Here is a 57,671-nt window from a genome sequence, read left to right as displayed (position 1 = left end):
GAATTGAGGATTACTCTGGTTTGAGGATGCAAAAGGCATCAGTTATGGCTCAGATGGTCTTCGGCTGCTCCCGTATGATCTGGCCAAGATTGGTCAGTTGTATTTGCAGGAAGGAATGTGGAAGGGAAAGCAGATTGTATCTGCAGAGTGGGTTAAGGAGTCAACGGAGCCCCGCTTTTTGACTTATGATTATATTGGCCATTACGCTTCTCATTGGTGGGGAGCAAAGGTAGACTCTGATCAGCAAGATTTTTCTATGAACAACAGAATGATTTTTGCGATGGGAAGAAGCGGGCAATTTATTATTGTCATCCCAAGTCTGCAAACGGTAATTGTATTTACAAGCACGCTGGAGAATACCATCAAACCTTTGGCGTTCGTGCGAGATTACATAATGAAGTCGATGGTCTAGTGAACGAAAGCAATACTGGATATCCCTTCATCGCGCTTCAGCAGCATTAATATGAAATAGAACATGTTTGTTTAAAGGACTGTCTAGCTCAACTTTCGGATGATTGAAGGTTGAGCTAAAATTCATGCCGATTTTTTGCATTACATTCTTTGAAGGAGTATTCACGTCGGCAGTAAAACTATAAATGTCGCTAAAACCCAATGTGTTAAATCCATATTGTAAGCAGGCTGCGGCTCCTTCAGTCGCGTATCCTTTTCCCCATGCCTCTTTTTTCAGCCGCCATCCAATTTCTACGCAAGGTGTAAAATCCGCCTCAAAGGTTGCCTTATGAAATCCTATAAAACCAATAAACTCTTTCTGTTCCTTTACTTCTACAGCGTACAACCCAAATCCACACTCTGTAAACTCGGAGATTATGGATTGATAGAACGCAGTTGTTTCTTTGAAGGATAAGGTTTTAGGAAAAAAGGTCATAACCTCTTCATCCGCATTTAGTCGGCTAAATGGTTCTAAGTCTGCTTCTTCCCAGTCACGAAATAGCAATCTCGCTGTCTCAAAATATATCATTATTGCGCCTCCTTATAAAAATATTGTTCACCGCTTTGCAGTAGCATATTTTTTGGACGTAATTAAATCAATCTTGATGAAAATATATACGAGAGAGTAGCAAATTTGTTGCTGCTCATTTCACTCGAATAAATCAAAGTAAAATAATATGAATTTAAGGCTATTCAAATTTTAAGCTTCATGTTATAGTAATTTTGTAATTTAAATTACATGTAATCGATAAGGAGAATCATGCCAAAGAAGAAAAGTACCGCAGTGCTCTCCATCAGACTAGACGAAGAGGCCATCAAGGCCGTAGATCTGCTTGTCGAGTCGGGGCTCGAATCCAATCGATCGCGAGCGGTCGCCCACTTTGTGAATATGGGAGTGCGCGCTTCCCATGACCTGTTGGTGCGGGCAAGGGAACAGGCTGACAACCTGCAGCGACTGCGCAATGAGATGTTCGAAGCGGTTAAGCTTCGAGACATCGACAAGGTTGCTGAACTGATTCACAAGGATGCAAGTCTAGTGAACGCTAGTAATAAAAAGGGGGAAACTCCTGTTCTGCTGGCTACGTTCATGAGGGCAAATGACATTAAAGAGCTGCTGCTTCAGAACGGAGCGGGCAAGCTGAACGTATTCGAAGCCGCAGCCGTTGGGTATAGCTCACGGGTAAAAGAGCTGCTAGATCGTTCCCCGGAGCTGCTGAACAGCTACAGTCACGACGGATTTCCGCTACTCTCTCTGGCCGCACACTTTGGAAATACCGAGACAGTTGAGCTATTGCTTAGTCACGGTGTTGACATTCATGCTCGCAGTCGTGATGGCAGTCTTAACAATATGGCAATTCACGCCACCATATTCGGTGGATACGGGCATCTCGTGGACTTGCTGATAGAGGCTGGAGCAGACATTCATGCCAAGTGTGAAGGCGAACTGAGAAAAGGCTTCAATGTTTTGCATGTCGCGGCTTATTTTGATAACGTGCCGCTTATTGAGAAATTCCTCAGCTATGGAGCCGATAAGACAGAGAAGAACGCTAGTGGTGAAACGCCTTATGAACTAGCAATCTCTCTTGGTCATACAGCTTCTGCGAATTTACTGCAAATTTGATTAGGGACTACCATTAATTTACATACGACAACTCGACCGAACAGACGGAGAGACGCTGAAATTGTGAAGCGCGCTCGATGTCTGTTCTTTTTGTTGTATCCAAAGGAGAGAGAATAATAAAATGCTGTATAGAAAATTAGGCAGAACGGGTGTGAAGGTATCCGAAGTCAGCCTGGGAACAATGGCGTTCGGGAGATGGATTGATGAGGAAGCATCTGGAGCGGTACTAGATACGGCTCTGGGAGCAGGGATTAACCTGATTGACACTGCGGATGTGTACGGAAGCGGGATGGATACGCTCGACTATTCAAGACTTGGCGAATCCGAAGCCATTCTGGGCCGCCTCTTGCGCGGTCGCCGCGATGACATTCTGCTTGCCACGAAGTTCACTGCTCCTGTGGGACCGGGTGTTAATGATGGCGGACAGAGCCGGTACCACATTTATCGAGCGCTGGAGAACAGCCTGCGCCGGCTGCAGACTGACCATATTGATCTTTATCAGGTGCACTCGTTTGATCCCGAGACACCGATCGAAGAGACGCTCCGGGCACTTGACGATCTGGTTAAGCAGGGCAAGATCCGCTATCTGGGCTGCTCCAACTATGCGGCTTGGCAATTGGCGAAGGCGCACGGAGTTAGCGCGCTTCATAATTTGCATCGGTTCGAGAGTGTCCAACCGGAGTATAGTCTTATAACAAGAGGAATTGAACGGGAGCTCGTACCCTTCGTTCAATCCGAGAACGTTGGCATTATTAGTTACAGCCCGCTGGGCAGGGGGATTCTAAGCGGCAAGTATCGCCAAGGTGAAGCACCTCCAACTGACTCCAGGCTCGCGCTGGGCGAGAAAAGGCTGGAGCTGCTGCTCGAATCCAATCCATCATATGAGCTAGTGGACAAGATTGCACCGCTGGCGGAGGGAAGAGGATGGACGCTGGCTCAATTCGCACTCTCCTGGGTGCTAAGTCATTCTTATGTAACCTCTGCTATTCTTGGAGCGTCGAAGCCGGAACAGATTCGGGACGCATTGCAGCATGTCGAAGAGAAGCTGACGCTGGAGGAACTTGCAGAGCTCGACCGTATCTCCCGCAGTATTGGCCTCTTTTCGATCTAAAACATACTATTCATATAGAAAAAATAAATTCAGGAGGATGAACATCATGACTCAAACCAAGCGACAACTCCATCTCGGCTTGTTTCTGTTCTCAACGGGCTACCATCCAGCAGGCTGGCGGCTGCCGGAAGCGGTAACGGATGGAGCGTTCGATCCCAAGTTCTTGCATCGGGTCGCACAGCGACTGGAGGAAGCGAAGTTCGACTTCTTCTTTCTAGGGGATGCTCTGGCGACAAGCCCGGATATGCAGCATACTTTTCCTTCACAGATGGTTCGTCTCGAGCCGTTCACGATGATTGCCAGCATCGCGGCGGTAACAGAAAAAATCGGTCTTATCGTCACGGCAAACACGACTTACTCGGAGCCTTATACGATTGCACGCCTGACAGCGTCGCTTGATTACCTAAGCGGTGGTCGGCTGGCATGGAATGTTGTCACTGGCGCAGATGGGCGTGCGGCGCAGAATTATAGCCGTGAGAAGCACTGGGACAACTCCAAGCGTTACGATTATGCGGAAGAATTCGTGGGAATTGTGCAGGAGCTGTGGGATTCATGGGAAGATGACGCGTTTGTCCGTAACAAGGAAAGTGGTGTGTTCGTAGACGGAAGCAAGGTGCACCGAATCAATCACGTAGGGGAACACTTCTCCGTCGCTGGTCCATTGAACGTGGCCCGGCCCCCGCAAGGACAAATTCCACTCCTGAACGCTGGAACATCGGAGCGCAGCCGCGATCTTGGCGCCAAGCTCTCAAGTGCTGTCTTCTCGGGACAAATTCTGTTTGAGGTGTCCAAGCAGTTCTATGCTGAGGTCAAATCAAAGGCCGTAAAGTATGGCAGAAATCCCGATGAGGTATTCATTCTCCCGGGCCTTGTTCCTCTCGTTGGACATACCAAGGAAGAAGCGCATGCCAAGTACCGGGAGCTTAATAGTCTGCTCGTGACGAACTACGATTTAGCACCTCTGTCGGCAAGAATTGGCATCGATTTATCCCCTTCTCCGTTGGATGGACCGTTGCCGGATTTATCATTATCGACCCTCTCAGGCGACGAAACTAAGTGGCTTGTCGAATTGGCACAGCGAGCGGAAGGCCATGAGGACATCACTGTGCGTGAATTGTTCCACTACTTCGCCGCTACATCAAGAGGTCATCTGCTTATTGTCGGTGATCCAGAGGAAATCGCGGATCAGATGGAAGAATGGTTTCTTCAAAAAGCGGCCGACGGTTTCAATATTTGCCCTCCATATATGCCGGGTGGAATAGATCTCTTCATTGATTTAGTTATACCGATTCTTCAGGACCGCGGACTTTTCCGTACGGAATATGAAGGTGATACGTTCCAAGGACACTTCGGCCTTTCCCGCCCGGAGAACCGCTTTTCCCGAAAGGCAGCGCTGGAAGGTGCAAGCGAGTAACGGAAGAAGCTACTGCAAGGCGGCGGGCTGGAAGAAGGAGAGAATGATATGAGCAACCAGAATCATAGGAATCGCTATAGATGGCGTATTTTAATTGGACAAATCGTGCTCTTGATCGCTTGTCTGGGCATTATTGAATACCTCGTACGGGCGGGAATTGTCGGCAGTTTGTATCTGTCGAAACCAACACAAGTGATCGAAGAGATCTACAAACTGTTTTCGAATGGTGAAATCTTTCATCATTTAGCTATTACGCTTAAGGAATTCGCTGCGGGCTATCTGCTTAGTGCGTTCGCTGGAGTCGCAACGGGAATGCTTCTCGTACTTATCCCGCACGCGGAAGTGTTTTTCCGGCCGTTCCTCTCGGCGCTTCTTGCCATCCCGAAGGTAACGATTATTCCGCTGCTAATGCTTTGGCTCGGTATTGGGTTGTCGCACAAAATCGCAATTGTATTTCTCTTCTGCTTTTTCACGATTGCGTTCAATACCATTACTGGGATCAAGCAGACAGCAGAAGCTCATCTCAAGGTTGCCAGAGTGTTCGAGGCTTCCAAGCTGCAGACGATTATGAAGGTCATTCTTCCGTCAGCAGCACCAACCATCTTCGTTTCCCTGCGGGTATCGGCGGCAACGGGGCTTGTCGGTGCATTGTTCGGTGAGATGGTGGCATCGAAGGACGGACTCGGCAATCTGCTGGTGCAAGCGACGTCTCTGTATGATACGGCGAAGGCCTTTGCGATTATAACGATCGTGACGGTGATCTCCGTGCTTATTATTGCTGTAATCGATCTGCTGGAAAAGCGGATTGTGCTTAAATGGAAATCTTCATAAAGAAGCCTTAATTATAGGAGGATAAAGAAACCATGTTAAAGAGAAAATGGATAGGAACCGGAATTTTGACTCTTACGCTTGCACTCGTTGTCGCAGGCTGCGGCAGCAGCAATGCCTCACAAGGGGCTGCTTCTGAAGCTTCGAGTGAACCAACATCGACAAATTCAGCGTCGGATAACACTTCAGCCGGACTTCAGAAGATTAAATACGCACCTTTTAACGGAGTGAGCGGCTTAGCCGTACGGTTCGGAATCAAGAAGGGATTTTTCAAGGATGAAGGGCTGGATGTTGAACTGATCTCTACGCAGAACCCGATTGAGGCTCTAACAAGTAATGATGTTGATATCGCCGACAGTGCGACGACGAACGTTATTGTGGCTGCTGGCAAGGGAGCACCGCTCAAGATCGTTTCGTCGATGTTCCGTACAAAGGGACCGTTCTATCTGGTTGCAAAGCCGGGAATTGAGAGCATCGAGGATTTGAAGGGCAAGAAGGTCGGGGCAGCAGCACTCGGCAGCGGTCTTGACGTATACACCCAAACGATTCTAAAAAAACACGGCTTAAGCAAGAACGACGTTACGTATCTGGCCAACGGCGTAAATGATGCGGCATATGCGAGCCTGACTTCAGGACAAGTGGATGCGACTATCATTCATGAGCCATTCGCTTCTCTTGCAGAGAGTGAAGGAAAGGGCAAGATCCTCGCCAGAGGCTGGGATTATCTGCCGACCTTCCATACTGGCGTGCTAGTTTCAAGTGACAATTTTATTAAGGAGCACCCGGACCTCGTAGAGAAGCTGCTGAGTGGATACTTTAAGTCCCAGGAATATGCGAAGAGCCATCTGGATGAATACAAGAAATATTTCCTCGAAAATGTGAAGGTAGATACGGTCGTAGCTGATAAGGCGTTCGCACGCGAGGACGTGCTCTGGGAGAACAACCCGGACGTAGATTTGCAGGCGCTGCAGGATACGCAGGAGATCCAAGTCGAGCTTGGCTTTCAGGATAAAATTTATGATGTTAAGAATTTGTTGGATCTAAGATTTATTCCGAAAAAATAAATGGAGCGAGGTGATCGTATGGAGGGGTTCTCAATCCGTGGCGTATCTAAGGTATACGGGGGGGCGACTCCAACGGAGACGCTCTCGGATATTAATCTAACGATCGAAGACGGGGAGTTTCTCAGTATTCTTGGTCCAAGCGGTTGCGGTAAGAGCACGCTTCTTGAAATTCTGGCCGGACTCCAGCTGCCTACTTCGGGAGAGGTATGGTTCGGCGGAAAGAGACTTAAGGGACCGGGAATTGAACGTGGTGTTGTTTTTCAAGATCCATCGTTATATCCGTGGAGAACGGTATATAAGAACGTCGAGCTGGGTCTTGAATTCCGAGGGGTTGCCAAGAGTGAGCGTAGAGAGGCAGTCCAGCGGTATCTCGATCTGGTTGGGCTGTCGGGGTTTGAGCACAAGTATCCCCATCATCTATCAGGTGGTATGAAACAGAGGGCGGGTATTGCCCGGGCACTGGCGAACAATCCTGAGGTACTGCTGATGGATGAGCCCTTTGGCGCGGTCGACCATCTGACGAGGCTGCAACTGCAGGACGATCTGTTAAACATCTGGGAAGCGGAAAAGAAGACGGTCGTGTTCGTCACCCATGACGTTTCAGAGGCAGTGTTTCTGGGGGACAGGGTGATACTGCTATCCCCGCGACCGGGGCGGATCAATCAGATCTTTCAAGTGCCGAAGCATCGTCCGCGTAAGAGAGACGACATTGAGCTACTGAAAATTCAGAACGATATCTATGCGGCTATTCATGAAGTGAAGTCTTCGGACAGTCTTGAATTTACCATTTGAGAAATCAATGCAGAGGAGCGTACGAAATTATGTCATCTAACATAGTAAGCGTGGAGCAATTGAAAGCTAGACTGGAAAATGGAGAGCGGATTGTGCTGCTGGATGTGCGATTTGATCCGAAGGAGTCGTCGTATGGTCGTGAGGCTTACGCTAAGGGACATATTCCTGGAGCATTATTTATCGACTTCAAGGCTGATCTGACCGATCCAGCCGAAAAGCATGGAGGACGCAGTCCGCTCCCTTCGCCAGAGCGTCTTGCTACATTGTTCGGGTCGCTTGGTATCGAGCGTGATACAGCTGTTGTCGCCTATGAAGATGGTAATGGACCGGCCGCTTCAAGACTGTGGTGGGTGCTCCGCTACTTGGGTGCGGAGCAAGTGCAGATACTGAATGGCGGTTATTCTGCTTGGACTGACGCGGGTGAAGCTGTTTCAGCGGAGCAGGTAATCGTCACAGAGCCGCGCGAATTCGTGCCGGCACCACAAGCCGATTGGCTCGTTGGCGTAGAAGAGGTACGCGAAGTGGCTGGTGACCAAAGGCAAGGCGGCGCGAGACTTGTTGACTCGCGTGATGCCGCGCAGTACACAGGACTTGAGGCGCCGTTCGATCACATCTCGGGCCATATTCCTGGAGCGGCGAATTACTTCTGGAAGGACGCGCTTCAAGGGGACGGCTTCTGGAAGTCGCCGGAGCAGCTTCGCGAGCAATTTGCCAATCTGCCGAAGGAAGACGAGATCATCGTCTATTGCGGCTCCGGCATCTCGGCAACTCCGAACGTGCTGGCACTACGCGAGGCGGGTTATGAGAATGTGAAGTTGTATGCGGGAAGCTGGAGTGATTGGATTTCTTATGACGAGAATCCGATTGCGACAGGGGACGAGTAAGAGTCTTAAATAGATATACAGGATATGATTAAGAGTACATCGTTCAAGTGGCGATGTACTTTTTCGCGTTTTGCAGGGATGTGTCGAAATCCACAGAAAGTCAACGCTTGCTTCTTGAAAACATTTTCTTCAAGTCCCGAAGTGCTACCGTGGCATAGTCATGTCTAAACTACACGATATATTCAATTTATCTCGCTTACCTAAGCATAAATACAACGTCCTCTAAGAACGGTAGCTGAAGCGATGCATTGCCTTGGTGCATTCATATGGCTTTTTTAAAAATCAACAAGTATCCGGGATGGTCAACAACGAGTAAACAAAGCTTTGTTGAGATTAGATGTTGTCTGCTGTAAATATTGAGTTTCTGAGATATCACCTTCTGATTACAATTACAATTATACATGTTATCGTTAGCAATTCTTTTCAAGATGTGAGGCGATAGTTACTAATATTGACTTGACCTTAGGTCAAACCTAAGGTGTATGCTTCTTTATATAACAATGATTATTTAGAAGGAGGTTATCTGGATGAAAAAAGAACTCACCATCAGCGAGTTAGCAAAACTGATGAACGTGTCTGTTCATCAAATTCGTTATTTTGAGGAAAAAGGCGTATTGTATCCTGCCTACTTAGATGAAAATAAATATCGTATGTACGGTATTGACCAGATTTATCGACTGGCACATATATTACTCCTGCGAAAGCTGGGGTTGTCTGTACAAGCGATTGCAACTTGGAGTGAAGATGGGACTCCAGACGAAATGCAGGATTTGCTTCTACAATCTGTCTCTAGAATAGAGTCTCAAATGGACCAATTGCAAGCATTAAATGGCCTTATTCACAAAGTGTTGGATGAGCACAAACGCTTTGGACATGATACTTCTTCTATTAAAATCATTCAACGTGAGGCATTAGTTCTATCGTCATGGTTCGAAACTGAGTTTGAAGCGGAACTTGATGCACGTATGTTCGCCCAACAGGATAATGTGCTGACAGAGTTGTTTGAAGCGGATATCCATTACGTGTATGAGGAGGAATCTCGAGTAACAATTTGTACGGAAGTGAATGGTGTGGAAGGAAATATCATTTTGCCAGGAGGAGAATATTTGTCTTTTATGTTCTCCATTCAGAGTGAGGCAGACCTGGAGAGACACTTCGAGTTATTTCAAACCTTTGCCGATAAATCTTCCTTTATTCTAACAGGTCCAAAAATTCTTGTGGAGAAATCGTATCTGTCTCTATTTGCTCAGGAAAGTATACATTATGAGTTGCTTGCGTGTGTTGATCGTAGTTCCGAAGTAGCTATTAAACAGGAGAAGAAACGATGAACATTCATATTGAGTGTATGAAAGAGGAGTATGGCGTTCCAGTGAGCCAATTGCTTATACAAGGATTTCGTAGCAAATTTCAGTTTGGTACGAAGATAAATGACATGAAACTGCAGTTGCTATTGGGAAAAATGCTTGTGTTGGATAAACAACCAGGCAAAGGCAAACGTTTTGTTGCTGTACAGGAATCTTCTGTAATTGGCAGCTTCTCTATAAAATTTCAGGAACAAGTTAGAAACCAACATCCAAATATGACGATCACAGAGCTGTTATCTTTCTGGAAAGGAATTAAAGAAGTTGGTTTGGGAAATGCGCTTGGATTTTCTGTACGATTAATATGCTTGAATCATCGTCCAAGACGTGGTGAAGTGTACATTTCTGATCTAGTTGTTCATGAAAGGTTCCAGGGATCTGGTGTGGGCAAAACCATGTTGGAGTGGGCGATTGGAGAAGCAGCGTTGCAGCCAGGAAACCAATTTGTAAGTCTGCATGTTTCTAATAGCAACGTAGGAGCCAAACGCTTATATGAACGAATGGGATTTAGGACGTTGGAAATTCAGAATAGCACACTTTTAGCATGGTTGATTGGCGAAAAAAAATGGAGTTACATGATTTACGAGGGCTAAGACTATTATTAGAAAAGGAATTTAATAGAAGCATGAAAAAGAATTGGGGAATAATTCTATTAATCATCCTACTTTTTTTGGGAGGTACAGGTGCGTATGTTTTGCACCAAAATACCTTTGCTATGGATGAAAAAACGGTGGTAATCGAGTCACCACAAGGTAAGTTGACGGGTATTCTCACGCTACCTAAGACATATGAAGACAAGGTTGGTCTAGTGTTGTTCATTCACGGAGATGGTCCAATTGATGCTACCCATAATGATGGATATAAACCGCTTTGGGAGCGTCTTGCCTCACTTGGCTATGCATCACTCTCATTGGACAAGCGAGGCATCGGAGGTTCAGAAGGCAACTGGCTAGATCAGAGTATTGATGATCGAGTGCAAGAAGCACAGCAGGCTTTGGTCTGGGCAAGACAGCAACCAATAATCGATACATCTCGTATTGGCATATGGGGAGCAAGTCAGGCAGGATGGGTTGTCCCCAAACTGGCAGATAAAGAGTCACTTGCTTTCAGCATTCTTGTATCTCCTGCAATCAACTGGTTGAGGCAGGGTGAATACAATACACGCAGTCAAATGGCAAAGGAAGGACGATCCTCAGATGAGATAGAGCAGCAGGTGAAAGTAGATAACAAAGTCAAAGAACTCCTAAAATCAGGCGTCTCATATAATGAATACGTGAGCTTTGTAGGTAAGAAAGATGCCATGTCCAGAGAACGCTGGACGTTTGTTAGTCAGAACTATACAGCGGATGCAACAGAAGATATTGCAAATTTTAACTCCCCAGTACTGCTTATGCTTGGTGATCATGATGTTAATATAGATGTGAAGGAAACGGAGAAGGTATATCTGGAAAGTGTACGACCGTACGAATTATTGCGCGTCAAAGTGTTGCCCGATACAGAGCACTCCATGCTTCCTATCAAGACAGCCGACTCGCCGCTACGTACGTTGTTGATCAGCTTATTTGCGCCAAGGGATATTACCAAGAAGGGCTACATGGATGAAATCACAGATTTCCTACAAAATGTTTATGCTAACCAAGGGATACAGTAGATAAAATAAATTGAAATCCTCTGTGTTAAGGTATATTCTATGCGAAAATGTATGCAGGTAGCTGGAGTGATTGGATTTCTTATGACGAGAATCCGGTGGCGACAGGGGAAGAGTAAGAGCCGAAAGTCCGCGTTGGGCGCGGGTTTGGGGGCTGCGACAGGTTAGGAGCAAGTGACCTGTTGTGGTCCTCTTTGGGCTTTTCTGTAAACAGCTTGCAAACAAGAATCTGACGAAAGTAGTTACAAGAACCCCGGAGCCAGCCACAGTGAGGCAGTGGGGACAGGTTGTTGTTGAACTCTCATCGGCTTTGCTTCTGCTCCTTCGTGAACAGGCGTGGTGCAACCTTTCGTGCGGAGCAAGTGTACAATCACCTTGGGAGCAATTCGCTTGGTTTTCCTTGACGTTCCGGGTATCTCCCGGTTCGGTAGCATCGGCCGAAGCTATGGCAGCATTAATCCTCTTCATTTATAATGATTGTAAATTATGAAAACCTAAGCGGACAAGGCATATGCGTAGTATTTAAAGAAAGGCCGTTACGCTAACTGGCAGTTATGCGTAACTTCCAGGAATGTAAACATCTAAATAACGTAAGGAACGAGGAGGCAGACAATTCATGGGAGGAACGAATGTATGGGATGCGGAGTGGGAGGTTAACGAAGAGCAGGCGCGGACGCTGATCGGCAGACAATTCCCTCAGCTGTCATCGAAGCAAGTGAAGCGATTGGGCTGGGGCTGGGACAATACGGTTTTTCTCATCGGTGACGAGTACGTGTTCCGGTTTCCAAGAAGAACGATTGCAGTTGGCTCGATTCGTATGGAAGGGAAGCTGCTCCCGCAGCTGGAGGCATATATGACCATCCCCTATCCTAAACCGTTGTTATATGGCGAAGCAAGTGACGAATACCCGGCACCATTTCTTGGCTATGCCTACGTGCCAGGAGATTTCCCAATCGGTTTGACGGAAGAACGCCGGGCTTTATCGGCAGAGACGCTGGCGAAATTTTTGCGGAGATTGCATGAGTTTCCGGTGCAGGCGGCGCTGAAGTGCGGAGTTCAGCAAGATCATCGAAACTTGACGGACATAGCATCGCGCAAAGTGAAATTGAAGGGCTTTCTATCGAAGCTGGTTGAACACTTGTCGTCGGAGGAGTCCGGTGTGATCGAAGCGTATATTAGCAGACTGCAAAAGGACCGTGTCGAGGCGGTGAATGCACTGCTACATGGCGATCTTCATTTCAAAAATATGCTTGTGAATGAGAACGGGATCGTTTCCGGCATCATTGATTGGGGCGATCTGAGCGTAGGCCATCCAGCTTGCGATTTGAGCGTTGCTTATAGCTTTTTACCACCTTACGCTCGCGGCGTGTTTTTCGAAACGTACGGAGGAGCGGACGAGGAAACGAAGCTGCTGGCGCGGCTGATCGCGGTATATATCCCCATACTAATCTTAATGCAAGCGGTCGACGACGGGAATGAAGCGATTGCGGCAGAGGCGAAATCCAACATCATGCGGGCACTGTCGGATTAGGCTCATTATTCCGTTGCGGCTATGGGGCTACGGCTATCGGCACTATTTTGTCGTTTAGAGGCCGTGATAAGGTACGATCCGCCTTCTCTGATGCCGCTTTATGTTGAGGAACACGAAATCACGAAATTCAACAGAGTAAGTCGTTGCGCTAACGGGACACGATAGTTTAGTGTGTGCCGATTTGCCAACAACATGCCAATAATCTGACAACGACCATCCAACAACTTGCAAACAGCCCCCGTCCTCCACGGGCTTCTTGCTCTACAAGTCCTCCCAAGGTCGCCAAGGGAGGTTGTTGCACTTGGGCAATGGCATATCCTCCGAGACATTCCCGCCGCGCTGATCGTAACCCCATTTTTAGTTTCGGAACCATGGGAGTATAGAGGTTCGTGGGGGATAAAGAGCTGAAGTCATTGGATTAGTTATGAGGGATGGCAGTAGGAGAAGAAGAGAAGGTGTAAGCAGATATACAGGTTGTGGCTAGAAGTACATCGCATATGTGGCGATGTACTTTTTTACGTGGTGCTGGGAGGTGTTGAAGAGAGTCTTGAAGCTACTGGATTACGTTCGATGATAACAAGAATGGCGGAGCAATTATTAACAATGGAACATTTTTGTATCCATTTTAATATCAGGGCGTTGTGTATTGTCGATATCCTATAGAGCAACTATTTTACCTTCGGGTCGACTTGATAGCGCCACAAAAAGTAAATATCTAAATGCAACTGTAACGGAAGCTACATACGATCCAACGCTGGATAGTAACACTCTTACTATTACCATTGCTAAAGGCGGCTTTGATAATAAAGCTTCGATATTGAAATTGGTCTTGATTTTACATTGAATCAAACTGTAGAAGATCTATTTAAGATACCGCCAGCGGTACCTGCAAATAATATACAGACCTTAGGTGCAGTCACAGTTAATGTATTAGATTTGCACAAAAAAGAACTTGTGAATTTTAGTATTCCTGCATCGCCACCGGATGGAGGCACAACGCCAACTACGCCGGAGCAGAATGAAGGCATATCGCCATCTGCGCCGGAGCAGAATAAAGGACCCCAATTAAGCATGCTTCCAAAGACGGGTGAAGATAGCAGAGCTTTGTATTATATTTCAAGAGTAGCATTCATTATTGTTGGATTGTGGATGCACAGAAAAATGAAGCCATCTCAACAGTAGTTTATCTCTGTAATGCTATTGCCGTTTTATTCTAGGAAAGTCAACAAAATTCAGGTTTGTCCTGATCTTCGCTCGGCTTTTTTATCTATATAGAGGGTCGCACCGAAACATTTGGACGATCGTTCGATTAAGAGGGAAGTTTCAAATTTTGCGTTGTGAGCACTGAGGATCGGGTGGTGTTGCGTGTTAACGATAATGGAATTGGAATGAATATTCAAGATCTAAGTAAAGAGAAGGAACAGGGTTTGATGAACATTAAAAATGTTAAATGATCGGCGGGCACCAAATGAATCTAAGGCCAGTTTGTAACAAAAACACCTTCAAGAACCTGTATCTAAAACAATGGGTTCTTGAAGGTGTTTATGAATTTTATTACAGTTACCATATGCAGCCTCTAACCTTATCTTACCCCGTTGTCCGATATACTTCACGGATTGCGTCTTCAATGTCCGGCTCTTGAACGCTAAGGTCTCGAATTGGCAGCTTGCCTGACAGGTCAGCGATCAGCTCAGCTGCCGTAATTCCAGCCTTATCAAACTGATACCATAGCTTTAGCCCTTCCTGCCGGACAAGCTGTGCCCGCGAATGTTCCGGTGCCTGGGCTTCCTCTGACAATTCAATAACGAGCAGGCGGCTCGGAGCGAGCTTATTAACGATCGTGTCCAGTGGACCCTCTTCTACGATGTGGCCATGATTGACGACAAGAAGGCGTGAGCATAATTGCTCGACATCGTCTAAGTCGTGTGTTGTAAGGAAGACAGTCATACGGCGCTCCCGGTTCATTGTCCGAATAAACTGCCTGATCGCATGCTTGGCATCAGCATCAAGGCCAATGGTTGGCTCATCGAGGAAGAGTACGGAAGGCTCGTGGATCATCGAGGCAGCCAAATCGCCGCGCATACGTTGTCCAAGTGACAGCTGACGTACCGGTGTATCAATGAAATCCTGAATGCGTAGCACATCGTTTAACATGTCCAGAGTATGTTTGAACTTTTTATCTTCAATTCTATAGATCCGTTTTAGCAGCTCGAATGTTTCCCCAAGGCGCAGATCCCAGTACAGCTGTGTGCGCTGGCCGAATACGACACCGAGCTGTCGTACGACCGCTTTGCGTTCTTTTTGCGGAGACAATCCGCAGACATGGATGCTACCCGAGGTTGGATGGAGAATGCCCGTTAGCATCTTGATCGTGGTGCTTTTTCCAGCCCCATTAGGGCCGATATATCCTACAATGTCGCCTTGCTCAATATTGAAAGATAGGCCATCTACACCTCTTACAATCTTCTTATCGGGCATAACTAGACTGCGTACAGCACCTGCTAACCCTGTTTTTTTGCGGACAACCACAAATTCTTTAACTAAATCTTTGACTTCTATAATCGACATCATCAAGCCTCCTATGAACCAGCACTTTCATACCTGCGCAATCCTTGGCGAAAAACCATATAAGCGACAGCCATACAAACAAGCCCCACAATCAATGTTCCGATGGTCATATCAAACGGCAGCTCAAGCGATGCTTTTTTCTTCAGAAAGCTCTCTGCCGGGTAGAAGCTAATGAACCCGATAGGCAGCAAGAAAGTCAGCACTACTTGCACTACATAAGGGTATAGAGTGAGAGGATACATTGTTGTTCGTTCTAATGTTGCAATGGTCATACCAATGAGGTTGCCGCTGCGTTTGGTCCAGAACGCCACTGCCCCGACGATCGTGTAGATGCCTCCCCGAATCAGTACTCCACCGATAATGGTAATGACAAGCTTAAGAATGCTGAGAAGCCCCCAGTTGAAGCCCACTGCATGTGCAGCATACAAGAAGATGACGATGCCTGGAATAAGATCGATCAGACCGATAAAGTTAAAGTAACCGGTGATGAATTGGAAAAATACGTTCAGCGGACGCAGCAGAAGTCTATCGAATTCTCCGCGAAGTACCGCCGACTCAGTTCCCCAGGTGGGAATGAAGAATACAACAACAAGCCCGTGACTTAATAGGCCAAGACCATATAAGAACGCCAAATCATTGAAAGTCCACCCTTCTAAGGGCTGGAACTTGTCAACGATAATACGAAGCATCCATATACCGGCAAAATACTGCGTCGGGATCATCAGCAGCCAACTGACGAGAAATAACGGATATTCAAGCTGCCGCTGAATCGCAAGCTTCGCATAGTAGCCAAATACAGTGAAATAATGTTTGACGCCACTCATAACGGTATCATCCTCCTTGCACCATGACTTTGCCGCGCGCTCTTGACCATATCCAGCTGAGCAAACCACCGAGCAGAACAATCCAGATCAACTGTACGCCCATTCCGCGTAATGCTGCCTCTGGCTTCATGAGTCCGATGTATACACTGAGCGGCAGCTGGTAGGTATACTGGAACGGCAGCCAAGCCGATACTTGCTGGAGCCATTCCGGGAATAACCATAGCGGAATAAGGCTTCCGGATAGTATACGGACAAAGGCATCCTTCACCATTCCGAGATTACCAAGCTCTGACACCCAGAATGCCACAAGCCCGACCATGGCACTCATCAGCCATAGAATCAGAAAACTGAGTATGCAGCTGATAATGAACAACACTGCTGCTATCGTACTATCAGGCATCGGAAAGCCAAATAGCAGGGTAGCCACCAGTACGAGCGGAATGGCTTTATTCATCACTGAGCTGACAATGTTGCCTAAATCCTCGGACAAGTAGATGGCAAGCAGGTTCAAAGGACGCATGAAATCAAGAGCGATGTTGCCATCGCGCACTTGGTGGTAGATAGTATCCTGTACACCGGTACTAAATACTGAAGCCATTAATGTAGAGACCACCGTATACGTAATCATACCGTTCAGTCCGATAACGGAAGCGCCTGAGCCGAGAATGTCACCACCGTAAGCTGCTTTCCAGATGAATACTGACGCTGCAAGCAGGATAATATCGCCGATCATACCGATCCACACATCGAAACGATAGGCGAGTGCAGTCAGCATTCGCATTTTCATCAAATAACCGTAAGCTCTCATTTGCAACCTCTCCATAATTAGAAAAATAAGGATAGCAAAAAATACAATATCAGAGAAAGAGAGATTGGTCACGGTAAATTTTACTTTAATGGGTTTTTTACCAAATCATAAATGATCTTGTGTTCCATAAAGCTGAAAACGGAAAAAGCGGCTCTTGTGTATGCAAGGCCGCTACTTGGATATTTTTGAATCGACGACTCTATATGTTAGAGAGCGAATCTGTTTTTAATGATTTCGGCAACTTCATCAGCGTTTAGCTTCGTGTTGTTAATCCTGATATAATTTTCCCGCTTAATTTCGCCTTCGAATGAGTTCAATCGATGATGCGCCATCGTTTGTTTCAGATCGTGTTCAGAGCGAGCAATATCCCTCTTTGTGGGTTTATGTTCAAGTCTGTGAGGGGTTTTGTTACGCTCAATTCTCTCTTCAAGATCGGCTTCAAGTTCAACAAAGTAAACTTCTCCGCCCTTGTCTCCGAATATTTTACAAACGTTATCTAGATAGTCCCAGTCGTCCTGCATATCGAATGCCCACACATAAGTGAAAATCATTCCATACATACCGCTTGTAGCAGTGGCTTCAAAAATGTCTTGCCGAAACTTACTTACTAATGTCCACATTTCAGGACTAAAGTTAAAGTAGGGAGCTAACAATTCAATAGTCATATGGTTGTGGAATAACTTTAACTCAGTGATCTTTTCAAGCTCATGTCCGACTGTCATTTTCCCTACTGCCTGCGGACCAAATATTACAACAAATTTCATGAGGTCACCTCTTTGGAATATATTTCAATATAATAGCAACCCCATATCTGTATGTAAACATATAAATATACGGAGTCCCGTAGTGGTTTCCGTTTCAATTACTGGTGTTTACAGCTACCAACAAACCGAAATGCTTAGTCTTTGGCTGATCTTATCCTTTTAACAAATTGATTAGTACTTTAGTATTGTTGCTAGATTATATAAAGATTATATATATTAGGATTGGGAGGTGGATTATATTCACACTGGAGGAACTGCAATGAAACGTGCTTACCTGTTGCTAGTGATTTTATTTACTCTTAGTGCATGCGACCAGGCTAATACTAGTACCAACGAAAATAACACTGCTGTTATTGCGGGAGATATCAATGTGAAGGATGCTACAAACACAGAAGTCTCACCCATCACGGTAGGAGATTTATCGAAAGAGTCCTCCGAATTTCTAGCTGAAGACGAAAGCGATCCCTCTGTTTCGAATTTTGAGACGGCTTATAAAATGTGCACGGAAGCTCTGTCTGAATATTATAAGGCGATTTGGAATGGCATGGATATTGATTTGGATACTTATATCGATAACGAAAAGCTAAAACAATACATGCACACAAAGATAACTTCTCAATATGAGCTTTTCCTGAAGAACAACCTTACAGATAATCTGGTGACTGGTATTGATATTAGTGTTAACAAAGCAGAGCAGGTTGGCGGGGATAAGCGTTTTTTCTATTTAAAATTAGATGCACGGGTTGAAAAGGATGTAGGCAGCTATGCTGAAGCCACTGAATTTCTTGTGCAGGTTTTGAATGGAAGGCTAGTTATTGTGGATTGGTATACCAATGGAAAGGATAGTTATGATGCTATTGTACGTGGAGAAAATCAGACTATTAACAATCCTGATATCTGGAATAATAGTGAATGGGTTAATAAATTAGCGGACAGGATTCTGGTCCAGCCTCAGTGAGGCGTGAAGTAAGCTATTCTATATAATCCTATTCTTTTTTTAAATGGCGTTCTATTGTATAATACCGAGTAAGTATATATGTATTATATAATATGATGTATAGGAGGCTGAGGAGATGAGTAAAAAACTAGCGGTAATCATAGGTGCAGGACCAGGGGTAAGTCTGCATGTAGCACATAAATTTGGTCAAAATGGATTTCACGTTGTATTGGCAGCACGCAATAAAGTCGCGCTTGAGGAGTTTACATCGCAATTGCGGGAAGAAGGTATTGCTGCTGACTATATCATCGTGGATGCGGGTAGCACTGCTTCTATTGAAGCTGGCTTCAAAAGTATCAAAGAGCAATATGGCTCACCGGATCTGTTAATTTATAACGCAGCAGTTATTGCTGGCGGTAAGCCGTCTTCCTTGACAAGCGAAGTGCTCACTCAGCATTTGCAGGTGGATGTTGTCGGAGCGCTGGAAAGCACACGTCAAGTTTTGCCTGATTTACTTGCCAAGAAATCCGGCACCATTTTATTTACCGGAGGCGGACTATCTCTGTTCCCTTCAGCCCAGAATGCTTCTTTATCGATCGGCAAAGCCGCAGTGCGCAATTTCGCGCTAACACTTGCTGAGGAATTGAAGCCAGAAGGTATATTTGTCGGTACAGTAACCATTGCCGGTACAGTAAAGCCTGATACATATTATGATCCGGCGATCATAGCAGATGCTTATTGGAAGTTGTATACCGAGCGCGAGGAACATGAAATTCTGTTTAAGCAGCCGTAATAACTAATCTTTTATAGAATAGATCAGGATTTAAGCCAGTCATTCTCATATAGAGTGAACTGGCTTTTTTGCTGTATATCTGATCAAAGACTCACATAGGCCTTGTTCACATGATATGAAACGACGATTGACAAAATAGAGGATCTCCCTAATACTAATTGATAATGATTATCAATAATTTGAGATAAAAACCTTAAATAGATTGTGGAACAGAACGGAGTGAAAGGCAAAAATGAAGCTGGAAGATCATATTGTCGCATGGAATCATGCTGCTGTTAAAGTATTGGACATTCGACACACTGTGATGGAGCCTGGGGAGAAGTTGCAAGGCTATATATTACCTGCATGTGGATTTATCTATACTGTGAAGGGCAAGGCCAGCATGAATCTGGGCGGCATAGATTACGACGTAGACAGTTACTTTATTATGCATGGTGGCAAAGGAATGAGACTCAGCATAGAACCAGAGGAGATTTTTGAATATTACCTCTTATTCTATAGAGCTTCGTTGCCAGGGAGAAAGGATTTAGCAAGACTTTTGGAACGCAGCAATCCATTTCGGATGCAGTATGGCTTCGAGTTATTGGAGCCATTGCCATTGCACTATCAACTAATGGCAATGGAACAACTCTGGGCCCAAGGAAGTCTATTGGATAGAATCCAAGTTAAGGGCTTGTTCTATCAGTTCGTGCATGAATTAATGAAGCAGTTTACAAAGGATGGAATTAATCTCAGGCAACCGGATGTCATTGGGCAGGTTGTTCGCTATATCGAGGAGCATTATCGTCACAATTTATCACTAGAATCTATAGCCGAGCAATTTAATTACAGCCCGCGTCATTTATCGACGCGCTTTAAGGGAGAGACGGGCTTCAGCTTGATCGAATATTTGATCCGATTCCGGCTTCAACAAGCAGAAGAACTATTACGATTTACCGATGCTCCACTTCGCGCTATTGCAGAAGAAGTTGGATATAACGATGTATATTATTTCAGTCGTATGTTCCGTAAATATAATGGTCAATCTCCTATCCGATTCCGCAAGGAAAGCAGGCAGATGATCCCATCGGAGAATTCTCCATTTACCGCCGCCGGATTATCCATTGGCGAGAACATATCATCCCGCTATAATGTGTTTGAATATGATAATCATTATCAACACAAAAATATCGGAGGGTCTTCACCTATGCGAGTAACAAAGACATCAAGTTTTATTGTAGTGATGCTACTGAGCTTTACTTTGCTTTTAAGTGCATGTGGATCTGCAAACGTGGGTTCGAATGCCGCGAATTCTAATGGATCTAAAGCTTCAGAAGTCACAACATCAGCAGCTAATAATGCAACTGACAATACCAATAAGGAGGCACAGACAAGAACCATCTCTACGCTGAAGGGAGATATTGTCGTGCCGGCTAATCCCGAGCGGGTTGTCGTGTTATATCTTCAAGGAGATCTTATTGCACTTGGCATTAAGCCGGTAGGTACTTCGGATGTCTTCGAAGGAGCGCCCTTTGCAGAAATGATGGAGGGTGTTAAAAATCTGGGTGCGTGGTATGAGCCTAATCCAGAGGCTATTATGGCACTAAAGCCGGATTTGATCTTAGTTCCTTCTGAAGAAACTTACGATAGGGTTAAGGATATAGCACCGACCGTTTATATTCCTCAAGATACAATGGCGACGGATGAACGTGTAATGAAGATTGGCGAAGTGTTTGGTAAGGAGCAGGAGGCACAAGCTCTATTAGATCATTTCCACGAGAAGGTGGAGAAGAGCAAGCAGAAGCTTGATGAACTGGGAATTTTGGATAAGACAGTAACCATTATCGAAGGCGGCAAAAAAGAGATGGCGGTGATCGATAGCAAGCTTTACGGAAGGGGCTCTCAGATCATCTATGAATATTTAGGGCTAAAAGCGCCAGAAATTATTCAGAAGAAGATTGATGGAAGGGAGAAGGCGACTGGAGGGTTTGTTTCCTTAGAAGTGTTACCTGAGTACATAGGAGACTTTGTGTTCCGTTCTGTATGGGATGGGGCTGATGATTTGACGGATAATCCAATTTGGAACAGCATTCCAGCCATCAAAGAAGGTAGATTGATCGAAATTGGATTTGATTTTTCATATTATTCCGATATTTACTCTCTTGATAAACAGCTCGATTTTGTAGTTGAGAAGCTAGTGTCAGCGTATGAAAAAAAATAGAAAGCTAGATGATAGAACAACCGTAATACCTCATCTTGAGCGGAAATCGTATTTCGGTCTGTTTTTACTCATAGGGATACTGCTGCTGCTGCTTTCGGCAGCAGCTTCTATCTCTTTTGGCTCTGCTTCCATGAGCCTGACAACGGCATGGACAGCGATTTTTAATTTTGATCCAGAATTGACTGAACATCAGATTATTCATGCCCTGCGTATTCCGCGTACGGCGGCTGATATTATTGCAGGCATGTGTCTCGCAGTAGCAGGAGCGGTGATGCAAGGCTATACGCGAAATCCGCTGGCTGATTCGGGATTAATGGGAGTAAATGCAGGAGCAGCTTTTGCAATGGCCGTTACACTAGCTTTCCTTCCAGGGCAACTGCAGACAACTACACTGCTAGTTAGCTTTATTGGCGCAGGGCTTGGTGCAGGATTAACGTATCTTGCCTCTTCATTGAATCGTTCAGGAATGACGCCGCAACGACTGGTGCTAGCTGGAATGTCAATTACTATGCTATTTGGCGCTATAGGATCATTTATCTCATTAAACTATGGAATTGGTTATGCCCTTGCTTATTGGACATCAGGTAGTGTGGCAGGAGCGACATGGATGGAGATAAAACTAGTCATTCCCTGGTTCTTGGGCGGGCTGGCTTTATCACTATTCATTTCACGCTCCATTACTGTTTTAAACTTGGGAGAAGAGATCGCGAAAGGATTCGGGCAGCGGATCGGTTTCGTTAAGATGCTAGCTACGCTTGCAGTTCTTTTACTTGCTGGTGTATCTGTTGCACTTGTAGGGCCAATCGGCTTTGTAGGGTTGATTGTACCGCATATCATGCGTTTTTTTGTAGGCGTAGATTATCGTTACATTATTCCGGCGTCAGCCATTTATGGGGGCGTACTTATGGTTGTGGCGGATATTGCGGGAAGGTTGATTAATCGTCCGGCAGAGACAGCACTGGGCATTATTTTTGCAATGATCGGTGTGCCTTTCTTCTTGCTAATTGCGAGTAAAGAGAGGAGAGCTGTCAAATGAGTGTTGTTAAATCTTATAAGGCGACAATATGGGTTCTATCTCTCTTAATACTGCTTATTGTAGGAGCTATTCTAAGTCTTAATATGGGAAAAATGTCTCTCAATCCACTTGAAGTATTCCAAGTATTGATTGGACAGGGTCCTGAAGAGCATCATCTCGTTGTTTATAAGTTTCGTCTTCCGCGAATTGTATTAGCGATACTTGTTGGATTTGGGATGGCCCTGGCAGGTGCTGTTATGCAGGCGCTGTTGCGCAATGATCTAGCTGATCCCGGCATGCTTGGTATTAGCTCAGGTTCAGGTCTTATGGTGCTATTAATTATCTCGACTGTAGGCATTCAAGGTGCCACTACAGCATTTTTATTGCCGTCTATGGCATTCGTGGGTGGTCTGCTCGCCGCAGCGCTGATTTATGTTCTAGCTTATAGAAAACATCGTATGATTTCATCTACACGACTTGTTCTGACTGGTGTTGCGATTAATGTGGGGTTAAGTGCCCTAACGTTATTTCTGACGTTAAAGCTGGATGACCAAAAGTATGAGTTTGCACAGCGTTGGCAAGCGGGATATTTATGGGGAGACAAGTGGCCCTATATTAGTTTGTTGTTACCATGGGTGTTGTTATTATTCATATACATTGTGGCCAATGCACGAATATTAAATGTTTTGGTGTTAGGCAATGAAACATCGATAGGACTAGGAGTTGCTTTAAAGCGGAAATTTCTATGGCTGTCGATTGCGGCTGTCGCCATTGCTTCTGGTTGTGTAGCGCTGGGGGGCTCCATTTTCTTTATTGGCTTGATTAGTCCGCATGTGGCTCGCAAGCTGGTAGGTCACGATTACAAAGTACTTCTACCAGCTTCAGCGCTAATTGGTGCGATATTGCTGCTTGCAGCAGATACGATTGCCCGAACGGTCAGCTTTAAGACGGATATTCCAGCAGGGATTATTGTTACGATGCTGAGTGTGCCTTACTTCCTATATCTATTAATGCGTTCCAAATGAATATGGATTATGTTAAAAGCCTTTGAGTATGCTCGAAGGCTTTTTGGCATACGAAAATGATACGAAGCTGTTTGAAAGTGAGCTGTAAGCTAGTAATGCATAAATACATAGCTTATCTTTCCTGTTTCTGTTTTTTAACGTATAATACCAAGTAAACATATGAGTTTTAATTTGTTGGAGGATGAAGAGGCGAGAGTTAGCGGTTAGCTCCGACTCGTAACTGCGAGAAATGAAGTAGACAGAGCAGTGGAATCCATTGGTTAGAAGGTCGTTAGATACAAATTATGAGAGCGGCAAATCCGCTCACTACAGGAGGGTATACTTATGAGTACACAACAAGCAGCAATTTCAGCAGAGAGATTGCAAAAGGCTTTTGCAGATGCGCTGACATTTGAACAGTTCGTCGATCAGGCTGAAGTGAATCAAGAAAGATTACAAGCGAATTTTGAAGGCTTTGTGTTAAACGATGAAGACCGGGCTTATTTTGCAACATGGGCTGAACCGGTGAATGTGCTGGTGTTGGCTCACGATTGGTGCGGCGATGTTGTATCTAATTTGCCGCTCTTCGCCAAAATTGAGCAGGAAACCGGCAAGCTGAAACTGCATATACTGAACCGCGATCCTGATAACCTGGATATCGCAGAATTATACCCACATCCGGATGGCAAAAGCCATATTCCTACGTATGTGTTTTTTAATGATAAGGGAGAAGAGCAGGGCATCTTTATTGAAAGACCCGAACAAATTACAGCTTTGTTCCCTAAGTGGGGAGAGCAGTTCTGGGACCTGAATCCGGAATTGGAAGGACGGAATCAAGCGATTGCTGAATTAGACCCGGCAGTGAAACAGGCTTATTATAAATATTTGCTTTCACAGCGTGCAGATACTAAGGATGTCGAAAAACAAGGAATCATCAGCATCATTCAATCCATCGTAAAATACTGACATACTGATTATTGCCGCCGCAGTTTGGCGGTTTTTTTTGTGCAGCCACAGACGTTAAATGGTCTTTACGAATCATTTTCCCAGGAAGGACTTGTACCTCCACCCACTGGAGAATGTAAGCTGTGTTTTAGCTAGCGGCTAGCAGTCAACTATAAACGGAGGTTCAATGCTAATGAGGTTTTTTGAAGTTTTGATTGTTGTTTTTAATATTTTGTTGATTGGCTGGATTCTATTATTCAAGAACAAATCGCAACGAGAACTGCTTATTGGCTTCGGTGTTTCCGCGATTATTATGTTGGTGCATGGGGTCGTTGAAGGGATGCGCTGGCCGATGATTCCGGCTTATGTCATGACGGCGGCGCCACTCGTGATCTTCGCTGTCAGATTGAAGTCGAAGTCTGGGAAAGCGGAGGGACAGATTGTTCGAAAAAGATCCAAGGTCAAGTTCATCTTCGTGACAACACTGGCAGTTATTTATTCATCCGTAGCCGTAGTGTTGCCGATCTTGTTTCCGATATTCACCTTTAACAAGCCGGCAGGCCCTTACAAAATCGGCACAGTCACTTATGATTGGAAAGATGATCAGCGGGACGAAGTCCTCACCCCAGAGACGAGCGACAAGCGCGAGTTAATGGTCCAAGTCTGGTATCCTGCTGATGCAAAAGCGAAAGGAAAAACAGAATTCTATCATGCTGAGCCTGATATTTTTGCGGAAGGATATAGTAAAGTTTTTAATATGCCCAAGCTATTGTTTACGGCTTTCGGTAAGGTTCGTACACATGCCATAGAAAATGCGGAAATTTCCAATGTGGAGTCGTCTTATCCGGTGCTTATTTTTCCGCATGGCCTGAGCGGAACTAAAATGCAGAACACCTTTCAGGTTGAACAATTAGTTAGTCATGGTTACATTGTAGTGGGCATAGATCATACCTACAGCAGTACAGTTTCCATTTTCCCTGATGGGCGTGTGGCGTATTATCAGCCGATAGACATGACATCCACGGGCCCCATGGATGAATTGAATGATCAATGGGTAGGAGATGCTGAATTTGTGCTGGATCAAGTAGAGAAGCTCGCGGCGAATGATCCGGAACATCGTTTTACAGGCCGAATGGATATGAATAATGTGGGGATGTTTGGCCATTCCTTTGGCGGGGCGACAAGCGTTCAAATGGTAATGAAGGATTCAAGAGTGAAGGCCGCTATTAATATGGATGGAGTATTATATGGTAAACTGCGTATTCCGGAAGAAGGCCTGAACAAGCCGTTTCTGATGATGAGTGCGGATAGCAGCCTGGAGGCTTTACAAAGCACGGATAATAGTGAGCTCTCTGATCTTGGGAAGAAACTCATGGAACGCTTTGATCATATAGCTGACGGTGGTAATTACTGGATGACCATAAAGAACATGACACACATGGGCTTTACCGATATTTATCTGCTCTCACCATTGTTTCAATTACTTCAAAAGGGTAATATTCGAGAGGCTCAGAGCCTTATTAATGAGTATTCGCTGGATTTCTTCGATCATTATTTAAAAAATAAGCCACTTCGTCTACTAGAACAAAATATCGGTGAGCATCCGGCGTTCAATCTTCAAAAAGACTGATATGAAAAAAAGACTTGAATCTCCACCTACTGGAGATTGTAAGCTGTATATTAGCTAGTGCTAGCAACTTACTATCAACATGGAGGTTCAATGCTTATGAGGTTTTTTGAAATTGTGTTGCTTGTTTTCAATATTTTGCTGATGGGCTGGATTCTATTTTTCAAGAACAAGACACAGCGTAGTTTTCTAATTGGATCCGGGATTTCCGTCATCCTTATGCTGCTGCACGGGATCATCGAAGGCATGCGCTGGGCGATGATTCCGGCGTATGTGTTGTCGGTAGTGGCATTATTGTTGTTCGTTGTCAGATTGAGATCGAAGTCTCGCCAAGCGGGGGAACAGCCTGCCCGAAAAAGATCCATTGTAAAGCTCGTCTTGCTGACCTTACTGACTGTTATTTATTCAGCTGTAGCGGTAGCCTTGCCGATATTACTTCCCGTATTCACCTTTGATAAACCAACGGGTTCTTACAAAATCGGTACAGTTACTTATGATTGGAAAGATGATAGTCGGGACGAGGTCCTCACGCCAGATCCAAATGACAAACGCGAGCTAATGGTACAAATCTGGTATCCTGCTGACGCCAAAGCAAAAGGGAAGACTGCGGCCTATCATTCGGATGCCAATGCATTTGCCGAGGGATATAGCAAGATGTTTAACTTCCCTAAACTGTTATTTTCATCTATAGGTTATGTCAAGACACATGCCATAGAGAATGCAGAAATTGCAAATGGGGAACCGTCCTACCCGGTGCTTCTATTTTCGCATGGTCTGACCGGAAATAAAATGCAGAACACTTTCCAAGTCGAACAATTGGTTAGTCATGGTTACATTGTGGTCGGCATAGACCATACCTATAGCAGTACCACTTCTGTTTTCCCGGATGGACGGGTAGCCCCATTAATTATGCAAGACATAAAGTCTATTACTGATCTGGATCATGCCAATGAACAATGGGTAGAAGATGCCAAGTTTGTATTGGATGAGGTCGAAAAGCTGGCAGCGAATGATCCAGACCAACGTTTTACCGGCCGGATGGATATGAATCATGTGGGGATGTTCGGCCATTCCTATGGGGGGGCGACAAGTACGCAAGTGTTGATGGCGGATTCCAGAATCAAGGCAGCCATTAACATGGATGGTGTATTATATGGCCAGCGGCTTATTCCGGAAGAAGGGCTTGGCAAGCCGTTTATGATGATGAGTGCGGATTCCAGTGTAGAGAATATTAACTCCACTACAGAAGGAAGCCCGATCGATATGAAGAAGGAAGTCCTGCCGCGGTTCGCTAATATCACTAAGGGCGGTAACTATTGGATGATTCTGAACAAGACGACGCATATCAGCTTCACTGATTTTGTTCGGTTCTCACCACTTTTACAATTGATGCAAGGACGCAATATTGGGGAGGCTTACAGCCTAATTAACGATTATTCACAGGACTTCTTCGATCATTACTTGAAAAATCAGCCTTTCCGGCTATTGGAGCAAAATATTGGAGAGCATCCGGATTTTACGATTTTACATGACTAATTATAACTATGAACAGCCCAAAGGTCTTAGTCTTTGGGCTGTTCGTTGTTATAGGTTATGCTACAAATTCATCTTTCGCTGCAAGTTTTGAAAGAACACGAGATTCCCTTCTGAGAATAAATTTATTTGCGGACTCATGATGGAACATAGCCTGTTGAGGCGTTCAATAAGAGGTGTACGAGTCTGCCGGGCATGTCTCATATAGGATTTTAGGAAATCCTCGTTATAGATGGTTTGTTCTACATTGCCGTATAGCGAGAACGAATCTTCAATGATCGCCTGAACTTCAGGACTGTCAGCTGGCTTTTTGGTCTCCACCGCCTGGGTCAATCGAAGATAAAAATGATCCAGTTTCTTGATCCATGTAGCTGCATCATAGCGGGGCTGAAGTTCTTTAATGAAGAATGTATAGTTAGTGTTTTTCAGATCTTCGAAATATTGAGGATCATTTAAGATTTCTTGCAGCTCATTCCAGGCAGCTATTTGTTTCGCTGTTGTTTTCTCTTGATTCACAATATATTTATTGAAATAATGCAGCATAGGATCCTGCCATTCTGGAGGAACTCCATCAAAGAGATCAGAAGATTCCACTTTCTCGCCAATAAATTGTTTGCGTTTATCAGTATTTGATGCTTTAGCTTGAACGAGATCGTAAATGTAATTTATGGATGGATCCCCTTGTTGCTGCTTTGCTTGTTGTAAAATAGAGATCATATTCGTAAGCGCGCTAACCTGAATGGACAATGATTCAATTTGCCAATCGAGTGCTTTGTCAACCGATAAGGCCCCGGATAAGAGCTGACTGATGTCTTCAATACCAAAATCCAAATAGCGTAGCGTTGTAGTAAGCTCCAAACGCCGTATATCTTCCATCGTATATAACCGGTGCCTTCCCTCCGTATGAGTGGAGGGTTTAACTAATCCAATCTCATCGTAATAGCGGATGGTTCTGACCTTAGAGCCAATCATTTTGGCAACTTCCCCGATCGAAAAGGTCTGTAGTTCTGTATCGCTGTCTGAATACAAATGATGTGCCTCCAATGCTAGAACTTCTGTCTTCATGACTAAAGGTTTAATGCAATTATACTGCGCACTGCTTGCTGAATTCCAGCCGCATTTATGATATTAAGATAGAATCAAACGGATTCGAATCTCACCTACTGGAGATAATAAGTTGTATTAGCTAGTGCTAGCAACTTTTTATCGACATGGAGGTTCATTTGCGTATGAGGGTTTTTGAAATTTTGTTAGTGGTTTTTAATATCTTACTATTGGGCTGGATTCTATTCGCTAAGAATAAGACACAGCGCGGCCTGTTCATTGGATTCGCGATTTCCGCCATCATCATGTTGATGCAAGGAATCATAGAAGGCATGCGCTGGCCGATGATCCCGGCATATGTGTTGACGGCTGTGCCGCTTGTGTTTTTCGTTATCAGGTTGAGGCCGAAGTCTCACAAAGCTGGAGTACAAACATCTCGAAAAAAATCAACTGCAAAACTCATTGTGGTGACCTTGCTGACTGTTATTTATTCAGCTGTAGTGGTAGCTTTGCCGCTTTTGCTTCCCGTATTCACCTTTGAGAGGCCGAGAGGTCCTTACAAAATCGGTACGGTTACTTATGATTGGAAAGATAATAGCCGGGATGAGGTCCTCACGCCTGATCCTAATGACAAACGCGAATTAATGGTACAAGTCTGGTATCCTGCTGATGCTCAAGCGAAAGGGAAGGTTGGGGCTTATCATTCGGACATCAAAGCCTTTGCTGAGGGATATAGCAAGATGTTTCATGTCCCTAAGATGTTGTTTACTTCTATAGGTTATGTTAAGACACATGCGATAGAGAATGCAGCAATTTCTAATGCAGAGCCGTCCTATCCGGTGCTTCTATTTTCACATGGTCTAACTGGGAATAAAATGCAGAATACCTACCAGGTCGAACAATTGGTCAGTCATGGTTACATCGTGGTCGGCATAGATCATACCTATAGCAGTACCGCTTCTGTGTTCCCGGATGGACGGGTGGCACCATTAATCCAGGAAGAGAGCAAATCCATCGCTGATCTGGATCATGCCAATGAGCAATGGGTAGAGGATGCCAAATTTGTACTGAATCAGGTGGAGAGGCTGGCGGCGAATGATCCAGACCAGCGTTTTACCGGCCGGATGGATATGAATCATGTGGGGATGTTCGGTCATTCCTTCGGCGGAGCGACCAGTGTGCAAATGTTAATGACGGATTCCAGAATTAAGGCAGGACTTAACATGGATGGCATATTATATGGCCAGCGGCGTATTCCGGAAGAAGGGCTGAGTAAGCCGTTTCTGATGATGAGTGCGGATTCCACTGTAGAGTATATTCATACAAGCACAGATGGCCCGATTGATATGAAGAAGGAAGTACTACCGCGGTTTGATAATATCACTAAGGGCGGAAACTACTGGATGATCCTGAACAAAATAAGGCATGGCAGCTTCACGGATTTTGTTCTGTTCACACCGGTTTTCCAATGGATGCAGGGAAGCGATATTCGAGAGACCCATGATCTCATTAGCGATTATTCGCAGGATTTCTTTGATCATTACTTGAAAAAGAAGCCTTTCCGGCTATTGGAGCAAAATATCGGAGAGCATCCGGATTTTACGATTTTACATGACTAAATATAACTTCGAACAACCCAAAGGCCTTAGCTTTTGGGCTGTTCGCTTGTTTGGTTATCTAACTCCAGCTTCCGTTGCAAGTTTTGAATAAAGACAAGATTTGCTTCTGCGAGCAAGTTTAATTGGGGGCTCATAATGGCACATAACCTGTCTATGCGTTCAATAAGAGGTGTACGAGTCTGCTCGGCCCGGTCGAGATAGGATTTAAGGAAATCCTCGTTATAGAATGTTTCCTCAGTATTCGCATATAGCGAGAGTGTCTCTTCTATAATGGCCTGAACCTCAGGACTGTCAGCAGATTTCTTTTTCTCCACCGCTTGCGTCAATTGGACATAGAACAGATCCAGCTTCTTGATCCAGGTATCTGCGTCATAGCGGGGCTGAAGTTCTTTGGTAGATGAGGCAAAACCCGTGTTTTTCACATCTTTAATAAACTGGGGATCGTTGATGATTTCTTGCAGCTCATTCCAGGCGGCTATTTGTTTTGGTGTGGTTTTTTCTTGTTGAACAATGCATTTATTGAAAAAATACAGCATGGGATCCTGCCATTCCAAGGGAACTCCGTCAAAGAGTTCAGTAGCGGCTACCTTTTCAGCAATAAACTGTTTTCGTTTTTCAACATTTGAGGCTTTGGCTTGAACAAGATCGTACAGATAACGCATGGAATCCCCTTGCTGCTGCTTCGCTTGCTGTAAAATAGAGATCATATGAGTAAGCGCATTAACCTGGATGGAGAGGGATTCCATCTGCCAATCGAGTGCTTTATCGACCGATAAGGACCCTGATAGGAGCTGGCTGATATCTTCAATGCCAAAATCCAGATAGCGCAACGTTGCTGTAAGTTCTAGACGCCATATATCTTCCATTGTATATAAGCGATGTTTACCCTCAGTATGGCTAGTGGACTTCACTAATCCAATTTCATCGTAGTAACGAATGGTTCTGATTTTAGATCCAATCATCTTGGCCACTTCCCCAATGGTAAAGGTCTGCGCCGGAAGGTTTGAATCCATGCCTTCTTGATCTTTTAGTTCGGTCTCGGTGTGCGAATACAAATGATTTCCCCCCAATGATGTCACTCTCGATCACTATCAACTATATGTTTAGTAATCATTATACTGCTCAGATCACTCATCTTCTACTTGGGGGAATATTCCAGATCTGATATATGCCAAAACTCACATCTGTATTTTATAAATGATGGCTGTTTAAGCTACCGCAAGCCTTTACTAAATATCCATGAGTAAAAGAGCTCTTGTTGAGGCTTGATATATTCGTAATCAGACAGTGTTGTTGCATGATCAATAAGTTCTATTGCCTCAAGCATAACTTGTTGTGGTGTTTTATCGTTAATATCGATTTCAAATTCATTGATGAGTAAGGGCCTGGTTGGGATTTTTAAATACATATTTTCAAGAAGTTCAACATCGACAAGTCCACCAGTTTCGCGATTAACCAGTTGGTTTAAATTCTGTTCATAGTTACTACATACAAGCTTTAAGGTTATATAGTTAAATCCTTTGAAAACCTCTGGGATATCTCTTGTTCTTAAATCGTCAAAATCTAATCCAATGATATTTTTGTATCCCAACGTATTAAAATTTTTAAGAAGCGCAACTGTATTTGACCAACAGGTTTCTTCTTCAAACGCCCCAGTGATCTCTGTCTCGCCATCAAGGGTTAAAAATTCAGGAATCATATTTTGTTCAATATAAACACTCTTGTAGTGTGTAAATAGTTGTTTAGCTAGAGTTGTTTTACCTACACCGCTTGGTCCGATAATAAAAATAAAGTCTCTCATGTAATTGTTCACCACGATTATTGGTATGGATGTTAGTTTGATTTTTTTGTAAGAAGTATTTCCAATGGTTGTGTGTCAAGTATTAAGCATCCTGCATCTTTGTATCCTAGTTTTCTATAAAAATGTTGGGCTTCCTCATCAGCCTGAGTGGATGTCATAATCAGATTGTAGCCCTTTTGCTTCATTTGTTCTTCCCAGAAGAGGAGAGCTTGCGTTCCTAGCCCCTTGGCTCGATATGGTTCATCGATCCAAATCATGTTTAAGAAAGGGATGTTGTCCCAAAAGTAGCCATACCTCATCCATCCGATATTCTTTTCATCCTGATTCCGTAGAATATATATCTCATTTTCCTTTATTTTTGTCAGTATTAAGCTCTCAGAAATATGCTGATCACGGTTTCGGATGTATTCATAGTCTGAGTCAGTTGCATAGACGATCCTCAACTTTATTCCTCCTATATGCCACACTAAAATCTAATGATATTTTAACAAAACCCAATTAAACACAAACAATAAAGAACGTTTTTAATTAAACTCTACTGTCCGTTTACCTAGAATACGTTAGAGATATCAATCTTGAGGAATTTAGCAAATTCATTTATAATCCGAAGCTAACTAGCAAAAAGCCGCATTGCAACAATCAAGATACGGATTCCAAGACATGCTCAACCTAATCGGGGAGATTTGGTAACAACCTACAAGATATTGAATCTGTTGGTTCTGAACAAAATTATGCAGTTACGCTCCAAGCAGAAGATCGGAATGTAAGACCGGGTACGCATGTTTACACAGTCACAGCAGAAAATCGTACAGCAAATACAAGAGCTGATGTTGTCGGTCCTATATCGTTTAGTGGAATAGCCGTAAAAACGAGAACCTAAAAACCACTTACATTAATAACATCTCTAGTTGTCTCATTTTCGTTGCCAAGGAACTGTACTTCATGCTTATATGAAAAAAGGCTGCATGAAAAGCCACTTCGTCATGAAGTGGCTTTTTTTTAAGACTGATGGGGACTATCCTTGTTTTTTTCTGCCGAATAAACGTCTATCAATAAATAACGCAAAGATCACAGCGAGCATACTAAGTAAAACAGGTATACCAAACGCTTCAAGGGAGAAAGGCTTACCTTCCAGCTTCAGGTGGTCTGTGGCACGATATTCAAGACGTTTCGCGGCAAATTTCGCAGTTTGAACATCTTCCTGTTTAGCCAAATCCTCAAATGCAGGATCCATCGCAAATCGCTCTGACATATCACGGTGTAGGAATAGTAACTCTGCACTATTGCCGCTGTTATTCCATTGCTTAATGTCCTCGGCCGCTTTAGTCTCAGCATCTGAACCAACGACAATCATTTTAGAGAGATTAGATACGTTTTGTGTCTGATAACGTGCGACTAGATTCAGGCCATGCTTCGTTACAATGGGTTCATTTTTACTGGATACCGTAAGTGTTCTTGTCGTCCCGGAAGCACCGTATGTATCAAATGCAGCCGACAAATCGAGTTCATCCGCGCCATTGTACAAGAGTACACCTGCTTTAGGTTTGTTCCATTGAAAAGCATTATTTAGTACGTATGTAATATCGCTAATTCCGGCATTAAAGGGTTTTACATTTGGATCTATAACGTAGTTATAAGAAGGATAGTTCATATTTTCTGCTATCTTTTTTGCAGCCGCATCACCCAACTGCTGCGAGATAACGTATAGAGTAGCATCAATTCCTGAGGTCAGACCCGCGGAAGATATGATATTTCCTTGCGGCACATAACGTTGATCCTTAATCCACTGAATGTCCGGGTATTTTTTAATCAGGCGGTTAATATCTCCCCAATGTGTAGTGGCTGATTTACTCTTTAATAATCCGGTATCGGCCAGGTTTTCTGCTCCGTTACAAATAGAGAGTAATATCGTATGGTTGTTCGAATGCTTTTGAATCCATTCACGAACGGGTGCATACTTTGTATCGTTCAGAATCGGCATAAAAGGAATGACGATAATATCCGGACTTTTACCTAACATCGTATCCATCTCGCTGAATGAATAATGCGGGATAACATCCAGCCCCCCGGTAAGCGATTTGATTTTACGATCTGGAGCAACACCATACACATTGTAAGCTTCTGTCATCGCAAACATCTCGTAAGGAACGAGGAAGTCGAATACCTCTGTCACTTCGTTCGCCAGTAGCACTGCCACTGTTGGTTTACTGATGTCATATGGGGGTGTTTGTACATCCGCTAATGAAGGCGGGGTTTTATCGTAAAGTGACATCCCGGAATTCATTGTATGGATAAATCCGATAGCTCCTGTTCCTCCCATGATTAATATAAAGACGATTAGAAAGAGGGTGATGCGTAATACGGTTTTCATTTGATTTTCTCCTCAGCGGCAAATTATCTAGCCAGTAAAATATAACAAGCGGGGCGGGATTTATCATCAGCCTTGAGGGTGGAGTGGAGCTGGACCTAATGAGGGGAAGGGGCTAGCCTTAAGTCTGTGCTGTTCTTTTCACAAGACTCTTTTGGGCTATTGAGATCTTCTTATTGTGAAAATAGTTTGAATTCAAATAAAACACTGCAAATGACGGGTAGTCTATTTTGCAGTGTGATCAAGATTTACTTCATATATTTTATGCGGCCAAACAACTCAATTGTGCTATAGGCTACGGGGGATTCCAGCTACACAAAGACCAATATTCTTTTTGTTTAATTATGTATAATATAGGAGGATTAAATATAGCTCATAAAGGGGTATGAAATGAAGAAAAAATGGATTCTATTTTTAGCAACTACAATTAGCGTAACAACGGCGCTGTCTGCAGCTGTTCCTGTTTCAAATGCTGGTGCTGAATCGGTGAAAGCGACAACGAGTTATTCCAATGCTGTCTATTACGGGGAAACGAAAAACGATCTGCCGAATGGAAAAGGAAAATTAGAATGGAGTGACAAAAAGTGGTATTCGGGCGAATTCGTACAAGGCAAACGCTCAGGTACTGGAAAGTATTATAACGAATACATAGGTGAATATGGAAGAACATATCGGCTTGTCTATAATGGGGACTGGAAGAATGACCGGATGAACGGCTCAGGCACGCTGACTGAAAAAATCACCGAAGCGTCCGGAGAAGTGATTCAAAATAGTATTACAACGGGCGAATTTGTTAACGATGTTTGGAAAAGCGGTTATAAGGTTAGACATGCTGTGGCAGATCCTGATTTCGAATTTATTTACAAGGGGAACGAGACGACGATATCCATCTGGGATACCAATGGAAGTCTTTTAGAACATTGGAAAGAAGGCAAGCTATTCCGTGTGCAATATCAAAAAGGATCTGTGTATAAAGAATATTGGATTTTTCCAACAGAAACAGCTAAAGAAGAAAAAACAAAGCAAGCCTCTATCAGATATTTGCAAAGCATTACTTCCCAGGTCGCTCCGTACCTGAAGAAGTTTGAGCAATTTGCCAAGCAAGTGCCTCTTAAATGAAAAGCAAGTCCAAAAAGCCCGCATTCCCTGCGGGCTTTTCTATTTTTATAAAACCAATATTTTTCCCCTCGAATAATCGATTTTTCGCTGTACGAGGTCCAATCGATCCAGTTATGAGGTCTTAGAGGGTGATTTCATAGTACTAGAACGAATAGTATATCGTTTTACCCTGAATAAAATTCATGCACAAAGGTGCAAAAATGATCTTACTTGGTGACTTTTGCTTCTTCATAGAGGAGGCAGCGAAGCGTCTTATCCGGGTAGCGCAACTCTGCAGTATAGCTGCTGCCGTCTTCGAGTAACATTTTGACGTCAACCATACCGCGACTATCATTTTTGTCGGTATCTACCAGGTAGGCCATAGTGATTTTTCGGGTCTCTCCTTGCTTGTCAGTTACTATTTTCGTAGCCTCGTGAATCCATGTCGCATCCTTTTGGATAGCCTTGGCAGCTTCAGCACTAATCGGGGTTCTTTTTAGAGTGAAATTAGCGGCTGTCGTGTCCACTACCGTCCGGGTAGTATAATCAATGATTACGTTATATTGCCAGAAATCTTTACCCTGTGCTCTTAAGGTGTCCGCTTTATAAGGAGCAAATGTAATTAGCCAGGATTTTTTATTTAATATCACGGCATCATTTAAATTAGCATATACTTCTAATTTGGAGACATCAGCACCAAATAGCTTTTTTACACTTGTAGCGGCGAGGGCGACGGCATCAGCCTGAACCAAATCTTTGGAATCCAGCGGTGTTACAATGTTCCGTTTGGATAGACCATAGTTTAGCCGATAGTACCAGTCCGTAGTTTCCAAGAGCTCCTCGTCAGTCAATGGTCGATTCGGATAATGGATCCTGTTATTGTCCAAGTCCCAATAATACTCCGATTGTCCCGGCTTTAACGGAAGGGACTGCTTGGGGCGGAGACCCTCATACAAATACTGGTCTTGCAATATTAGCCTCCGATTCGCTTCTTCCTCGGTCATCTCTCTGTTGGAGGTAAGCTCGTTATCGGGCTTGTCCGCAAAATTATAAATTTGCTGAAATTCTTCTTGGGTCATCAGCTGCTCCAACTCTTTGTTCACGTCGGAGACCGTAGTCTTTGCTGTTTCTGCCTCTACCTTTAATACAGGCGTCTTGCTGCTGGTCAAGGTCTGCTTGCCCGTATCCTGCACGACAGGAATACTCTTGGCAACGCTGGTATTCACAAATCCTGGGACAATCATTGCGCTGACCACCAAAACGCTACCAGAGAACAAAAGCACTGTAAGTGTAGTTGCAATCTTCTTGTTGTTCATTAACTTAACCTCCATAGGGATTGGATGATGAATCTACCTAACCTTAATCCAAAGATGTTATAGAGTAGGAGGGCAGTTGTTATGAAGTTGTAAAAAGATACGTACGCAAGTCCCCTTGCCAAGGTTAGAGTCTAATGTTAACCTGGCCTGATGTGCTTCGGCAATTTGCCGGCATAAGGATAATCCCAGGCCAGCGCCGCCGTATTCGCGTGAACGCGCCTGATCTCCCCGGTAGAACGGTTCAAATACGCGTTTAGCCTGTTCTGCCGAGAGTCCGGCACCCGTATCGCGGATTTCCAGCACGGCTTCTCCGTTCAGCTCATAGGCCAGCATATAGATCTCGCTACCTCGCTTGGAGGCATGAATCGCATTTTCAATGAGATTGACTAAAAAAGAAGCCAGCAAATCTTCGTCTCCCCAAACAGTAGCGATCTTATGTTGAACAAGAAGTCGTATGTCTGCACTCGCTAATTTGGGGTGTTCCGTGTGTTGGACAGTTTGAAACAGTTCCGGAATGTCCACCTGCCGGGGTGTCAGCGGTTGATGCCGGAGGACAGACAAATCCAGCAGCTTAAAGGCCAGGTTCTTGAGACGGAGAGTTTCGCTAAGAATATAGTCGCCCGCAGTTTGCTGTTCTTCCTGTCCAATGTTGGCCGTGGTCAGAAACTCGGCGAATCCCTGCATGCTGGTCAACGGTGTACGCAATTCATGGGCCAAATTATCTACCATCCGCTGTTTCTCTTCAGCCATGTCCGAGAGTTCGGTGACCCGCTGCTCCACAGCCTCTGCCATCCGGTTGAAGTTCAAGGCCAGTTCGCCAAATTCATCCTTACTGTGCAGCTCTACCCGTTTCGTATAGTCACCTTCGGCGATCGTTTTGCTGGTCTCTGAGAGGAGCTTCAGAGGCTTACTTAGCTGCCGGATCAGCAGATAAAGCAGTAGCAGTAGAACTGGACCCGCAATCAGGTTAATCATTACAAAAAAGCGGTTCAGCTCCTGTTGCTTGGCGAAGAGCTCGCTGATTTCACGCTGATAGACAAGCCGCAAATGCTGGTAAGGAGCAGGAAGCGGGGTGGAGAGCTGAATAGACCGAGCGTCTAAGGCTTCAGTCTCGCTGCCGTTTCCCGAGCTTTGCGCTGTGAAGTTTTCATTCTGGGGAGGATAAATCATCCCGTCGCTATCCCAGAGCTGCAAATAGATTCCTTGCTTATGATAATAATCGCCATAGGATTGAGCCACGCTGGCCAGTAGAATAGGAGTCAATGGGTTACCCCGCGCCTGAATAGAATTAAGGTTCTCATAAATATTATTGGCAATTAACAATTGATCACTGGAGGCTCTCTGTGTCTCACTATCTATATTGAGCTGCCAGCTTTTTTTCATCACCATAATCACACTTACATCCAGGGTGATGATGAAGAGGGGAAGTACCGACAGTAGAATTTTATGCCAGAATCTCATGATTAACTCTGAACTTCCAGGCGGTAGCCTAGTTTGAAAATGGTTTTGATCCGTTCTTCCCAGCCCAGTTTTTTGCGTAGCTGCCGGATGTGGACATCCACGGTGCGGGTGTCGCCCTCAAAATCATAACCCCAGGCCAATTCCAGGAGCTTTTCCCTCGATAATGCAATATTCCGGTTACGGATTAACACCTCAAGCAGTTCGAATTCCCTGACAGTCAAGTCAACTGGCGTCTGATTCACCAAAACCTGCCGTTCCAGGTAACGCACCTCAACGTCATCGCAAATGAAGCTGGAGGTGCCTTTTTCCCCTCTACGCAGCGCTACATTGATTCTTGCCAGCAATTCAAGGATTTCAAATGGCTTGATGATATAATCATCCGCGCCCAGCTCGAAGCCTTTGATGCGGTCAGCCAAAGAATTTTTGGCGGTGATCAAAATCACTGGAATCTGCAAATGTGCAATCCGCCCCATAACCTCAAAACCATCCAGCTCTGGAAGCATAACATCGAGCAGAATCAAATCGATTTTCTCACGCTCCAGAATTTCAAAAACCTCCGGTCCACGGTAGGCCTTGCTATATGTATGTCCAACCAGCTTCAGATTCATTGTAATTAAATCACTGATTGCTCGTTCATCTTCTACTACCAATAGATTTGCCATTCCGTATTTCTCCTCCTGATCCCTTACTGACTAAGTGCTTCTTCCCGTTATACACTATATACAACTAGAGGAAGGATTGTCCAGAAAATTGGGAGTTTCATCAGGCGGTGTTACCTATTAGAATAGAAAAGAATATTAAAGAGAGAGGGGCATAAGTCTATCAATAGTATAATCAGCCAGGTATGGCCGGAGTGGAATGGGGAGCTGCGCAAACAGCCAGGGGGCTGGAACAATACAACTTATATTGTGGAAAAGGAAGGACGGTGCGCAGTGCTGCGTATTTATAATACGCACAGGGACAGACACAAAATCGAATTTGAGCATGAAGTGCTGCAAAAGCTGGCAACCATGAGTTTGCCTTTTAAAGTACCTTCACCAATCCTTACCTCCGCAGGGGAGTCTTTGGTTCAGTTAGAAGATTACAATGACAAATTTGCTTGTCTGTGCACATATATCGAAGGAGATTCGCCCTCAGAGGGGAATTTTGACTTTTATGAATCGTTTGGTGAAGCGGCAGGAGTGTTGTCTGTAGTCCTAGCGGATGTAAATCCGGAACTTCCTGCGGCGTATCTTCCATATTATGAGCTGGGTCAGTCCTATCCGCTATGTACCAGGGGAACGATCCGGGAATTATACTTGAATCCTCCAGAATCCTTCATAGATCTCGCCGAGGAACTGAAGATTCTCAGTGACACCGTGGACAACATTGAGGATTCACTGTGGAAACTGAAGAGACTGCCGCATCAGTTGGTGCATGGGGATCTGAATGCTTCTAATTTGCTAGTGGAGGCCACCGCTCCCTGGCAAGTGGCTGGGTTGCTTGATTTTGAATTTTGTACATACGACGTGCGGGCAATGGAACCTGCAGTTATCCTATCTGGACTACTGGGCAATGCGGAGAAAGATGTTGTGATCCGGGATTTTTGGCGGGGATATAGCCGCCAGGTTCGTCTCTCTATTGATGAAATCCAGGCCATTCCAATGCTGATATTGCTGAGAAAAATGGATGTATTCCTCCATTTTCTTACCCGCTATCTGGAAGGGACCGATGAAGCTGACGTCCTGCGTGAACATGTGAAGAGGTTGTCTGTAGAGGTGCCACGGTTGGCAGGAGACGCTGCTTGGCTTCAGGGGATTTTAATGGAGAATTTAGCGAGCGGAAGAGAGTGATAGGAAAGTTACGAAGAGAGTTAATACAAAAGTGAATCCACCGCCAGAGGTGTGTGCCTCACCATTCGGTGGATTCACGTACTAACCTTTTGAAGAATGCTCTTTTTTATTAGGTCAGCGGACCAATATTTTGCCTTCGCCAGCCAGCTTACGAAGTACCCCCGGAAGACGATCACGGTCAGATTCAGGGATGTCCAGTTGGATACCGTAATGAAAACTGCCGTCCTGTTCCTTATTCCACTTCATTGTACCTTCTATGTACGTAGGTTCTACTGTGAGGTCTATCTCCATGCCAACGCGCACTAGATTGTTTTCCAGATTTATATTAATGGGGAGCGATAGGTGACAGCCGGAACGACTGATGTCAAACAGTACAGCTCTTACAGGCTTGGAAGGAACCGGGAGCCCGTTAATAGCAAGGATATGAAGATCAAATGTAAAAGGTTCCTTAAGGGTATAGCGAAAAGGTTCGGTTCTACGATTAGTGTTCATATTCTCCTCCATACTTTTCCATGTGTATTCTAAATTTATCGACATGAAGGCGTGATAAGTGAAGAGTTGGTATTTAAGGTTGACATATGTTTACTTGCCGTGTAGCATATGAAAAGTCGTCATGTTGATGATAACCGCATATTTGTTCTCGTATAACTCCGCATTCAGGAAATGCTACAAGGGCGGAGGTTTCTACAGGAAGCCTATTCTTCCTAACTACGATGATAAGGAATTGCTTCAGTTCCCTTATTACGAAGTTAGGTTTATTTGCGTTATGTCAACGGTTTGAAATATTGTGGAGGTGCAAGATGAAAGATTTGAAGTACTTAATATCCGTCCTAGTGGGGGCTATGAGCTACGGTATATTATCAACAATTGTTGTGTTGGCTTACGATAAGGGATACCAGTTGGGTGAAGTGGTCGGCACGCAGTTAGTGACGGGCTGCATACTTGCCTGGCTGTTAGCACTTTACACAAAGGTTAGAGAGAAGCGTACACAGGGCAGACAAGGTACAGTGGGTGGTAGCTCAGCTGTAGTTAGAAGTAGATTATCTTGGAAAAATAGAATAGTGCTGATGCTGGCTGGAGCGCCAACGGTCGTAACCGGTCTGATGTACTATCAATCCCTGCGTTACATCCCGGCTTCACTCGCGATCATTCTATTGTTTCAGTTCACTTGGATCAGCGTGCTGATTCAAGCGGTCAGCAAACGCAAATGGCCTGATAAGGTCACCCTGCTAACCTTGCTATTGCTGTTCGGAGGAACGCTGCTTGCAGCGGGAATTATGGATCAGGGCGAAGCTCGTTTCAATGTCCTGGGTCTTACACTTGGGCTTCTGTCTGCAGTAAGTTATTCTATGTTTATTATTTTTAGTGGTAAAGCTGTTCCTGACGTTCATCCAGCGTACCGAAGCGCGTGGATGGTTACCGGAGGAATGCTGCTGCTATTCATTTTATTCCCGCCATACTTCCTGTTTAACGGGTTGCTATGGAGTCAGTTACTGCTATTTGGTTTCTTGCTTGGTTTGTTCGGAGCGTTTATCCCACCTGTGTTATTTGCGATAGGTGTTCCTCATATCGGAGGCGGCATGGCGGGAATTCTCGGTGCTGCCGAGCTGCCGGTTGCCGTATTGTTGTCCTCATTCGTGCTTCATGAGCAAGTCAGCGGACTTCAATGGGTCGGGGTTATCGTAGTGCTGCTGGGTGTTGTGCTTCCTGAGCTAAGCAAGTTACGCTTGAATAGCGTTGACGCAAAAAAAGTATAATCCATCCTTATTCGCTTAAACGCTATGTCCTCGGCATATCGCTGCAGACAACGGTTGCTGAAGTGCTGTGTTTGGGGATAAGGCGGAGGTACGAGGCGTAAGTCCGGCCCGGAGCTCTCTCGCCTGGCTGCTATCCAAATTGGTTGTTACTTCCGTAATCGTTGGTGCCAAACGCCTTGAGCAATTGGAGGTTAATATGGCCGCTGCGGAAAAGGAGCTTACCCTTGAAGAATTCCAGCAGCTTGACGAAGTCAGCGCTCTGACGCCGGAATAGTAAAACCAAGAAGACGATATAGTTGTTCAAAAAAACGGCGCATTCCCTCCAAACAAGGGAGAATGCGCCGTAATTTCTTTACGGGACAATATTTAAGGGGCTTCCTTTTTTTTGGTTGTGTTGAACCAAAGTGAAAGGGGGCTATTGATGATTATTTTGGTGAGTACAGTGAATTTGTCCATCGCTCTTGATTTCCTTCAACACTGCGTATTCATTACCCCAATCACACATTGTATTTAGAACGGGTACAAAAGATTGCCCCAGCTCTGTGAGACTGTACTCTACTTTTGGTGGAATCTCCTGAAAGATTTCTCTTTTCACAAGTCCGTCTTTCTCCAACTGCCGCAATTGATCTGTTAATACTTTTTGTGTGATCCCAGGTATCAGCGCATAAAACTCTTTGGTTCGAACTGAATTTCGACTCAAAAAGAAAAGGATTAAGCACTTCCATTTTCCACCCACAATATTCATAAAAACATTTATCCCTGTATTAAAATGGATCAAATCCCGTTCCTCCTCAGATAGGCACTTAAAGGTGGCTTACCCACAATTTTGTGCGTTATTTTCCTGTTTAGTATTAACTACTATAATTTGAAAAGTAATATAAATAAAGATGGGAGTGAACAACATGAGTGTTAAAAGTATTCTGGAGCATAGAAATTCAGTCCGACATTATGACACGAGCTATAAAATCAGCCCGGACATGCTGGTTTCATTGATTGAAAGTGCAGGCAAATCACCGAATGGGAATAATATCCAGTCGGTAAGGTATCTAATTATAGATGATCCCCAAATCCAAAAATCTCTATTGCCCATCGCTTTCAATCAACAACAAGTAGCAGACGCCTCAGCTTTAATTGTGATGCTAGGTGATTATAAAGCGTTCCAAGCAGAGAATATTGTACAGATCCATGAGGAAGGTTTTCAATCCGGTTATTTCGATGAAACTTTAAGAGACTTTCTAGCACAGGCTGCAATTGATTATTATGCAGTTAAATCAGACGAGGAACTTCGGATGGAATTAACCAGAGATGTAAGTCTTGCCGCAATGTCATTAGTCTTGCTGGCAAAGGAAGCTGGACTTGATACGGTGATGATGTCCGGTTATGATTCCAAGCAGTTAAAAGCAGCTTTAAATATTTCCGAAAGATATCTTGATGTAATGCTTATCGCTATCGGAAAAGGGATTAAAGCTGGGCATCGAACGGTGAGACATGATGTCCATAAAGTAATCTATAGAAATAAACTAACTTAAAGAGACGCACATTGAAAAAAGAGAGCCGAACGGCTCTCTTAGTATTGTGGAGATTGAAATGTTTCTCCCGAAATCCTCGCTAGATTTATTGCTCCTCGGAAGTTGAATTAGTCTGAGGATACTGAGATGCAATAAACTCATGAATGATTTGACGGAAGTATTCGTGATTATCATAGCTGTTGTACATGCGGAAGGCCAAGGTTTGGGAGTTTCCGAAAAATAAGCGTTCAAACTGGGTTTGCCGGCCGCCGAATGCTCCCGCTCCCAGTTCCCAAGCAAGCCGGAATAAGGCATTTCGATACCAGGCATCCGAGACATTACCCTTCAAATACTGACTGAGGTACGAACCGGCACTTGAAATGAAGTCGGATTCGGAGGGGATCATGATGAGACCGCTTGAACTGAACTTTTGGACCATTTCAACCATCTCTGGATAAAACTCTGAAAAGTGAATGGTTGAAGCCAGAAGTGGACCTTTATCTGGAATGAGATATCCAAATTTGTCTGGGGATGCCCCTATTTCAGAAGCCAATCTTAATGCTTTGAATGTTTCTAAAAAAGTTATTGTTCTTGAAATCTGCTGAAAATTGTAGGGCTCAAGGACAGAATTTTGTTCTTCCGCCAATGATTCTAGTACACCCAGAAAAAATTCGGTCTTTGCAATATAACGGGTGATAATTTGATGAGCCATATGTGTATGAAAGTGACTTTCGTCGAACAATCGTGCACCATACGCTTCATCTCCGTAATAAAATATACGATCATGAGGAACCAGCACACGGTCAAATACAACAAGCGTATCCATTTCTTCATACCTTGAACTTAGCGGATGGTCGTAGAGGGATGAGGCTGCGTAGCTTTCACGGCAAAAAAATGTCATTCCAGGCAGGTCATTGGGTACTGCAAAGGCAAATGCGAATGGGTTATCATCATCCACAAATGATGGTGAAGGCGTCGGAAATACAAGCATTTCATCGCATGTAGCACCTTGTGTTGCCATCATAAAAGCTCCTGTTACAGTCATCCCTTCATCATTGATCTCTACAACTTTCGCAGCGATAGAATCCTCTGTAGCATCGATCTGACCGGATATTTTGCTTGCTTGAGGCTGGATGAATGCATGGGATAAGGTAATGTCCTGATCTCGGCAGTAGGCGTAGTACTTCCTGAGGTTCTCAGCATATTTAGGATTTAGGTCTTCGAGAATATCGGCAGCTGTAAACAAAGACATGATGGCCGTGTTCATATAATCGGGGGAACGTCCTAAAAATCCATGATGCTTGCCTGACCAGAGTTCAATCATTTTTCTCCGGCGTTGTAAGTCTTCAGCATTTTTGGGAGGGAGAAAAGAGAGACCGACAGGCTCTCCTGTTTCTGGTGAAGGATAGGTCATCTGCGCTAAATATTGCTCATCACACTGCATGTTGTACATTTCGGCTTGAGTTTGTATGAGGCCTTGAAATGCGGGGTGCTTCGATAAAGGGCCTTCGATCTGCACTCCTTTATACCAGATATTAATGTTTTGCCGGTCGATTCGTTCGATGTATTGATCACCCGTTTTAATGGGCACACGTCTTCACCTCTTTGGAGAGCGTCTTTTGCTAAAAAAGCTGTGTTATTGCTTATAATGTACGTACTTATGATCAACCTTGTACATTGTCCTTAAAAGGTGTGGGGGAAGAGGGCGCCTAAAGTTAAAGTGCTATAGAAATAGGGTATCTCATTCGCCTTTAAGCGGTGGAATACCCTATGATCCAGACTTTATACATCGAGGAATATTACATGCTGCTGAAATTCAAACGGTTACCGTCGGGATCATATGCATGAAAGCTGACCATTCCTCTAGTTATAAATCCGCCAATATCCGAGGTTTCGATACCGCTGTCAGATAGGAACGTATGATAATTAAAAAAATCCTCACGGTCAGTAACCCAGCAAATTGGCCGCACAGGTCCATCTACTTTTCCAATATAAGCATCTTCTGTTAACTGCTCTAATACCCATAAGGATTTTTGATCTCGTTGATGATTTAATTGAAGGCTCATGATGACATAACCATCTTTGCTTAAATCGTTCTCCATTTCCATCCCCAAATAGTTACGATACCACTGGATGGATTTTTCCAGGTCGCTAACACCTAATCTAATCCAGGAGGGGACGATTCCTTGTTCTTGTATTTGTTTATCTTCCTGAGCCGTAAATCGAATTCCCTCGTATGTTGCCCAGAAGTCAAAGTAAGTCGTACCGCCTGGCCCTTTATAAATATCGGTCACCCGAACCCCGTTTGATTTATAGTGACTGTGCAGTTGTTTCAGGTTTCGAGTCCTCCAGCACAACCGGATGTTGGACTCCACGGTCCCGCGTTCAGCAAAATGATGGGGCAGTCTTACAGACGATAGACTTGAAATCAGCCAAGTACCCCAATTCATTCGCGTCATTTTGCCCTCCGTACATCTTGGATCAGGCTTCCAGTTCTCCTTTTGGCCTACTTCCCACGACATGAACTTCTCAAACCAATGAATGGCCTCTTCGTGGTTGTCCCAAAGTACGTCGACAGTCGAACCATCAAAATGTAATTTCGGTACTGCAAAGGTTGTCATAAGCAATCTCCCATCTTATTATTTTTGCAAGATTTCCCTGTCCCTTATTTTAAACAAACCCATTATGTACGGTTTGACGAATCTTGCTATTTTAAAAAATTGGCTATTTACCTCTGATTGGCAAGCACCACTGGCTGCGGAAATGCCGCTCAGGATCTGTGCGCGGATTGGAGAAGTGTTTTTCAATAATAGGACGATTATCATCCAGTACATAACCGCTCTGCGGCAACCAGCTTTGGGCAAGAAGTCCGCTGAGCAGCCAAAGGAGATGAATACTGCCCCTAATTTCAATTACGGCATACTTGCCGCCGGGCAAGGTTGAAATCTCCAGATCATCTCTGGATTCTGAATGGGGTGTGACGGTTACGCATGCATCATATCGGCACTTTTCAAGAGGGATCAAGTAGGGATCGTCGTAGGATACGCCGATAATCTCAGGCTCAGAAGAGAGCAACCCATTATGATGAGCCTGACGAAAAGCTTTGTCGAAGGCATGTGATAATTCCGGGGTCAATCCCGTATCTGATAGACCGGAATGACGTATGGAAAGTACTTTGACAGGTGGGAAATGGACAATCTGAGCCGTATGAACGTAATGGTGTGCCCACCTGATCGTTTCATCTATATCGATTGACAGATACCCTGCGGCCTGCATTTTGTGCCTGAAATGCTTCTCCGCAAAAGTTACACTCCGTGACTTAAATATATTAAATTGTAAACGGTAGTTAGTGGGAGACATACCGTAGAATACTTTGAACGAACGGGAGAACCCTGCACTGGACGAAAATCCGCATTCCAATCCAATTTCAGTGAGCGACATGTTTTCATGAAAAACAAGGAGTTTCGAGGCTTTCTCAATGCGGACCCGGTTCACATATTTATTCAGAGTTTCTTTGACGACATGTTTAAACATTCGATGAAAATGATATGGAGAGAATCCAGCAACCTCAGCGAGCTGCTCCAAGGAAAGATCATCGTCCAGATTAGTGTGAATATAATCTAGAACAGCATTCACTCGTCTAGTATAAATGGCCATTTCATGGATGTTCGGGGATTGCAATAGACTATCCTCCTAGCTGTATATCTGTCTGTATTTTCTTATTGAAAAATTCTACGTAATTTTGAAATTCTCAAATTTCTTTCGCCTTTGCCGAATCATTCTCACGGTATTTGTAGGCTTCATCACAAAAGCTCTTGATCTTTGTTTTCTGGACCTTGTTTTATGTTGATTAGCTAGACTCCAAGACCAGTATCGATTAATCTAGATAAATGGAACCTGGAGTTTGCTTGAATTGTGAACTTGAAAATTAGAGTGTAAAGAAAAAAGGAGGCTGGCTATGACTTATTCACAAATGTGGAACAACGCAGGAAATGAAGCTGAAATTCTCTACTTGGAAGAGCAGATTGAGGCAGTCAAAAAAGAAATAAAACAAGCAAAAGCCGCAGAGCTTCAGGAAATATTGGAACAAGCGAATCGCAAATTGGCTGAACTGGAAGATAAGCTGGATGAGCTAGAGGAGTAGGGGCAGTACAGTATGGTTTGATCTAAGGCGAGATATATCCATGCACAAACAGTATAAAAGAAGATGGTTACAGGGAGCAAATATTGACTCTCTGTTGACTTCGATACACATCTGCATAATGCCAAAAAGTACATCGCCAAATGAACGATGTACTTCGAGTCACAACCTGTACATCTATTTGAGCCTACTTTTCTTCCCCCGTCGCAACCGGATTCTCTTCATACGAAATCCAATCACTCCAGCTCCCCGCATACAGCTTCACATTTGTAAAACCCGCTTCATTCAAAGCCAGCACATTTGGCGTTGCAGATACACCTGAACCACAGTAGACGATAATCTCCTTATACTCTTTTAGATCAGCGAAACGTTCAGCTTGTTCTTCCGTACGCTTAAACAGTCCCTGCCCGTTTAGGCTATCCTTCCAGAAATGATTTTTAGCACCTGGAATATGGCCAGCAGCCTTATCTAGGGGCTCAATTTCACCAAGATATCGCGGATTTTCACGAGAGTCGATTATTACAACACTTTCGTTCTGTATCGCATTCTGTACATGATATACCTCAGCCAGTATAGCGTGATCTACAACAGCAAGGAAGGTGCCATCCACAATATTGGTTTGCTCTGCCGTTACCGGATACCCTGCCTCCAGCCACGCAGACCAGCCTCCATCCAAAATCGCAGCTTGCTCATGCCCAAGATAACGAAGCAGCCACCACAATCTTGAGGCCATCATGCCTCCCTGGCTGTCATAAGCAAAGACTTTGCTAGCATTGCTAATACCAACCTGGCTTAGACGATGTGCTAAGGTAGCGGGATCAGGAAGTGGATGTCTGCCACCATGCTCTTCAATTGGACCAGACAAATCCTTCTCTAAATCCAGATATACTGCCCCTGCAATATGGGAAGACTCGTAGGCTTGACGACCTGCCTCAGCATCTCCCATAACAAATCGACAATCTACAATGACAACATTCGGGTCCTGCATATTAGCTTTTAGCCATTCTACTGATACGATTGAGTTCCATTGGCTCATTGTACTTGTCCCTCCACTAGTTTATAACTGCGACAACTTCTCGTACTAAAAATACACACGAGATATCGCAGTTGTCAATAAAGTAATACGAAGGGGCTGTCCCGTATGTAGAAATTAAAGATAGCGGGAGACACCGCAACTTGAGTGGAGGTAACTGATTATACGAAAAAAGGAAAATATATTCATTGACTCGCTCTACTGATTGGGAGTATATTTACCACACACTTATTAAATGCATTTAATAACTATGATTATTTTGAAATAATAAAACCAACTAATCACATTTGTCGACTGATCAATCAGAGACACGGCTATCCATTTAGGATAACTGTGTCTTTTTTAATAGATACCTATCGGAAAAAGGAGGTGAACCATAATGCGTGGTTATATGACCAAAAGATTATTATTTGCTATTCCAACATTGCTTAGCGCTTCGTTAATTATTTTCTTTATTTTTGCTCTAACGCCAGGGGATTTCGTGGATAATGATCCTTCCTTGCCTGCAACTCGGGCAGCTGAGCTGAAAGCTATCTATGGACTCGATAAACCTGTCTTAGAAAGATATTTGCACTGGATCAGTCAAGCTATACATGGCGATCTGGGCTATTCTCTTAAATACCAAATGCCAGTAATTAGTGTTCTAAAGACATATATACTAAATTCTTTTATTCTCTCTAGTGTGTCATTGGCTTTGACTTGGATCATTTCCATCGTATTAGGCATATTATCAGCGGTGAGGCGTTATTCTTGGTACGATAGCCTAGTCACACTCCTTGTTTTTGCTACAATGTCATTTCCTACTTTTTTTCTGGGACTACTACTCATTAAAGTGTTTTCTGTGGATTTGGGTTGGTTCCCTGTCGGTGGAATGCAAACAACGAATACTAACGCTACAGGCCTGGCTTATATATGGGATGTTTCAAAACATGCTTTTCTACCGGTCGCTGTGTTGACGATTGCAAGCATCGGCTCGATCACACGAATTGTCCGTACAGATATGATGAACATCATTAAGCAGGACTTTATTCGCACAGCCCGCGCGAAAGGCCTCAAGGAGAAGACGGTTGTTTACAAGCATGCTTTACGTAACGCTCTTTTACCGGCAATCACATTGCTCGGGCTTGAAATTCCATTTCTGTTTTCAGGGGCGATTATAACGGAGCAGGTATTTAATTGGCCTGGCATTGGTTTCATCAACATGCAGGCAATTTCGTTCCGAGATTACCCTGTGTTAATGGGGTTTACCTTGTTAGTGACGGTGGTTACGATTGTAGGAAACTTGCTTGCAGAATGGTTGTACGCAGTCGCTGATCCACGGATTCGATTGAAGTAACTGATGCTTATAAGCCTAATTAACTTTAGAAAATGTGAAGGAGAATCGTATATGTCTGCAGATTTCATCCCAATGTCTAGCACGACAATTGTGCGGAAGAAAGCTTCCGTATCATCATCGCCTTGGCGGCAGGCATTACAGCGGTTGAGAAGGGACAAGCTCGCTATCCTCGGGCTTAGCATTTTGGTCATTACACTATTGTTATGCTACATTGGACCTTTGTTTACGAGCAGCACAGCCAATCGTGTAACCGCATCGTTGATAAACAAACCGCCGTCATGGTCCCATTGGCTAGGTACGGATGCGGTCGGTCGCGATGTATTTTCCAGGCTTCTCCAGGGTGGACGGATATCGATCATGGTTGGGGTTTTATCCATGTTGTCGACCATTGTGGTGGGTACGATGGTAGGTCTCTTGGCCGGATTTTACGGTCGCTGGGTCGATCACCTGGTGACACGGATTGCCGATGTTTTTCTTGCTCTACCAGGTATACCACTGTTGATCATATTTGGCGCTATATTATCTGATTTGAAGGTTCCAGCCGGCTACCGGATTTATCTGGTCATCCTGCTCATCAGCCTGATTTCGTGGCCAACGCTGGCGTTACTCATCCGAGGGCAGATTTTGTCTTTTAAAGAGCGTGCATTCATGCTGGCTACAGAGACGCTAGGGTTAGGAAATCGTAGAAAGATCTATCATCTTCTGTTAAATGTTACGCCAACTATTATCGTCATAGCTACGCTGACCGTAGGTAAAGCTATCTTAAGCGAGACGGTCCTGAGCTTTCTAGGGCTTGGTGTCATCCCACCTACACCTTCATGGGGCAACATGTTAACATCGGCCAATTCGCTGATTGATTTCCAATTGCGGCCATGGCTTTGGGTTCCTCCGGGTGCGGCAATTTTTATTACGGTCATATCGATTAATTTCTTGGGAGAAGGATTAAGGGATGCACTGGACCCCAAACGAAAAGGAAGGTGAACGTCTTGGCTAGAGTGGTTGCTGAAGTTAAGAATCTGCATACCTATTTTCACACCGAGGAAGGCGTGGTCAAGTCAGTGAACGGCGTCAGCTTCCGTGTTCATGAAGGAGAGACTGTTGCGATTGTCGGCGAATCCGGTTGCGGGAAAAGTGTGACGGCTCTATCAATAATGGGATTAATTGATGAACCAGCAGGTCAGATCGTTAGCGGGGAAATTCAATTCGATAACCTTAATTTGGTCCAAGCAGGAAGAAAAGAGCTGGAGCGCATTCGCGGGAAAGATATCGCTATGATTTTTCAAGAGCCGATGTCCGCCCTCAATCCCGTACTGTCGATTGGGGAGCAGGTTTCGGAGGCATTAATTGAGCATTTGCATTTATCGAAGAAAGCAGCGCTGATCAAGTCGGAGGAATTAATCACGCAAGTAGGTATTCCGAGAGCCAAAGAGATGATGAAGTCGTATCCACATGAGTTAAGTGGAGGCATGCTGCAGCGCATAGTCATTGCAATAGCCGTAAGCTGCAACCCCAAGCTACTGATTGCAGATGAACCGACGACTGCTTTGGATGTGACGACTCAGGCGCAAATTCTGGATTTATTGCTAGAGATGAAGACCAAGCGTGACATGTCTATGTTACTCATCACACATGATTTGGGTGTTGTTGCTGAAATGGCTGATTATGTTGTTGTCATGTATGGAGGAAAAGTGATTGAGCAAGCACCAGTTATTTTTTTATTCCAAAATCCCAAGCATCCATATACGAAAAGTTTGTTAAATGCAAGGCCAGTGCTTGGACAGCGTAAAAAAAGGCTGCACGCCATACCAGGTCAAGTTCCGAATCCTCTTGAATTAGGTGAAGCATGTTATTTCGTAGATCGTTGTGAGCATAGCCTGGATATTTGCAGGCAGGCACAGCCAGCATTGAAGGCTCACAGCAGTGGTCATTACGCGGCATGCTGGCTTTATGAGGAGGTGACGGCGGATGTCCGAAGCACTCATTCAGGTTAAACAGCTAGTGAAATATTTTCCAGTCAATAATGGCTTGTTTGGTAAAGCAAGCGGGCAGGTGCAAGCTGTTGACAGCGTTGATCTCACCATCCGCAAGGGTGAAACTTTCGGTCTTGTTGGTGAGTCGGGAAGTGGTAAAAGCACGATTGGTCGCATGCTTTTGCGTCTTGGGGAGAAGACAGGCGGGGAGGTACGCTATAACGGCATTGACTTGTATGCTTTATCCCGCGAAGAGCTTAGACTGCTGAGACCTGAGATTCAGATGGTGTTTCAGGATCCCTATTCTTCACTTAATCCAAGGATTAGAGTTGGCGAGGCGATCGGGGAAGCACTGGTCGAACATGGCATTTCAAATAAAAAGGAAGTAAGAGAACGCGTATTGGAGGTAATGAACCTATGCGGGCTCGCATCTCATCATATTGATCGATTTCCGCATGAATTCTCGGGCGGACAACGTCAACGAATCGGAATTGCGCGGGCCATCGCGCTCAACCCGTCGTTCATTGTAGCCGATGAGCCAGTTTCGGCCCTGGATGTTTCGATTCAGGCGCAGATCATCAATCTTCTGAATGATTTACAGGAAACAAGGAATCTAACGTATTTATTCATATCACATGACCTGAGTGTCGTAGAGCATTTGTGCTCCACGATTGGGGTTCTGTATCTAGGCTCTCTAGTGGAAGTCTCAGGGAGGGATGACCTATTTTGTAACCCGCTGCACCCGTATACACGCGCTTTGCTGTCGGCTGTTCCCATTGCGGACCCCACAGTTAAACGAGAGAAAATTATTTTAAAAGGAGATATTCCAAGCCCGTTGAACCCGCCAAGCGGCTGCAAATTTCATACCCGGTGTCCCCTAGCTCAAGAAGTTTGTCAAGTGGAAAGACCTGTACTTAGGGACGTTGGTTCTGGTCATCTAGTAGCTTGTCACCTGGTTTGAGCAATTAAATATAAAAGTGGAGGTTTATTCATGTCCAACTATTTATCCAGATTATTATCGATCATCCTGCTTGCAACGGTTGTAACCGCATGCGGCAGCAATGCAGAACCCGTCAGCACAAACGCGTCCAGTAACGATTCTTCTTCAGCAACAAAAATAAGCAGTAGCATCCAAGACGGTATTCTGCCTGCAGCTGACAAATCGAAAAATCCGAAAATAGCTTTAGACCGCAAAGACACTTTTATTGTGGGCTTAAACAATGCTCCGGAAGGTAAATATAATCCATTACTTGGTGCTTACTGGGATTCGAATGTGAATGAGCTAGTATTCTCTTCTTTGGTGACTATTGATAAAAACGGTCTTCCTGTTCCTTCACTGGCAGAGAAATGGGATATTTCAGATGACGGCTTGAAGTACACATTCCACTTGCGTCCAGGTTTGAAATTTAGTGATGGCTCGCCGCTTACGGCCGAAGATGCTGCCTTTTCTCTAACGGTACTGCATGATCCTGTGTATGACGGGCCAACAGATATTTCTCAGGCGTACATCAAGGGGGGGGATGACTACAAGAAAGGTAATGCAACTTCTATAGAAGGGATAAAGGTTATAGACTCGTTAACGTTACAGATTGAGACTACAAAATCCAGTGCGCTAGCGCTTCAACTTATCGGTGGTTATATCATTCCTAAAGCTTATTATGGGCCCAAATATAAGAAGGGTGACCTGCTCGCCCTCAAGGAATTAAATTCAAAACCTTTAGGTGCAGGGCCGTACACATTTGATAAAGAAGTAAAAGGGCAAGAAATTCGCTTGGTTGCCAATCCTCTGTACTATAAAGGCAAGCCGGAAATTAAGAACTGGATTTTTAAAATAGTGAATGAAGCAACAGCTTTGCAAAATTTGTCAGCAGGTGAAACGGATTATCAGGTATTTACTACTGCGAACAAAGACATCGCTGACCAACTGAAGCTGCTTGGTTTTATTGACACAAATACCTATTCAACGAATCAATTCGCATATGTCGAATTTAACACCAGAAGCCCGCTCCTTCAGGACAAAAACGTGCGTATAGCTTTGGAATATGCACTTGACCGTCAGAAGCTGGTTGACATTCTTTATCAAGGTTATGGAGAAGTTGGTGATTACCCAGTCTCGCCTACTTCATGGGCATACCCGAAAGATATCAAGGGTGTAAGCTTTGATCCAGAGAAAGCGAAAGAACTGCTGGATCAAGCTGGATGGAAGGTCGGATCTAGCGGTATTCGCGAAAAAGAGGGTAAAAAGCTCAGCCTTCGTTATTTGAGCCGAGATAGTGCTGTGGATAAAGTGCTTATTCCGATTATGAAAGAAAACTATAACGATATTGGTATTGATGTTCAGTTTGAAACGTTGGACTATAACGCGCTTTTGGCTAAGCGGAATACCGGAGAATATGAACTCGTCTATTTCTACGATAGTATGAACGATCCTTATGATCAATTGAGAGCCTATTACAGTAAAGGCCCGGAAGTTATTGAGGCCAGAAAGTACACTAATGCAAAGGTAGATGAATTGATTGAGCAAAGCACAAGCATTCTTGACCGAAACAAGAGACTCCCGTTATTAAGAGATGTTTATCAAGAATTAATCAATGATCCTCCAGCGTTTATTCTTTCCTATTATAAAGTCGTGTCTGCCACTAATTCCCGAATGAAAGGTGTTGCACCCAACACGTATCAGGGAATTGTTAATCAAATTGATTCTTTGAATATCAAGATTGATAAATAAATGTAATAAGAAACAAAATAAAGGTGGTAAACTGTAATGAGCAAACAGAAACAGATCATTCTTAACTTTTTCTTAAATAGTACGGGTGTTCATGAAATGGGCTGGAAACATCCAGATGCGCAGCCTGAACGAGTATCGGATCTCTCTCATTATATCAAGCTTGTTCAAATTGCCGAAGCTGCAAAGTTTCATGCTGTATTTTTAGCAGATGATTTATCATTGAACCCGCTAGTTTCAACCCATGGCTTGATCTTGGGATTCGAACCCGTATCGTTATTGTCGTCATTGGCTGCAGTGACGAGCCGTATCGGTTTGATTGCTACAGTATCGTCGACGTATACTGAACCTTTTAATACGGCTCGTATATTTGCATCATTGGATCACTTGAGCGGAGGGCGTGCAGGCTGGAATATTGTTACAACAGCGGACAATCGAAACAGTCAATTGAATTTTCAGAATGAAGAAGCCATTTCTCATGAAACCTACTACAGCCGTGCGGAAGAGTTCGTTCAAGTTGCCAAGAAGTTCTGGGATAGCTGGGAAGATGACGCGCTTGTTTTTGATCGTAAGGAAGGCATCTATGCAGACAGCAATAAAATCCATACCTTTGATCATCATGGGGAATTTTATCATGCCAAAGGCCCCCTTAATATCCCGCGATCGCCTCAAGGCTATCCGGTACTTGTGCAAGCAGGAGCTTCTGAGATTGGAAGGAATTTCGCTGCAAGAACCGCAGAAATTGTGTATACGATGCAGTCTTCATGGGAAACAGCGCAAGCCTTTTATGCCGACATGAAGTCTCGTGTTGAGAAATTTGGTCGTGATCGGGATGATTTGAAAATAATTCCTGGGATTTGTCCGATTATTGGGAAAACGGAATCAGAAGCCAAGGAGAAGGCAGCGGAGTTCAATGAATTGCTTGATGTTCGTAGCGGTGTTAAGCGATTATCCTTGGCCTTAGAGCATGACTTATCAGGATATCCACTTGATGAGCCTTTGCCGGACGTATCCACAATATCTAATCAAAGCACCCACTCCCAGCTCATCCTGGCTATTGCCAGAAACGAACAATTAACACTAAGGGAACTGGTACATCGTGTATCGAGCGGAAACGGTCATCTTACCTTTGTCGGAACGCCGGTTCAAGTCGCGGATCAACTGGAGGCATGGTTTCTGAAAGCTGCTGATGGATTTGCCATAAGACCACAGCTTTCTCCGAGTGGACTAGAGGATTTTGCAAAATGGGTTGTTCCTGAGTTACAACGTAGAGGCTTATTTCATAAGGAGTACAGCGGGAAAACACTGCGTGAAAATTTGGGCCTTAAAAGGCCAGCCAATTCCTTAAGCAAGCAGTTCAGCTAACGTTTTTCGACCGAAGAATGTAGCGGAAAACGTCTATGCTGTGCAGCATTTTCTATCTAATCTAAAAAAAGAGGCTGAGACAAAACCGACCTCGAAATAAAAAATCCCGAAATTTTATGAATCGTAAAATTTCGGGATTTCGTTTTTGAATCGCTCACAGCTAGACTGAAATGGAATGCCCTGCTGGGCAGATTCATAGATAAACTGGAGGCGATAACTGCTGTCCGCAGATTGAATCCAGCTGTCTGCAGGAACAGCAGAAATTTTGGTGATGTTGCAAGAAGAGCAGGGAAGCGCAAGCAGGCTATAGCTTAGTTTTCGCTATTAGGTTGCACCGTCGCTCCTTTGCTGTTCAGGATTTTTTTATACACCTCAATCGCCAGCGCCCGTGACTGCTTAAGATCAACGATAGCATGTGGTCTAGGCAGGTGGATATCTTTATCGGACAAATCTGCCAGCTCCGGCAACCAGGTACGTATATAATCTCCGCTGGGGTCATGAGTCTGGGACTGGGTTACCGGATTCATGATCCTGAAGTAAGGGGAGGCATCGAATCCAAGCGAGGAGCTCCACAACCAGCCACCGCGGTTCAGCACATTATCATAATCGCTCAGTTTCAGCCGGTAGTAACGCTCCCCGTAAATAAATGGACAGCCCAGATTTTTGGTAAGAAACATTGCGGTAATCATTCGCAGTCGGTTCGGCATCCAGCCGGTTGTGTTCAGTTGGGTCATGGCGGCATCGATTACCGGAATACCAGTTCTTCCTGAAGACCAGGCCTCAAAGTATTTCGTACCCAGAACGCTCAAATCATACACCTTCTCATAGCTGAAGAAATCAGAATCGAGCCGGGCCTGATACAGATAGAAGTCCCGCCAGGCCAGCTGTCGCAGCCATTCTTCCCCACCTGTGTCTTCATCCGCCAGCCGAGTATACACAGTACGTGCAGAAATGGTACCCGTATTGAGATGTCGGCTGATCCGGCTGGTACCCTCCTGTGCATATCTGTCACGGCTCACATGATAATCCCGTAAATGCAAGTCTATAAATTGCTCAAGCGTATCGTGTACATCGATCTGCTTTCCGGAAGGCGCTAGCTCTTCAAGCTGTAGTGTGATCTCTTCAGGAATCTTGAAATCTTCAGCAATTCTCTCGTCCAGCGTGGATGTTGACAGATCAGCTAAGGTCGAAGAATAGGGCGGACGAAACCGCTCTGCCAAGTAGCTGCGCCAGCGGCGGTAGAACGGTGTGAATACCTTGAAAGGCTCTCGCCGCCCGCACCAATCCATGAAGTCTTCCAGATCGCAGAGCATGCTGTCGTGATAAATTTTAAAACGGATGCCGAGTGCAGGCGATGTATCGCGCAGGTTCATGTCTCTTTGTAATGCATAAGGGGTGTAATCGGCATGGAGCAACAATTCCTGAATGGGGTAGGTTTCGCTAAGCCTTTTGACAATAATATCAGGCTCGCCGTATAGAATATGTAGCTGCTTGCCCTCAGCGCGGTACTCCTGTTGAAGTCTTGAAACCTGCGTCAGGAAGTTAACCCCGCTATGCTCAAGATAACGTTGTTTG

General features: G+C 44.4%; 55 protein-coding genes (2 of these 55 only partly in view). 35 read left to right on the top strand and 20 right to left on the bottom strand.

Annotation, left to right across the window (positions count from 1 at the left end):
• Together ACFVU8_RS07335 and ACFVU8_RS07330 are read left to right on the top strand one after the other, a co-directional pair.
• Nucleotides 1-182, top strand: the 3' end of a protein-coding gene (locus ACFVU8_RS07335; RefSeq protein WP_387426564.1) for a serine hydrolase domain-containing protein. The gene continues 313 nt to the left of window position 1, outside the view; 182 of the gene's 495 nt are visible here — the last part of the coding sequence; the start codon falls outside the window, past its left edge; its stop codon occupies nt 180-182.
• Complete coding sequence (locus tag ACFVU8_RS07330) at nt 116-412, top strand: serine hydrolase domain-containing protein (RefSeq protein ID WP_379466384.1); 297 nt, start codon at nt 116-118, stop codon at nt 410-412. The genes ACFVU8_RS07335 and ACFVU8_RS07330 overlap by 67 nt, the downstream gene beginning before the upstream one ends.
• A gap of 27 nt (nt 413-439) precedes the next feature.
• Here ACFVU8_RS07330 and ACFVU8_RS07325 read toward each other — a convergent pair whose 3' ends face one another.
• Nucleotides 440-979 carry a GNAT family N-acetyltransferase gene (locus tag ACFVU8_RS07325; protein WP_379466070.1) on the bottom strand — a complete coding sequence of 180 codons (540 nt, stop codon included), beginning with the start codon at nt 977-979 and terminating at the stop codon, nt 440-442.
• Nucleotides 980-1,210: 231 nt separating this feature from the next.
• On the opposite strand from ACFVU8_RS07325, the gene ACFVU8_RS07320 reads away from it, so the two are divergent.
• From ACFVU8_RS07320 to ACFVU8_RS07265, 12 genes are all read left to right on the top strand, one after another.
• Entirely contained in the window at nt 1,211-2,071 is an 861-nt protein-coding gene (locus ACFVU8_RS07320; protein ID WP_066369978.1) for an ankyrin repeat domain-containing protein, read from the top strand.
• A 121-nt stretch (nt 2,072-2,192) separates the two neighbouring features.
• A complete protein-coding gene (locus tag ACFVU8_RS07315; RefSeq protein WP_379466069.1) occupies nt 2,193-3,182 on the top strand; it encodes an aldo/keto reductase in 990 nt (329 codons plus the stop codon).
• Nucleotides 3,183-3,228: 46 nt separating this feature from the next.
• Nucleotides 3,229-4,596, top strand: a complete 1,368-nt coding sequence (locus ACFVU8_RS07310) for an LLM class flavin-dependent oxidoreductase (RefSeq protein ID WP_379466068.1) — start codon at nt 3,229-3,231, stop codon at nt 4,594-4,596.
• A 48-nt stretch (nt 4,597-4,644) separates the two neighbouring features.
• Nucleotides 4,645-5,427, top strand: a complete 783-nt coding sequence (locus ACFVU8_RS07305; RefSeq protein ID WP_387426563.1) for an ABC transporter permease — start codon at nt 4,645-4,647, stop codon at nt 5,425-5,427.
• Nucleotides 5,428-5,459: 32 nt separating this feature from the next.
• Nucleotides 5,460-6,488 carry an ABC transporter substrate-binding protein gene (locus ACFVU8_RS07300; protein WP_387426562.1) on the top strand — a complete coding sequence of 343 codons (1,029 nt, stop codon included), beginning with the start codon at nt 5,460-5,462 and terminating at the stop codon, nt 6,486-6,488.
• An 18-nt stretch (nt 6,489-6,506) separates the two neighbouring features.
• Entirely contained in the window at nt 6,507-7,280 is a 774-nt protein-coding gene (locus ACFVU8_RS07295; RefSeq protein WP_387426560.1) for an ABC transporter ATP-binding protein, read from the top strand.
• A 29-nt stretch (nt 7,281-7,309) separates the two neighbouring features.
• Nucleotides 7,310-8,164, top strand: a complete 855-nt coding sequence (locus tag ACFVU8_RS07290; RefSeq protein ID WP_387426559.1) for a sulfurtransferase — start codon at nt 7,310-7,312, stop codon at nt 8,162-8,164.
• 527 nt (nt 8,165-8,691) lie between these two features.
• Nucleotides 8,692-9,492 (top strand): helix-turn-helix domain-containing protein, encoded by an 801-nt coding sequence (locus ACFVU8_RS07285; protein WP_066369956.1) that lies wholly within the window; start codon nt 8,692-8,694, stop codon nt 9,490-9,492.
• Nucleotides 9,489-10,118, top strand: a complete 630-nt coding sequence (locus tag ACFVU8_RS07280) for a GNAT family N-acetyltransferase (protein WP_066369952.1) — start codon at nt 9,489-9,491, stop codon at nt 10,116-10,118. The genes ACFVU8_RS07285 and ACFVU8_RS07280 overlap by 4 nt, the downstream gene beginning before the upstream one ends.
• Nucleotides 10,091-11,176 (top strand): alpha/beta hydrolase family protein, encoded by a 1,086-nt coding sequence (locus tag ACFVU8_RS07275; RefSeq protein WP_387426557.1) that lies wholly within the window; start codon nt 10,091-10,093, stop codon nt 11,174-11,176. The genes ACFVU8_RS07280 and ACFVU8_RS07275 overlap by 28 nt, the downstream gene beginning before the upstream one ends.
• A gap of 613 nt (nt 11,177-11,789) precedes the next feature.
• Complete coding sequence (locus ACFVU8_RS07270) at nt 11,790-12,704, top strand: phosphotransferase (RefSeq protein ID WP_387426556.1); 915 nt, start codon at nt 11,790-11,792, stop codon at nt 12,702-12,704.
• An 840-nt stretch (nt 12,705-13,544) separates the two neighbouring features.
• A complete protein-coding gene (locus ACFVU8_RS07265; protein ID WP_387426555.1) occupies nt 13,545-13,886 on the top strand; it encodes a hypothetical protein in 342 nt (113 codons plus the stop codon).
• Between the two features lie 405 nt (nt 13,887-14,291).
• Here the strand turns inward: ACFVU8_RS07265 and ACFVU8_RS07260 are convergent, their stop codons facing one another.
• From ACFVU8_RS07260 to ACFVU8_RS07245, 4 genes are all read right to left on the bottom strand, one after another.
• On the bottom strand, nt 14,292-15,275 hold the full coding sequence (locus ACFVU8_RS07260; RefSeq protein WP_387426554.1) for an ABC transporter ATP-binding protein: 984 nt from the start codon (nt 15,273-15,275) through the stop codon (nt 14,292-14,294).
• Between the two features lie 8 nt (nt 15,276-15,283).
• Nucleotides 15,284-16,096: an ABC transporter permease gene (locus tag ACFVU8_RS07255; RefSeq protein WP_387426552.1), complete on the bottom strand. Its 813-nt coding sequence runs from the start codon at nt 16,094-16,096 to the stop codon at nt 15,284-15,286.
• Between the two features lie 7 nt (nt 16,097-16,103).
• Nucleotides 16,104-16,904 carry an ABC transporter permease gene (locus tag ACFVU8_RS07250; protein ID WP_066369925.1) on the bottom strand — a complete coding sequence of 267 codons (801 nt, stop codon included), beginning with the start codon at nt 16,902-16,904 and terminating at the stop codon, nt 16,104-16,106.
• A gap of 206 nt (nt 16,905-17,110) precedes the next feature.
• Entirely contained in the window at nt 17,111-17,668 is a 558-nt protein-coding gene (locus ACFVU8_RS07245; RefSeq protein WP_387426551.1) for a DEAD/DEAH box helicase family protein, read from the bottom strand.
• Nucleotides 17,669-17,927: 259 nt separating this feature from the next.
• Here ACFVU8_RS07245 and ACFVU8_RS07240 point away from each other — a divergent pair, with 259 nt between their 5' ends.
• The 8 genes from ACFVU8_RS07240 to ACFVU8_RS07205 all read left to right on the top strand — a co-directional run bounded on the left by ACFVU8_RS07240 (nt 17,928) and on the right by ACFVU8_RS07205 (nt 27,725).
• Complete coding sequence (locus ACFVU8_RS07240) at nt 17,928-18,626, top strand: hypothetical protein (RefSeq protein WP_387426550.1); 699 nt, start codon at nt 17,928-17,930, stop codon at nt 18,624-18,626.
• Between the two features lie 115 nt (nt 18,627-18,741).
• A complete protein-coding gene (locus ACFVU8_RS07235; RefSeq protein ID WP_387426549.1) occupies nt 18,742-19,398 on the top strand; it encodes an SDR family NAD(P)-dependent oxidoreductase in 657 nt (218 codons plus the stop codon).
• 232 nt (nt 19,399-19,630) lie between these two features.
• Nucleotides 19,631-21,598: an AraC family transcriptional regulator gene (locus ACFVU8_RS07230; protein ID WP_387426548.1), complete on the top strand. Its 1,968-nt coding sequence runs from the start codon at nt 19,631-19,633 to the stop codon at nt 21,596-21,598.
• Nucleotides 21,585-22,634, top strand: coding sequence for a FecCD family ABC transporter permease (locus ACFVU8_RS07225; protein ID WP_379197475.1), 1,050 nt, complete (start codon nt 21,585-21,587; stop codon nt 22,632-22,634). The genes ACFVU8_RS07230 and ACFVU8_RS07225 overlap by 14 nt, the downstream gene beginning before the upstream one ends.
• A complete protein-coding gene (locus ACFVU8_RS07220; RefSeq protein ID WP_066369909.1) occupies nt 22,631-23,638 on the top strand; it encodes a FecCD family ABC transporter permease in 1,008 nt (335 codons plus the stop codon). The genes ACFVU8_RS07225 and ACFVU8_RS07220 overlap by 4 nt, the downstream gene beginning before the upstream one ends.
• A 324-nt stretch (nt 23,639-23,962) precedes the next feature.
• Entirely contained in the window at nt 23,963-24,583 is a 621-nt protein-coding gene (locus tag ACFVU8_RS07215; protein WP_387426546.1) for a thioredoxin family protein, read from the top strand.
• Between the two features lie 172 nt (nt 24,584-24,755).
• The gene (locus ACFVU8_RS07210) at nt 24,756-26,192 is read left to right on the top strand and encodes an alpha/beta hydrolase family protein (RefSeq protein WP_387426544.1); all 1,437 of its coding nucleotides are present in this window, start codon (nt 24,756-24,758) and stop codon (nt 26,190-26,192) included.
• Nucleotides 26,193-26,288: 96 nt separating this feature from the next.
• Nucleotides 26,289-27,725: an alpha/beta hydrolase family protein gene (locus ACFVU8_RS07205; protein WP_387426543.1), complete on the top strand. Its 1,437-nt coding sequence runs from the start codon at nt 26,289-26,291 to the stop codon at nt 27,723-27,725.
• Nucleotides 27,726-27,785: 60 nt separating this feature from the next.
• Here ACFVU8_RS07205 and ACFVU8_RS07200 read toward each other — a convergent pair whose 3' ends face one another.
• Nucleotides 27,786-28,751 (bottom strand): MerR family transcriptional regulator, encoded by a 966-nt coding sequence (locus ACFVU8_RS07200; RefSeq protein WP_387426542.1) that lies wholly within the window; start codon nt 28,749-28,751, stop codon nt 27,786-27,788.
• A gap of 200 nt (nt 28,752-28,951) precedes the next feature.
• On the opposite strand from ACFVU8_RS07200, the gene ACFVU8_RS07195 reads away from it, so the two are divergent.
• Nucleotides 28,952-30,385 (top strand): alpha/beta hydrolase family protein, encoded by a 1,434-nt coding sequence (locus ACFVU8_RS07195; RefSeq protein WP_387426540.1) that lies wholly within the window; start codon nt 28,952-28,954, stop codon nt 30,383-30,385.
• A gap of 26 nt (nt 30,386-30,411) precedes the next feature.
• Here ACFVU8_RS07195 and ACFVU8_RS07190 read toward each other — a convergent pair whose 3' ends face one another.
• From ACFVU8_RS07190 to ACFVU8_RS07175, 4 genes are all read right to left on the bottom strand, one after another.
• Entirely contained in the window at nt 30,412-31,440 is a 1,029-nt protein-coding gene (locus tag ACFVU8_RS07190) for a MerR family transcriptional regulator (RefSeq protein ID WP_387426539.1), read from the bottom strand.
• 158 nt (nt 31,441-31,598) lie between these two features.
• Complete coding sequence (locus ACFVU8_RS07185) at nt 31,599-32,186, bottom strand: hypothetical protein (protein WP_387426538.1); 588 nt, start codon at nt 32,184-32,186, stop codon at nt 31,599-31,601.
• 32 nt (nt 32,187-32,218) lie between these two features.
• Nucleotides 32,219-32,629 (bottom strand): GNAT family N-acetyltransferase, encoded by a 411-nt coding sequence (locus tag ACFVU8_RS07180; RefSeq protein ID WP_387426536.1) that lies wholly within the window; start codon nt 32,627-32,629, stop codon nt 32,219-32,221.
• A gap of 572 nt (nt 32,630-33,201) precedes the next feature.
• Complete coding sequence (locus ACFVU8_RS07175; protein ID WP_387426535.1) at nt 33,202-34,557, bottom strand: DJ-1/PfpI family protein; 1,356 nt, start codon at nt 34,555-34,557, stop codon at nt 33,202-33,204.
• Between the two features lie 387 nt (nt 34,558-34,944).
• On the opposite strand from ACFVU8_RS07175, the gene ACFVU8_RS07170 reads away from it, so the two are divergent.
• Complete coding sequence (locus ACFVU8_RS07170; RefSeq protein ID WP_387426533.1) at nt 34,945-35,673, top strand: MORN repeat-containing protein; 729 nt, start codon at nt 34,945-34,947, stop codon at nt 35,671-35,673.
• Between the two features lie 206 nt (nt 35,674-35,879).
• Here the strand turns inward: ACFVU8_RS07170 and ACFVU8_RS07165 are convergent, their stop codons facing one another.
• The 3 genes from ACFVU8_RS07165 to ACFVU8_RS07155 are packed head-to-tail and all read right to left on the bottom strand — an operon-like array spanning nt 35,880 to nt 39,091.
• Nucleotides 35,880-36,968 carry a hypothetical protein gene (locus ACFVU8_RS07165; protein ID WP_387426531.1) on the bottom strand — a complete coding sequence of 363 codons (1,089 nt, stop codon included), beginning with the start codon at nt 36,966-36,968 and terminating at the stop codon, nt 35,880-35,882.
• A 57-nt stretch (nt 36,969-37,025) separates the two neighbouring features.
• Nucleotides 37,026-38,429, bottom strand: a complete 1,404-nt coding sequence (locus ACFVU8_RS07160; protein ID WP_387426529.1) for a HAMP domain-containing sensor histidine kinase — start codon at nt 38,427-38,429, stop codon at nt 37,026-37,028.
• A gap of 2 nt (nt 38,430-38,431) precedes the next feature.
• Complete coding sequence (locus tag ACFVU8_RS07155; RefSeq protein ID WP_387426527.1) at nt 38,432-39,091, bottom strand: response regulator transcription factor; 660 nt, start codon at nt 39,089-39,091, stop codon at nt 38,432-38,434.
• Nucleotides 39,092-39,223: 132 nt separating this feature from the next.
• Here ACFVU8_RS07155 and ACFVU8_RS07150 point away from each other — a divergent pair, with 132 nt between their 5' ends.
• Entirely contained in the window at nt 39,224-40,261 is a 1,038-nt protein-coding gene (locus tag ACFVU8_RS07150) for a phosphotransferase (RefSeq protein WP_387427224.1), read from the top strand.
• A 114-nt stretch (nt 40,262-40,375) separates the two neighbouring features.
• Here ACFVU8_RS07150 and ACFVU8_RS07145 read toward each other — a convergent pair whose 3' ends face one another.
• The gene (locus tag ACFVU8_RS07145) at nt 40,376-40,753 is read right to left on the bottom strand and encodes a PilZ domain-containing protein (RefSeq protein ID WP_387426526.1); all 378 of its coding nucleotides are present in this window, start codon (nt 40,751-40,753) and stop codon (nt 40,376-40,378) included.
• A 308-nt stretch (nt 40,754-41,061) separates the two neighbouring features.
• Here ACFVU8_RS07145 and ACFVU8_RS07140 point away from each other — a divergent pair, with 308 nt between their 5' ends.
• Nucleotides 41,062-42,018: an EamA family transporter gene (locus ACFVU8_RS07140; RefSeq protein ID WP_387426525.1), complete on the top strand. Its 957-nt coding sequence runs from the start codon at nt 41,062-41,064 to the stop codon at nt 42,016-42,018.
• A gap of 67 nt (nt 42,019-42,085) precedes the next feature.
• On the top strand, nt 42,086-42,292 hold the full coding sequence (locus tag ACFVU8_RS07135) for an aldo/keto reductase (protein WP_387426523.1): 207 nt from the start codon (nt 42,086-42,088) through the stop codon (nt 42,290-42,292).
• A gap of 141 nt (nt 42,293-42,433) precedes the next feature.
• On the opposite strand, the gene ACFVU8_RS07130 is transcribed toward ACFVU8_RS07135, so the two are convergent.
• Nucleotides 42,434-42,796, bottom strand: a complete 363-nt coding sequence (locus tag ACFVU8_RS07130) for a winged helix-turn-helix transcriptional regulator (protein WP_379466034.1) — start codon at nt 42,794-42,796, stop codon at nt 42,434-42,436.
• A 124-nt stretch (nt 42,797-42,920) separates the two neighbouring features.
• Between ACFVU8_RS07130 and ACFVU8_RS07125 the strand changes: the two genes are divergently transcribed.
• Nucleotides 42,921-43,547, top strand: a complete 627-nt coding sequence (locus ACFVU8_RS07125) for a nitroreductase family protein (protein ID WP_387426522.1) — start codon at nt 42,921-42,923, stop codon at nt 43,545-43,547.
• 85 nt (nt 43,548-43,632) lie between these two features.
• Here ACFVU8_RS07125 and ACFVU8_RS07120 read toward each other — a convergent pair whose 3' ends face one another.
• The 3 genes from ACFVU8_RS07120 to ACFVU8_RS07110 all read right to left on the bottom strand — a co-directional run bounded on the left by ACFVU8_RS07120 (nt 43,633) and on the right by ACFVU8_RS07110 (nt 47,207).
• Nucleotides 43,633-45,117 carry a 4-hydroxyphenylacetate 3-hydroxylase family protein gene (locus ACFVU8_RS07120; RefSeq protein ID WP_387426520.1) on the bottom strand — a complete coding sequence of 495 codons (1,485 nt, stop codon included), beginning with the start codon at nt 45,115-45,117 and terminating at the stop codon, nt 43,633-43,635.
• Between the two features lie 208 nt (nt 45,118-45,325).
• Entirely contained in the window at nt 45,326-46,147 is an 822-nt protein-coding gene (locus ACFVU8_RS07115; protein ID WP_387426518.1) for a VOC family protein, read from the bottom strand.
• A 103-nt stretch (nt 46,148-46,250) separates the two neighbouring features.
• Nucleotides 46,251-47,207: an AraC family transcriptional regulator gene (locus ACFVU8_RS07110; protein ID WP_387426516.1), complete on the bottom strand. Its 957-nt coding sequence runs from the start codon at nt 47,205-47,207 to the stop codon at nt 46,251-46,253.
• Nucleotides 47,208-47,484: 277 nt separating this feature from the next.
• Here ACFVU8_RS07110 and ACFVU8_RS07105 point away from each other — a divergent pair, with 277 nt between their 5' ends.
• Nucleotides 47,485-47,670, top strand: coding sequence for a hypothetical protein (locus ACFVU8_RS07105; RefSeq protein ID WP_387426515.1), 186 nt, complete (start codon nt 47,485-47,487; stop codon nt 47,668-47,670).
• A 184-nt stretch (nt 47,671-47,854) separates the two neighbouring features.
• Here the strand turns inward: ACFVU8_RS07105 and ACFVU8_RS07100 are convergent, their stop codons facing one another.
• Nucleotides 47,855-48,703, bottom strand: a complete 849-nt coding sequence (locus tag ACFVU8_RS07100; RefSeq protein ID WP_387426513.1) for a sulfurtransferase — start codon at nt 48,701-48,703, stop codon at nt 47,855-47,857.
• A 376-nt stretch (nt 48,704-49,079) separates the two neighbouring features.
• Between ACFVU8_RS07100 and ACFVU8_RS07095 the strand changes: the two genes are divergently transcribed.
• The 6 genes from ACFVU8_RS07095 to ACFVU8_RS07070 are packed head-to-tail and all read left to right on the top strand — an operon-like array spanning nt 49,080 to nt 56,096.
• Nucleotides 49,080-50,036: an ABC transporter permease gene (locus ACFVU8_RS07095; protein ID WP_387426511.1), complete on the top strand. Its 957-nt coding sequence runs from the start codon at nt 49,080-49,082 to the stop codon at nt 50,034-50,036.
• A gap of 51 nt (nt 50,037-50,087) precedes the next feature.
• Nucleotides 50,088-51,017 (top strand): ABC transporter permease, encoded by a 930-nt coding sequence (locus ACFVU8_RS07090; RefSeq protein WP_387426509.1) that lies wholly within the window; start codon nt 50,088-50,090, stop codon nt 51,015-51,017.
• A gap of 5 nt (nt 51,018-51,022) precedes the next feature.
• Nucleotides 51,023-52,027 carry an ABC transporter ATP-binding protein gene (locus ACFVU8_RS07085; RefSeq protein ID WP_387426507.1) on the top strand — a complete coding sequence of 335 codons (1,005 nt, stop codon included), beginning with the start codon at nt 51,023-51,025 and terminating at the stop codon, nt 52,025-52,027.
• Entirely contained in the window at nt 52,002-52,967 is a 966-nt protein-coding gene (locus ACFVU8_RS07080; protein WP_387426505.1) for an ABC transporter ATP-binding protein, read from the top strand. The genes ACFVU8_RS07085 and ACFVU8_RS07080 overlap by 26 nt, the downstream gene beginning before the upstream one ends.
• A gap of 30 nt (nt 52,968-52,997) precedes the next feature.
• Nucleotides 52,998-54,734 (top strand): ABC transporter substrate-binding protein, encoded by a 1,737-nt coding sequence (locus tag ACFVU8_RS07075; RefSeq protein ID WP_387426504.1) that lies wholly within the window; start codon nt 52,998-53,000, stop codon nt 54,732-54,734.
• 36 nt (nt 54,735-54,770) lie between these two features.
• The gene (locus tag ACFVU8_RS07070) at nt 54,771-56,096 is read left to right on the top strand and encodes an LLM class flavin-dependent oxidoreductase (RefSeq protein WP_387426503.1); all 1,326 of its coding nucleotides are present in this window, start codon (nt 54,771-54,773) and stop codon (nt 56,094-56,096) included.
• 311 nt (nt 56,097-56,407) lie between these two features.
• Here the strand turns inward: ACFVU8_RS07070 and ACFVU8_RS07065 are convergent, their stop codons facing one another.
• Nucleotides 56,408-57,671, bottom strand: the 3' portion of a protein-coding gene (locus tag ACFVU8_RS07065; RefSeq protein WP_387426501.1) for a cryptochrome/photolyase family protein. The gene runs 119 nt beyond the window's last position; only the last 1,264 of its 1,383 coding nucleotides appear in the window; its start codon lies beyond the right edge, outside the window; the stop codon is at nt 56,408-56,410.

It is taken from the genome of Paenibacillus sp. NPDC058177, from assembly GCF_042883835.1.
Classification (GTDB): domain Bacteria; phylum Bacillota; class Bacilli; order Paenibacillales; family Paenibacillaceae; genus Paenibacillus_AQ; species Paenibacillus_AQ agri.
Note: the sequence above shows the minus strand (reverse complement) of the source record. Positions and strands in the feature narration are given on the sequence as shown.

What these genes read in the sequence shown, in the direction of transcription:
- ACFVU8_RS07210 (WP_387426544.1), top strand. Translation starts at nt 24,756, where the DNA reads ATGAGGTTTTTTGAAGTTTTGATTGTTGTTTTTAATATTTTGTTGATT.
- ACFVU8_RS07250 (WP_066369925.1), bottom strand. Translation starts at nt 16,904, where the DNA reads ATGAGAGCTTACGGTTATTTGATGAAAATGCGAATGCTGACTGCACTC.
- ACFVU8_RS07090 (WP_387426509.1), top strand. Translation starts at nt 50,088, where the DNA reads ATGTCTGCAGATTTCATCCCAATGTCTAGCACGACAATTGTGCGGAAG.
- ACFVU8_RS07165 (WP_387426531.1), bottom strand. Translation starts at nt 36,968, where the DNA reads ATGAACAACAAGAAGATTGCAACTACACTTACAGTGCTTTTGTTCTCT.
- ACFVU8_RS07100 (WP_387426513.1), bottom strand. Translation starts at nt 48,703, where the DNA reads ATGAGCCAATGGAACTCAATCGTATCAGTAGAATGGCTAAAAGCTAAT.
- ACFVU8_RS07290 (WP_387426559.1), top strand. Translation starts at nt 7,310, where the DNA reads ATGTCATCTAACATAGTAAGCGTGGAGCAATTGAAAGCTAGACTGGAA.
- ACFVU8_RS07285 (WP_066369956.1), top strand. Translation starts at nt 8,692, where the DNA reads ATGAAAAAAGAACTCACCATCAGCGAGTTAGCAAAACTGATGAACGTG.
- ACFVU8_RS07185 (WP_387426538.1), bottom strand. Translation starts at nt 32,186, where the DNA reads ATGAGAGACTTTATTTTTATTATCGGACCAAGCGGTGTAGGTAAAACA.
- ACFVU8_RS07260 (WP_387426554.1), bottom strand. Translation starts at nt 15,275, where the DNA reads ATGATGTCGATTATAGAAGTCAAAGATTTAGTTAAAGAATTTGTGGTT.
- ACFVU8_RS07320 (WP_066369978.1), top strand. Translation starts at nt 1,211, where the DNA reads ATGCCAAAGAAGAAAAGTACCGCAGTGCTCTCCATCAGACTAGACGAA.
- ACFVU8_RS07310 (WP_379466068.1), top strand. Translation starts at nt 3,229, where the DNA reads ATGACTCAAACCAAGCGACAACTCCATCTCGGCTTGTTTCTGTTCTCA.
- ACFVU8_RS07235 (WP_387426549.1), top strand. Translation starts at nt 18,742, where the DNA reads ATGAGTAAAAAACTAGCGGTAATCATAGGTGCAGGACCAGGGGTAAGT.
- ACFVU8_RS07095 (WP_387426511.1), top strand. Translation starts at nt 49,080, where the DNA reads ATGCGTGGTTATATGACCAAAAGATTATTATTTGCTATTCCAACATTG.
- ACFVU8_RS07330 (WP_379466384.1), top strand. Translation starts at nt 116, where the DNA reads ATGTGGAAGGGAAAGCAGATTGTATCTGCAGAGTGGGTTAAGGAGTCA.
- ACFVU8_RS07215 (WP_387426546.1), top strand. Translation starts at nt 23,963, where the DNA reads ATGAGTACACAACAAGCAGCAATTTCAGCAGAGAGATTGCAAAAGGCT.
- ACFVU8_RS07125 (WP_387426522.1), top strand. Translation starts at nt 42,921, where the DNA reads ATGAGTGTTAAAAGTATTCTGGAGCATAGAAATTCAGTCCGACATTAT.
- ACFVU8_RS07275 (WP_387426557.1), top strand. Translation starts at nt 10,091, where the DNA reads ATGGAGTTACATGATTTACGAGGGCTAAGACTATTATTAGAAAAGGAA.
- ACFVU8_RS07145 (WP_387426526.1), bottom strand. Translation starts at nt 40,753, where the DNA reads ATGAACACTAATCGTAGAACCGAACCTTTTCGCTATACCCTTAAGGAA.
- ACFVU8_RS07160 (WP_387426529.1), bottom strand. Translation starts at nt 38,429, where the DNA reads ATGAGATTCTGGCATAAAATTCTACTGTCGGTACTTCCCCTCTTCATC.
- ACFVU8_RS07070 (WP_387426503.1), top strand. Translation starts at nt 54,771, where the DNA reads ATGAGCAAACAGAAACAGATCATTCTTAACTTTTTCTTAAATAGTACG.
- ACFVU8_RS07225 (WP_379197475.1), top strand. Translation starts at nt 21,585, where the DNA reads ATGAAAAAAAATAGAAAGCTAGATGATAGAACAACCGTAATACCTCAT.
- ACFVU8_RS07115 (WP_387426518.1), bottom strand. Translation starts at nt 46,147, where the DNA reads ATGACAACCTTTGCAGTACCGAAATTACATTTTGATGGTTCGACTGTC.
- ACFVU8_RS07155 (WP_387426527.1), bottom strand. Translation starts at nt 39,091, where the DNA reads ATGGCAAATCTATTGGTAGTAGAAGATGAACGAGCAATCAGTGATTTA.
- ACFVU8_RS07305 (WP_387426563.1), top strand. Translation starts at nt 4,645, where the DNA reads ATGAGCAACCAGAATCATAGGAATCGCTATAGATGGCGTATTTTAATT.
- ACFVU8_RS07175 (WP_387426535.1), bottom strand. Translation starts at nt 34,557, where the DNA reads ATGAAAACCGTATTACGCATCACCCTCTTTCTAATCGTCTTTATATTA.
- ACFVU8_RS07080 (WP_387426505.1), top strand. Translation starts at nt 52,002, where the DNA reads ATGTCCGAAGCACTCATTCAGGTTAAACAGCTAGTGAAATATTTTCCA.
- ACFVU8_RS07105 (WP_387426515.1), top strand. Translation starts at nt 47,485, where the DNA reads ATGACTTATTCACAAATGTGGAACAACGCAGGAAATGAAGCTGAAATT.
- ACFVU8_RS07295 (WP_387426560.1), top strand. Translation starts at nt 6,507, where the DNA reads ATGGAGGGGTTCTCAATCCGTGGCGTATCTAAGGTATACGGGGGGGCG.
- ACFVU8_RS07170 (WP_387426533.1), top strand. Translation starts at nt 34,945, where the DNA reads ATGAAGAAAAAATGGATTCTATTTTTAGCAACTACAATTAGCGTAACA.
- ACFVU8_RS07240 (WP_387426550.1), top strand. Translation starts at nt 17,928, where the DNA reads ATGAAACGTGCTTACCTGTTGCTAGTGATTTTATTTACTCTTAGTGCA.
- ACFVU8_RS07140 (WP_387426525.1), top strand. Translation starts at nt 41,062, where the DNA reads ATGAAAGATTTGAAGTACTTAATATCCGTCCTAGTGGGGGCTATGAGC.
- ACFVU8_RS07270 (WP_387426556.1), top strand. Translation starts at nt 11,790, where the DNA reads ATGGGAGGAACGAATGTATGGGATGCGGAGTGGGAGGTTAACGAAGAG.
- ACFVU8_RS07255 (WP_387426552.1), bottom strand. Translation starts at nt 16,096, where the DNA reads ATGAGTGGCGTCAAACATTATTTCACTGTATTTGGCTACTATGCGAAG.
- ACFVU8_RS07280 (WP_066369952.1), top strand. Translation starts at nt 9,489, where the DNA reads ATGAACATTCATATTGAGTGTATGAAAGAGGAGTATGGCGTTCCAGTG.
- ACFVU8_RS07315 (WP_379466069.1), top strand. Translation starts at nt 2,193, where the DNA reads ATGCTGTATAGAAAATTAGGCAGAACGGGTGTGAAGGTATCCGAAGTC.
- ACFVU8_RS07075 (WP_387426504.1), top strand. Translation starts at nt 52,998, where the DNA reads ATGTCCAACTATTTATCCAGATTATTATCGATCATCCTGCTTGCAACG.
- ACFVU8_RS07220 (WP_066369909.1), top strand. Translation starts at nt 22,631, where the DNA reads ATGAGTGTTGTTAAATCTTATAAGGCGACAATATGGGTTCTATCTCTC.
- ACFVU8_RS07245 (WP_387426551.1), bottom strand. Translation starts at nt 17,668, where the DNA reads ATGAAATTTGTTGTAATATTTGGTCCGCAGGCAGTAGGGAAAATGACA.
- ACFVU8_RS07205 (WP_387426543.1), top strand. Translation starts at nt 26,289, where the DNA reads ATGAGGTTTTTTGAAATTGTGTTGCTTGTTTTCAATATTTTGCTGATG.
- ACFVU8_RS07195 (WP_387426540.1), top strand. Translation starts at nt 28,952, where the DNA reads ATGAGGGTTTTTGAAATTTTGTTAGTGGTTTTTAATATCTTACTATTG.
- ACFVU8_RS07325 (WP_379466070.1), bottom strand. Translation starts at nt 979, where the DNA reads ATGATATATTTTGAGACAGCGAGATTGCTATTTCGTGACTGGGAAGAA.
- ACFVU8_RS07230 (WP_387426548.1), top strand. Translation starts at nt 19,631, where the DNA reads ATGAAGCTGGAAGATCATATTGTCGCATGGAATCATGCTGCTGTTAAA.
- ACFVU8_RS07300 (WP_387426562.1), top strand. Translation starts at nt 5,460, where the DNA reads ATGTTAAAGAGAAAATGGATAGGAACCGGAATTTTGACTCTTACGCTT.